Source organism: Streptomyces axinellae (genome assembly GCF_039532135.1).
Taxonomy (GTDB): Bacteria; Actinomycetota; Actinomycetes; order Streptomycetales; family Streptomycetaceae; genus Streptomyces; species Streptomyces axinellae.
The window spans coordinates 1-55,981 of sequence record NZ_BAAARJ010000009.1 but is presented as its reverse complement, the minus strand read 5'-3'; the positions used below and the strand labels follow the sequence as shown (position 1 = coordinate 55,981).

General features: G+C 70.6%; 54 protein-coding genes and 5 pseudogenes (1 of these 59 cut by a window edge). 23 read left to right on the top strand and 36 right to left on the bottom strand.

Annotation, left to right across the window (positions count from 1 at the left end; all coding sequences use genetic code 11):
* On the bottom strand, positions 1–824 hold the 5' portion of the coding sequence (locus ABD339_RS15170; protein WP_344566249.1) for a cation diffusion facilitator family transporter. 154 nt of this gene lie to the left of the window's left edge; the window shows 824 of its 978 coding nt (coding positions 1–824); it begins with the start codon at positions 822–824; its stop codon lies beyond the left edge, outside the window.
* Between the two features lie 210 nt (positions 825–1,034).
* The gene (locus ABD339_RS15165; protein ID WP_344566245.1) at positions 1,035–1,922 is read right to left on the bottom strand and encodes an endonuclease I family protein; all 888 of its coding nucleotides are present in this window, start codon (positions 1,920–1,922) and stop codon (positions 1,035–1,037) included.
* Positions 1,923–2,351: 429 nt separating this feature from the next.
* Here ABD339_RS15165 and ABD339_RS15160 point away from each other — a divergent pair, with 429 nt between their 5' ends.
* Together ABD339_RS15160 and ABD339_RS15155 are read left to right on the top strand one after the other, a co-directional pair.
* Positions 2,352–3,194, top strand: coding sequence for a GltA (locus ABD339_RS15160; protein WP_344566243.1), 843 nt, complete (start codon positions 2,352–2,354; stop codon positions 3,192–3,194).
* 78 nt (positions 3,195–3,272) lie between these two features.
* Positions 3,273–4,118, top strand: coding sequence for a hypothetical protein (locus ABD339_RS15155; RefSeq protein ID WP_344566241.1), 846 nt, complete (start codon positions 3,273–3,275; stop codon positions 4,116–4,118).
* A gap of 150 nt (positions 4,119–4,268) precedes the next feature.
* Here ABD339_RS15155 and ABD339_RS15150 read toward each other — a convergent pair whose 3' ends face one another.
* Both ABD339_RS15150 and ABD339_RS15145 read right to left on the bottom strand, forming a co-directional pair.
* Positions 4,269–4,697 (bottom strand): pyridoxamine 5'-phosphate oxidase family protein, encoded by a 429-nt coding sequence (locus ABD339_RS15150; RefSeq protein ID WP_344566645.1) that lies wholly within the window; start codon positions 4,695–4,697, stop codon positions 4,269–4,271.
* Positions 4,698–4,866: 169 nt separating this feature from the next.
* On the bottom strand, positions 4,867–5,412 hold the full coding sequence (locus ABD339_RS15145; RefSeq protein ID WP_344566239.1) for a phenolic acid decarboxylase: 546 nt from the start codon (positions 5,410–5,412) through the stop codon (positions 4,867–4,869).
* 195 nt (positions 5,413–5,607) lie between these two features.
* Between ABD339_RS15145 and ABD339_RS15140 the strand changes: the two genes are divergently transcribed.
* On the top strand, positions 5,608–6,066 hold the full coding sequence (locus ABD339_RS15140) for a MarR family winged helix-turn-helix transcriptional regulator (protein WP_344566237.1): 459 nt from the start codon (positions 5,608–5,610) through the stop codon (positions 6,064–6,066).
* A 147-nt stretch (positions 6,067–6,213) separates the two neighbouring features.
* On the opposite strand, the gene ABD339_RS15135 is transcribed toward ABD339_RS15140, so the two are convergent.
* Positions 6,214–6,849 (bottom strand): TetR/AcrR family transcriptional regulator, encoded by a 636-nt coding sequence (locus ABD339_RS15135; RefSeq protein ID WP_344566235.1) that lies wholly within the window; start codon positions 6,847–6,849, stop codon positions 6,214–6,216.
* Positions 6,850–7,058: 209 nt separating this feature from the next.
* The gene (locus tag ABD339_RS15130) at positions 7,059–7,775 is read right to left on the bottom strand and encodes an NPP1 family protein (protein ID WP_344566233.1); all 717 of its coding nucleotides are present in this window, start codon (positions 7,773–7,775) and stop codon (positions 7,059–7,061) included.
* Between the two features lie 380 nt (positions 7,776–8,155).
* Here ABD339_RS15130 and yhfZ point away from each other — a divergent pair, with 380 nt between their 5' ends.
* The 8 genes from yhfZ (at position 8,156) to ABD339_RS15090 (ending at position 16,651) form a co-directional block, all read left to right on the top strand.
* On the top strand, positions 8,156–9,097 hold the full coding sequence (gene yhfZ / locus ABD339_RS15125) for a GntR family transcriptional regulator YhfZ (protein WP_344566231.1): 942 nt from the start codon (positions 8,156–8,158) through the stop codon (positions 9,095–9,097).
* Positions 9,098–9,180: 83 nt separating this feature from the next.
* Positions 9,181–9,552, top strand: coding sequence for a PRD domain-containing protein (locus ABD339_RS15120; protein ID WP_344566230.1), 372 nt, complete (start codon positions 9,181–9,183; stop codon positions 9,550–9,552).
* Positions 9,553–9,781: 229 nt separating this feature from the next.
* A complete protein-coding gene (locus ABD339_RS15115) occupies positions 9,782–10,141 on the top strand; it encodes a DUF2620 domain-containing protein (protein ID WP_344566228.1) in 360 nt (119 codons plus the stop codon).
* 37 nt (positions 10,142–10,178) lie between these two features.
* A complete protein-coding gene (locus tag ABD339_RS15110; RefSeq protein WP_344566226.1) occupies positions 10,179–11,624 on the top strand; it encodes a YhfT family protein in 1,446 nt (481 codons plus the stop codon).
* A 43-nt stretch (positions 11,625–11,667) separates the two neighbouring features.
* Entirely contained in the window at positions 11,668–12,840 is a 1,173-nt protein-coding gene (locus tag ABD339_RS15105; protein WP_344566224.1) for a phosphotriesterase family protein, read from the top strand.
* Between the two features lies 1 nt (position 12,841).
* Positions 12,842–14,113, top strand: coding sequence for an aminotransferase class V-fold PLP-dependent enzyme (locus tag ABD339_RS15100; protein ID WP_344566222.1), 1,272 nt, complete (start codon positions 12,842–12,844; stop codon positions 14,111–14,113).
* 1 nt (position 14,114) lies between these two features.
* Positions 14,115–15,332, top strand: coding sequence for an alanine racemase (locus ABD339_RS15095; RefSeq protein ID WP_344566220.1), 1,218 nt, complete (start codon positions 14,115–14,117; stop codon positions 15,330–15,332).
* Between the two features lie 11 nt (positions 15,333–15,343).
* Positions 15,344–16,651: a phosphopentomutase gene (locus tag ABD339_RS15090; protein ID WP_425576001.1), complete on the top strand. Its 1,308-nt coding sequence runs from the start codon at positions 15,344–15,346 to the stop codon at positions 16,649–16,651.
* Positions 16,652–16,828: 177 nt separating this feature from the next.
* On the opposite strand, the gene ABD339_RS15085 is transcribed toward ABD339_RS15090, so the two are convergent.
* Positions 16,829–17,650 (bottom strand): endo alpha-1,4 polygalactosaminidase, encoded by an 822-nt coding sequence (locus tag ABD339_RS15085; RefSeq protein WP_425575992.1) that lies wholly within the window; start codon positions 17,648–17,650, stop codon positions 16,829–16,831.
* Between the two features lie 481 nt (positions 17,651–18,131).
* Here ABD339_RS15085 and ABD339_RS15080 point away from each other — a divergent pair, with 481 nt between their 5' ends.
* Positions 18,132–18,872, top strand: a complete 741-nt coding sequence (locus tag ABD339_RS15080; RefSeq protein ID WP_344566218.1) for a DUF4232 domain-containing protein — start codon at positions 18,132–18,134, stop codon at positions 18,870–18,872.
* 156 nt (positions 18,873–19,028) lie between these two features.
* Here ABD339_RS15080 and ABD339_RS15075 read toward each other — a convergent pair whose 3' ends face one another.
* The 9 genes from ABD339_RS15075 to ABD339_RS15035 all read right to left on the bottom strand — a co-directional run bounded on the left by ABD339_RS15075 (position 19,029) and on the right by ABD339_RS15035 (position 29,627).
* The gene (locus tag ABD339_RS15075; protein ID WP_344566216.1) at positions 19,029–20,441 is read right to left on the bottom strand and encodes an acyl-CoA dehydrogenase family protein; all 1,413 of its coding nucleotides are present in this window, start codon (positions 20,439–20,441) and stop codon (positions 19,029–19,031) included.
* A gap of 398 nt (positions 20,442–20,839) precedes the next feature.
* The gene (locus tag ABD339_RS15070; RefSeq protein ID WP_344566214.1) at positions 20,840–21,898 is read right to left on the bottom strand and encodes a sulfite exporter TauE/SafE family protein; all 1,059 of its coding nucleotides are present in this window, start codon (positions 21,896–21,898) and stop codon (positions 20,840–20,842) included.
* Between the two features lie 281 nt (positions 21,899–22,179).
* Entirely contained in the window at positions 22,180–22,638 is a 459-nt protein-coding gene (locus tag ABD339_RS15065; RefSeq protein ID WP_344566212.1) for an RrF2 family transcriptional regulator, read from the bottom strand.
* An 836-nt stretch (positions 22,639–23,474) separates the two neighbouring features.
* Positions 23,475–24,125, bottom strand: coding sequence for a membrane protein YczE (gene yczE / locus ABD339_RS15060; protein ID WP_344566210.1), 651 nt, complete (start codon positions 24,123–24,125; stop codon positions 23,475–23,477).
* Positions 24,112–24,699, bottom strand: a complete 588-nt coding sequence (locus ABD339_RS15055; RefSeq protein WP_344566209.1) for a TetR/AcrR family transcriptional regulator — start codon at positions 24,697–24,699, stop codon at positions 24,112–24,114. The genes yczE and ABD339_RS15055 overlap by 14 nt, the downstream gene beginning before the upstream one ends.
* Positions 24,700–25,006: 307 nt before the next feature.
* Positions 25,007–26,239 carry a sulfotransferase family protein gene (locus ABD339_RS15050; protein ID WP_344566208.1) on the bottom strand — a complete coding sequence of 411 codons (1,233 nt, stop codon included), beginning with the start codon at positions 26,237–26,239 and terminating at the stop codon, positions 25,007–25,009.
* Between the two features lie 565 nt (positions 26,240–26,804).
* Positions 26,805–27,311, bottom strand: coding sequence for a TMEM175 family protein (locus tag ABD339_RS15045; protein ID WP_344566207.1), 507 nt, complete (start codon positions 27,309–27,311; stop codon positions 26,805–26,807).
* A 216-nt stretch (positions 27,312–27,527) separates the two neighbouring features.
* On the bottom strand, positions 27,528–28,559 hold the full coding sequence (locus ABD339_RS15040) for a hypothetical protein (protein ID WP_344566205.1): 1,032 nt from the start codon (positions 28,557–28,559) through the stop codon (positions 27,528–27,530).
* 168 nt (positions 28,560–28,727) lie between these two features.
* The gene (locus ABD339_RS15035; protein ID WP_344566203.1) at positions 28,728–29,627 is read right to left on the bottom strand and encodes a Rieske (2Fe-2S) protein; all 900 of its coding nucleotides are present in this window, start codon (positions 29,625–29,627) and stop codon (positions 28,728–28,730) included.
* Positions 29,628–29,884: 257 nt separating this feature from the next.
* On the opposite strand from ABD339_RS15035, the gene ABD339_RS15030 reads away from it, so the two are divergent.
* Positions 29,885–30,247: an ANTAR domain-containing protein gene (locus ABD339_RS15030; protein WP_344566201.1), complete on the top strand. Its 363-nt coding sequence runs from the start codon at positions 29,885–29,887 to the stop codon at positions 30,245–30,247.
* A gap of 119 nt (positions 30,248–30,366) precedes the next feature.
* On the opposite strand, the gene ABD339_RS15025 is transcribed toward ABD339_RS15030, so the two are convergent.
* On the bottom strand, positions 30,367–31,434 hold the full coding sequence (locus ABD339_RS15025; protein WP_344566199.1) for an FUSC family protein: 1,068 nt from the start codon (positions 31,432–31,434) through the stop codon (positions 30,367–30,369).
* A 250-nt stretch (positions 31,435–31,684) separates the two neighbouring features.
* Between ABD339_RS15025 and ABD339_RS15020 the strand changes: the two genes are divergently transcribed.
* Positions 31,685–32,098, top strand: a complete 414-nt coding sequence (locus tag ABD339_RS15020; protein WP_344566197.1) for a VOC family protein — start codon at positions 31,685–31,687, stop codon at positions 32,096–32,098.
* 88 nt (positions 32,099–32,186) lie between these two features.
* On the opposite strand, the pseudogene ABD339_RS33800 reads toward ABD339_RS15020, so the two are convergent.
* From ABD339_RS33800 to ABD339_RS15005, 4 genes and pseudogenes are all read right to left on the bottom strand, one after another.
* Positions 32,187–32,883 (bottom strand): annotated as a pseudogene (locus tag ABD339_RS33800) (transposase); the annotation flags it as partial.
* A 63-nt stretch (positions 32,884–32,946) separates the two neighbouring features.
* Positions 32,947–34,404: a purine-cytosine permease family protein gene (locus ABD339_RS15015; RefSeq protein WP_344566195.1), complete on the bottom strand. Its 1,458-nt coding sequence runs from the start codon at positions 34,402–34,404 to the stop codon at positions 32,947–32,949.
* Between the two features lie 83 nt (positions 34,405–34,487).
* Positions 34,488–35,894, bottom strand: coding sequence for a C69 family dipeptidase (locus ABD339_RS15010; protein ID WP_344566193.1), 1,407 nt, complete (start codon positions 35,892–35,894; stop codon positions 34,488–34,490).
* Positions 35,891–37,090 (bottom strand): glycerate kinase, encoded by a 1,200-nt coding sequence (locus ABD339_RS15005; protein WP_344566188.1) that lies wholly within the window; start codon positions 37,088–37,090, stop codon positions 35,891–35,893. The genes ABD339_RS15010 and ABD339_RS15005 overlap by 4 nt, the downstream gene beginning before the upstream one ends.
* Positions 37,091–37,301: 211 nt before the next feature.
* Between ABD339_RS15005 and ABD339_RS15000 the strand changes: the two genes are divergently transcribed.
* Entirely contained in the window at positions 37,302–37,952 is a 651-nt protein-coding gene (locus ABD339_RS15000; protein ID WP_344566186.1) for a GntR family transcriptional regulator, read from the top strand.
* 7 nt (positions 37,953–37,959) lie between these two features.
* On the opposite strand, the gene ABD339_RS14995 is transcribed toward ABD339_RS15000, so the two are convergent.
* Entirely contained in the window at positions 37,960–38,943 is a 984-nt protein-coding gene (locus tag ABD339_RS14995; RefSeq protein ID WP_425576000.1) for an IS3 family transposase, read from the bottom strand.
* A gap of 585 nt (positions 38,944–39,528) precedes the next feature.
* On the opposite strand from ABD339_RS14995, the gene ABD339_RS14990 reads away from it, so the two are divergent.
* The 3 genes from ABD339_RS14990 (at position 39,529) to ABD339_RS14980 (ending at position 41,640) form a co-directional block, all read left to right on the top strand.
* Complete coding sequence (locus ABD339_RS14990; protein ID WP_425575991.1) at positions 39,529–39,999, top strand: nuclear transport factor 2 family protein; 471 nt, start codon at positions 39,529–39,531, stop codon at positions 39,997–39,999.
* A complete protein-coding gene (locus tag ABD339_RS14985; RefSeq protein WP_344566182.1) occupies positions 39,999–40,565 on the top strand; it encodes a TetR/AcrR family transcriptional regulator in 567 nt (188 codons plus the stop codon). Before ABD339_RS14990 ends, ABD339_RS14985 begins: the two co-directional genes overlap by 1 nt.
* Positions 40,566–40,800: 235 nt before the next feature.
* Positions 40,801–41,640 (top strand): alpha/beta fold hydrolase, encoded by an 840-nt coding sequence (locus tag ABD339_RS14980; RefSeq protein ID WP_344566180.1) that lies wholly within the window; start codon positions 40,801–40,803, stop codon positions 41,638–41,640.
* A 117-nt stretch (positions 41,641–41,757) separates the two neighbouring features.
* Here the strand turns inward: ABD339_RS14980 and ABD339_RS14975 are convergent.
* From ABD339_RS14975 to ABD339_RS14940, 8 genes and pseudogenes are all read right to left on the bottom strand, one after another.
* Positions 41,758–42,129, bottom strand: a pseudogene (locus tag ABD339_RS14975) (helix-turn-helix domain-containing protein); the annotation flags it as partial.
* 239 nt (positions 42,130–42,368) lie between these two features.
* Positions 42,369–42,653 carry a DUF3159 domain-containing protein gene (locus ABD339_RS14970; RefSeq protein WP_344566178.1) on the bottom strand — a complete coding sequence of 95 codons (285 nt, stop codon included), beginning with the start codon at positions 42,651–42,653 and terminating at the stop codon, positions 42,369–42,371.
* 171 nt (positions 42,654–42,824) lie between these two features.
* Entirely contained in the window at positions 42,825–43,484 is a 660-nt protein-coding gene (locus ABD339_RS14965; protein WP_344566176.1) for a response regulator, read from the bottom strand.
* The gene (locus ABD339_RS14960) at positions 43,481–44,632 is read right to left on the bottom strand and encodes a sensor histidine kinase (protein ID WP_344566174.1); all 1,152 of its coding nucleotides are present in this window, start codon (positions 44,630–44,632) and stop codon (positions 43,481–43,483) included. The genes ABD339_RS14965 and ABD339_RS14960 overlap by 4 nt, the downstream gene beginning before the upstream one ends.
* The gene (locus ABD339_RS14955) at positions 44,629–45,465 is read right to left on the bottom strand and encodes a CPBP family intramembrane glutamic endopeptidase (protein WP_344566172.1); all 837 of its coding nucleotides are present in this window, start codon (positions 45,463–45,465) and stop codon (positions 44,629–44,631) included. Before ABD339_RS14955 ends, ABD339_RS14960 begins: the two co-directional genes overlap by 4 nt.
* A 218-nt stretch (positions 45,466–45,683) precedes the next feature.
* Positions 45,684–45,860: a hypothetical protein gene (locus ABD339_RS14950; protein ID WP_344566170.1), complete on the bottom strand. Its 177-nt coding sequence runs from the start codon at positions 45,858–45,860 to the stop codon at positions 45,684–45,686.
* Positions 45,857–46,600 (bottom strand): alpha/beta fold hydrolase, encoded by a 744-nt coding sequence (locus tag ABD339_RS14945; RefSeq protein WP_344566168.1) that lies wholly within the window; start codon positions 46,598–46,600, stop codon positions 45,857–45,859. Before ABD339_RS14945 ends, ABD339_RS14950 begins: the two co-directional genes overlap by 4 nt.
* A 362-nt stretch (positions 46,601–46,962) precedes the next feature.
* On the bottom strand, positions 46,963–47,811 hold the full coding sequence (locus ABD339_RS14940; RefSeq protein WP_344566637.1) for an IS3 family transposase: 849 nt from the start codon (positions 47,809–47,811) through the stop codon (positions 46,963–46,965).
* Positions 47,812–47,911: 100 nt separating this feature from the next.
* On the opposite strand from ABD339_RS14940, the pseudogene ABD339_RS14935 reads away from it, so the two are divergent.
* Positions 47,912–48,446 (top strand): annotated as a pseudogene (locus ABD339_RS14935) (IS701 family transposase); the annotation flags it as partial.
* A gap of 503 nt (positions 48,447–48,949) precedes the next feature.
* Entirely contained in the window at positions 48,950–49,645 is a 696-nt protein-coding gene (locus ABD339_RS14930) for a DUF3159 domain-containing protein (protein WP_344566166.1), read from the top strand.
* Positions 49,646–49,984: 339 nt separating this feature from the next.
* Here ABD339_RS14930 and ABD339_RS14925 read toward each other — a convergent pair whose 3' ends face one another.
* From ABD339_RS14925 to ABD339_RS14915, 3 genes and pseudogenes are all read right to left on the bottom strand, one after another.
* On the bottom strand, positions 49,985–51,175 hold the full coding sequence (locus ABD339_RS14925; protein WP_344566164.1) for an alpha/beta hydrolase family protein: 1,191 nt from the start codon (positions 51,173–51,175) through the stop codon (positions 49,985–49,987).
* Between the two features lie 22 nt (positions 51,176–51,197).
* Positions 51,198–51,851, bottom strand: a pseudogene (locus ABD339_RS14920) (MFS transporter); the annotation flags it as partial.
* Between the two features lie 200 nt (positions 51,852–52,051).
* Complete coding sequence (locus ABD339_RS14915) at positions 52,052–52,726, bottom strand: GOLPH3/VPS74 family protein (RefSeq protein WP_344566163.1); 675 nt, start codon at positions 52,724–52,726, stop codon at positions 52,052–52,054.
* 245 nt (positions 52,727–52,971) lie between these two features.
* Between ABD339_RS14915 and ABD339_RS14910 the strand changes: the two genes are divergently transcribed.
* Together ABD339_RS14910 and ABD339_RS14905 are read left to right on the top strand one after the other, a co-directional pair.
* Entirely contained in the window at positions 52,972–53,652 is a 681-nt protein-coding gene (locus tag ABD339_RS14910; protein WP_344566162.1) for a TetR/AcrR family transcriptional regulator, read from the top strand.
* Positions 53,653–53,795: 143 nt separating this feature from the next.
* On the top strand, positions 53,796–54,464 hold the full coding sequence (locus ABD339_RS14905; protein WP_344566161.1) for a TetR/AcrR family transcriptional regulator: 669 nt from the start codon (positions 53,796–53,798) through the stop codon (positions 54,462–54,464).
* Positions 54,465–54,502: 38 nt separating this feature from the next.
* On the opposite strand, the gene ABD339_RS14900 is transcribed toward ABD339_RS14905, so the two are convergent.
* Together ABD339_RS14900 and ABD339_RS14895 are read right to left on the bottom strand one after the other, a co-directional pair.
* Positions 54,503–54,730 (bottom strand): hypothetical protein, encoded by a 228-nt coding sequence (locus ABD339_RS14900; RefSeq protein ID WP_344566160.1) that lies wholly within the window; start codon positions 54,728–54,730, stop codon positions 54,503–54,505.
* Positions 54,731–54,751: 21 nt separating this feature from the next.
* The gene (locus tag ABD339_RS14895; protein WP_344566159.1) at positions 54,752–55,144 is read right to left on the bottom strand and encodes a sensor domain-containing protein; all 393 of its coding nucleotides are present in this window, start codon (positions 55,142–55,144) and stop codon (positions 54,752–54,754) included.
* 83 nt (positions 55,145–55,227) lie between these two features.
* Here ABD339_RS14895 and ABD339_RS33795 point away from each other — a divergent pair, with 83 nt between their 5' ends.
* The gene (locus ABD339_RS33795; RefSeq protein ID WP_425575990.1) at positions 55,228–55,881 is read left to right on the top strand and encodes a recombinase family protein; all 654 of its coding nucleotides are present in this window, start codon (positions 55,228–55,230) and stop codon (positions 55,879–55,881) included.
* On the opposite strand, the pseudogene ABD339_RS14890 reads toward ABD339_RS33795, so the two are convergent.
* Positions 55,853–55,981 (bottom strand): annotated as a pseudogene (locus tag ABD339_RS14890) (IS5/IS1182 family transposase); the annotation flags it as partial. The gene ABD339_RS33795 and the pseudogene ABD339_RS14890 overlap by 29 nt on opposite strands.

Below are 55,981 nucleotides of genomic sequence, written 5' to 3'. Positions count from 1 at the left end.
TGGCCGGTCGCGGCGTCCATGCCCGAGGTGACCGTCCAGATGTGAAGGTCGTGTACATGTGCCACCCCGGGCAGGGCCGCGATCCTCGCCTCAACCTCCGCCACGTCCATGTCAGGTGGCGCGGCCTCCAGGAGGATCCGTACGGCCTGTCCCATCACGCGCGCCGCGCGCGGCAGGATGAACAGCCCGATGGTGACGCCCAGTACCGGGTCCACATAGCGCCAGCCGGTCGCCAGGATGACGCCCGCGCCGATGAGGACAGCGACCGAGCCCAGCAGGTCGCCCACGACCTCCAGATAGGCCGCCCTCAGGTTGAGGCTGTCCTGCGCCCCCGAGGACAGCAGTCGGAAGCTGACCAGGTTGACGATCAGGCCGCCCCCGGCCACCAGCAGCAGCGGCAGCCCCGGCACATTCGGCGGTGCGCCCCAGCGCAGCGCGGCCTCGACCAGGACATAGCCCGCTACTCCGAACAGCAGTACGCCATTGGCGAGCGCGGCCAGCACCTCCAGCCGGTACGTCCCGTAGGTGCGGCGGCGGGGCCCCGGCCGGTTGGCCAGGGTGATGGCGGCCAGCGCCATGCCGAGCCCGAGGACATCGGTGCCCATGTGGGCGGCGTCCGAGAGCAGTGCCAGTGAGCCGAAGGCAATGCCTCCGACGACCTCGGCCGCCATGTACGCCAGCGTGATCGCGAAGGCGATGGCCAACGGTCTGCGGTGGCGTGCTCCGGCGGAGCGCTGGGTGCCCGGATCGTGGGTGCCCGGACTGTGGGTGCCCGGACTGTGGGTGTCCGGGCGGTGGGCGTCCCGGCCGTGAGCGTGTCCCATGCCGCGAAACTAGCAAAGGGTATGAATGGCACATACGGGAAACGGGCGGCCCCGACGCGGGGGGCCGCCCGTTTTTCCGTCACCGGTTCAGGGGGTTACGAATGCAGAGGCTCAGCGACCCCCGGATCCCGAAGTTCAGGGATTCAAGGGGCCGGGGGCAGAGGGGCAGAGAGGCTGGGGGCTCGGGGCAGGGGCGCAGGGGCGCAGGAGTCACGACCAGATCTCGTCCACCCACTCCGGATGGTCGATAAACGGGTTCCGGTTGTGCTGGAACTTGTCGAATATCACCTGGTTCCGGTTCTTTTCGAAGTCGTTCGGCGGGTCCTCCTCGTTCCACTTCTTCATGACCGAGAGCCGCCCGATGTGGGGGGCCGAGCCGTTGTCCACCTTGTCGTTGGGCTCCAGGTCGGCGAAGGAGTCGTCGCCCTCGTAGCGCACGGCCATGTAGAGCGCCATCCGGGCCACATCGCCCTTCACCTCGTCGCGGGGCTCCCAGGAGTCGCCGTCGGTGAAGTTGCCGGGCGCCTCCTCGACCTCGTCACCGCCCTCGTCGAAGTCCTTGTTGCCGCGCGTGCTGTTGACCGAGACGTCGGCCGGACGCAGATGGTGGATGTCGGTGCCCGGACCCGCGCCCGTACCGAAGTCCCCGTGCGACTTGGCCCAGACATGCTCGCGGTTCCACTGGTCGGCCCCGCCGCCGTTCTCGTCCGCGCTCTGCGAACGGCCCGTGTAGAGCAGGATGACGTTCGAGGAGTTCGCCGGATCCTGGTCGGTGACCTTCAGCGCGTCCCACACCTGGCTGTAGGACAGCTTGTCCGCGTCCTTGATGATCCCGTGCAGCGCGGTCTTCAGTTCGGGACCGGTCTTGCCGAGCGCGTCCTTGTAGTAGTCGTCGTCGTACGGGCCGGTCGAAGCCGCCCCGCTCCCGCTCGCGGGGCCGGCCGCCGCCGTCTCCGTGCGGGGGGTGGGGGGAGCGGTCGCGCCGAACGCGGGTGCCTGCGCGGTCAGCGCCAGCAGCGCCGCACTGCCGACGACGGCCAGCGGACGCCATGTGACGCGCGTAGCACGGTGGTTGCGAGGAGCGCGGGATGCACGCATGGGGGGTCCTCTCGGTTCTGCGGAACCCGCCCGGTGGACCAACTTCCCCGAGCGCGGCCCGCGATGGGCATACGGCGGGGGAGCCTGCCACAAATTCGAACTGGCGCAAGGGGGCCGGACGTACGAACCGCACGCCGGTCGGAGGGATTCGCGCCCCGAAGATCCACGTTCGGTGCTCCGAAGGCTCACGTGGGGCGCGCGCTGAAGGCTCACGTGGGGTGCGCCGAAGGTCCCGGCTTCGCCGGGAGGGACTCTGGCGATCGACTCCAACTGGCGTTCGGGTACTCTCGCCGACCCGCGACCTGCCGTGCCGCTGCGCGACAGATCGTGTCCTCGAAATGTTGTGCCCCTGCCGCCCGTTGACTGTTCAGCCATGCCACGCGCCACCTACTCGCCGAAGTGGAGCCCGCCGAAGTGGAGCGCCCCCCGATGCCGACGATCACCGTGCTCACCCCCGTCCACGAAGGCGGCGATCGCTACCTCTCCGAGCTGTACGAATGTCTGGCGGAACAGAGCCTTCCGGAGGGCTGGCGACTGGAGTGGGTGCTCCAGGAGGACGGCCGCACCGGCCGCCCGCTCTCCGCCGTTCCGGATGCTCCGTGGATCTCCAAGGGGGACGGGCGTTGGGGAGGCGCTTCGCAGGCCCGCACCCTGGGACTGGCACGGGCGACCGGGACCCTGCTGCGGTGCGTGGACGCGGACGACCTGCTGCCGGACTCCGAAACGCTCGCCCGCGACATCGAAGTCCTGGCGGCCGACCCGGCATTGGGCTGGACCGTCGCACCGTGTCTGGACTTCTTCCCCGACGGCCGCCGCGAGCCCGGCCCGTACGACCCGGATCCGGGCCCGCTGGCACCAGGGGCGCTGCTCGCCGGGGCGCGCGGTGGCGCGTTTCCCGTCATGGGCACGACGCTCACCGTCCGCACGGAAATCGTGCGGCTGATAGGGGGCTGGCCGGCGATACCCGCCTTCGAGGACGCGGCCGTCGCGCTCTTCTGCGAAGCCGTGAGCCCGGGGTGGATGCAGAGCCTGCCCGGTGAGCTGTACCGCAAGCACCACGCACAGCACACCGCGAGCCCGGCCTACCACGACGCCGAGGAGACCCGGGTGCGCCGGCAGATCGTCATCGACCGCGCCGAGGCCCTCCACACGCGCGGCTGGCGCTGGACCCCGCAGGTATTGGAACGGGCCCCGCTGATGCCGGAACGTGCCCCGCGGGTGCCGGCGCAGGCCCCGCTGCTGCTGGAGACCGCCTCCGGCACTTGCGGCTGACCCTCCCCGCAGGCACCCCGCAGGCACCCCGCAGGCACCCCGCAGGAACAGCGGCACAAGTGACACAAGGAGAGGCGCGTGAACGATCTGCGGTCCGTGCTGTGGCTCGGAGGCCCCCCGGCAGCGGGAAAGTCGACCGTCGCCCAGCGCATCGCCCGGCGGCACGGGCTGCGCTGGTACAACTCGGACGCCCACACTTGGGAGCACCGCGACAGGGCCGTCGCCCGCGGCCACCCGGCGGCGATCCGGTACGAGCGGACGCCCGTCCCTGAGCGCTGGAGCACCTCGCTGGAGGAGCGGCTCGTGATGTCGCTGCACCATGAGCGCGGACCGATGGTCCTTGAGGACCTCCGCACGCTCCCGCCCGCGCCCCTCACCATTGCCGAGGGCACCCCGATAACACCGCAGATCACCGGCCCGCACAGCGGCGTATGGCTGTTGCCGACGCCGGAGGTGCAGCGCTCCCGGCTCGCGCGACGGGATCTGCTGCCCGAAGTACGGGAGCTGTACGAGTACTTGGCGGACGAGATCGCCACCCAGGTCGGAAAGCATGAGGCGCGCACCGTGATCATCGACGGCTCCCGCTCGGTGGAGGAGGTCGCGGCCGAGGTCGAGGCGCTCTTCGCGGACGCGCTCGCGGAGGGGCCGAGGGCCATGTCGCCCGCGGAGCGGCGCCGGATGCTGCGCTACGCCAACAGGTCCTTCGTATCCCAGTACCTGACGTTCTTCACCCGCCCCTGGGCGCGGGCGCTCGGCGGCACCGGGGATGTGGTGCTTCCGTTCCTGTGCGAGTGCGCGCACGAGAGCTGCCAGGAGAATGTCGAGTTCGCCGTCGCCGACTTCCGGGAGCCGCCGGACGGAATATCCCCGGCCGTACTGGCTCCGGGACACACCGGGACACCCGGAGATCAGCCCCTGCTGTGACCGGGGCGCCCCGCTCTGGGGCCCGGCCGCCTGCCGCGCGCTCTGGGGCCCGGCCGCCTGCCGCGGCGCTCTGGGGCCCGGCCGCCTGCCGCGCGGTGATGCTCGGCACCCCGGGCCGGGCACTCGCCCGTCAAGGCCCTGAGATGACGCTCACCAGCCCGGTGGTCTGGCCGTGCCCATCGCGCGGGTGACGGCGATCTCGATCACGACCCGTTCGGGGTTGGGGCGGGGTGGTTTGTAGCGGCGGGTGTAGCGGGCTTCCGCGTCCGCGACGGAGTCCGGGTCGTCGCGGATCACGGCCGTGCCCTCCAGGGTGCACCAGCGCCGTCCCTCCGCCTGGCTCACGGCGACGGCGACCCCCGGCCCGGCCGCCAGTACGTTGCGCACCTTTTTGCTGGAGCGGCTGCTGATGACCCGTGCGAGGCGCGTCTCGGGGTCGTAGGTGACCCCCACGGGCACCAGGTGGGGAGTGCCGTCAGGGCGGGGCGTCGTCAGGAAACACGTTCTGCGCTCCTCCCAGAAACCGGTTTCCGGTGATGGCCCGGCCGCGGACGGCTCGGGGGCCGACGCACCAGGCAGCGGTGGGGGCTCGGGCGGTGGCGGGGGCTGTGCGCTCAACGGAAATCCTTCATCGGGTCGGATCGGGCGGTCGGCGGGGGCGACGCGAATAACCGTACGCGGCGCCCGAGATGCCCCGTACCGGTGCTGGCCCCCGGGGCTGATGTCCGCAACGACCGTGCTGGGCAGCTCAGTTGGTGCGGTCGGACCAGCCGGTGGGGAGGTCGCCGGGGGCGATGGAGACGGCGTCCTCGTCGTTCTGCCCGACGAATTCGTCAAGGGTGATCTTCGCGAATTCGGGGACCTCGTAGAGGGGGTAGGTGGGGCCCGCGTCGCGGTAGGCGCGCATCTGGTCGAGGTGGTGGTTCTGGAAGAGGACGGTGCGTTCGCCGTGGGCCCTGATCCACTCGGGGAAGAAGATCACGCCGTGCAGGACGCGTTCGGCGGGGAGGATGTTGACGGACACCGCGGTGCCGGTGGGTTCGCTCCAGGAGACCTTGTAGACGCCGGGGGCGAGCGCGACGAGATCGACCTTCTGGTCCTTGACCCAGCGTCCGCCGACGTGGCCGGAGTGGATGCGGTAGTCGATGGTGGTGGCGTTCTTCACGTACATCTCGTACTGCCAGCCGTTGGCGTAGGTGTAGATGAAGCGGTGGCCGAGGACGTCGGTGAGGTCCTGCGGCGGGACGGGGTGCTCGACGCTGGTCGGGTACGTGGCGGTGGTCTGCGCGGTCATGGTGATGCTGCTTCTCTCTGTGTTTCTCCGTGCTGGTGCATAGCGGTTGATGCCGGTTCGTACTGCTCGGCGCTGCTTCGTATGCGGGGGCCGGGCAGGAGCGGGCGGGTTCCCGAGGGCCGGTATCTCATTCAATTTTGCAGCAAAACTATTTTGATGCAAATGGGTGCCTTGGGGTCCGGCAGAATGAGGGGCGTGAACAGCAGTGACGCCGCCCCGCCGGACCCCGCCGCCCTTGAGTTCAGCCGCCTCCTCGGCCCGCTCCGGCGGGCGGTGCTGCGAGCGAGCCGGAGCGCCGCCGACCTCCCGGACCTGCCCGAGGCCCAGATCGAACTCCTCCGGGTACTGGCGGACGGGCCGCTGGCACCCCGTGAGGCCGCGGCACGGCTGCGGGTCGCGGCATCCACGGTCAGCAACCTGGTCAAGGCGATGCGCGCGGCCGGCCTGGTGGAGCGCACCGCCGACCCCCATGACGCGCGCACCGTCCTGCTCACCGCCACCCGTGCCGCCCACGATCTGCTCGGCCGCTACGACCGGGCCAGCGCGCGGGTCCTCGCCCGCACTCTCGACGGTCTGCCCCCGGCCGACCGCGAGGCGTTCCACGCGGCGCTCCCGGCACTCGCGCGCCTGACAGACCGCCTGGAAGGGAACTGATCGCCACCGGCCGCGCCGAGGTCGAGGGCCGTCGTGGGCGTCGGTGCGGGCGCTGGTGCGGGCACCGTCTCGCCCCGCTGCCGCGTTGTCGGGCCGGGGCCGAGGCCGAGGCCGGGGCCGGGGCCGGGGCGCGGTTCCGTCACCGGTTCAACCGGTGACCGCTGGAAGAGGGACGGGTGGGTCGGCCGGGTGGGCGCGGAGCGACTGGAGCAGGAGAGCCACCAGGCGGCGGGAGGCGGCCGGGGCGGAATCCGGGGCGTTCGCGACGATCCCCGCGTTGGCCATGAGGAGGAGTCGGAGGTCTCCCGGTCCGAAGTCGGCACGCAACTGCCCGCTCTCCTTCGCGCGTCGGGTCAGTGCCGCGAATCCGCGCGCGTTGTGGTCCAGGCTGCGCGCGAAGCCGGCCTCGTCGGAGACGTTGGCGAGCGAAGCCCGGGAGAAACCTCTGTCCACGGCCTGCATGGCGCACACCTTCTCGATCACCATGCAGAAACCGCGCCACGGGTCGGATTCGGCGAGGGCGTCGTCCACAAGGGCCACGCAGGCCGCCATCTGTGCGGCGAACACCTCACTGACGAGCGCCTCCTTGGTGGGGAAGCGGCGGTAGAGCGTCGCGACACCGACTCCCGCACGCCGGGCGACCTCGCGCATCGTCACCTCCTCCAGGCCCCGCGTAGCGAAGGACTGCCGGGCGGCCTCGATGATGCGGTGACGATTGTCGAGCGCGTCGGCGCGCAGCGCCCTCGGCGCGTCATCCGGCCGTGGGGACACAAGGGTGGTCATACGTTCCACCCTAGGGCAAGTGGACGTGCTGTTCCGGTTCGGCGGACGCCGTCCTGACGCTGTGGACGACCGCGAGCTGGTGCAGAACGGGGCGCCCGCGCACCCGCGTTGACGACGCGGCCGACGGCGCCTGCCCGCCGGGCCGCGTCGGCAACTGAAGGAGCGCGGCCCCGTACGAGGGCGCGTGCGTCCTCGTGCGGCGCCCGGCGTCACGCGTTCGGCTCGAAGGGGATTCCGGTCGGCTTGGCCTTCTCCAGATGGCTGTTGAACGTGTCGTCCTTGATACCGAGGAGCGCGCTGCCGAAGTCGGCCTGGGTCAGCTTGTCGCGCAGGCCCGCCGGATAGCCGTCCCAGCCGACCAGGGCGGGGTACTGCCAGGTGCCCTTGTGGTTCTCCGGCGGCTCGTCGTTGGTGTTGGCGGCGCGGAAGCAGTGCGTGCTGATGCCGTCCTTGTGGTAGACGACCTTGGGGTGGGTGCCCTCGAAGGGCAGGTCGGCGCGCTTGTGCACGGTGAAGCCGCCGTGTGCGGAGGTCGAGACGTACTCCGCCTGGTCGTTGTGCACCCACACCACGACGTGCTCCCAGTCGTGGCGGTGTCCCGCGCTGCCGCCGCCGAGCGCCGCCTGGTCCTTCTCGAAGTAGGAGGCGTACACGATGGCGCACCAGTCGTTGTCGCACTTGGAGCGGGAGTACCCGTTGGTGTTCTCCAGGTCGGACAGGTCACGGCAGTTGCCGTTGACGTCGCCGCCGAGCTTGAGGCCCTCCGCGAGGGTGCCGTCGGGGCCGATCGCGGGGGTGGCGTAGCAGCCGTCGGTGTCGTAGTCGTAGGCGGGCTGGAATGTGCGTTCCCTGTCGGTGGCGTTGCCGGGCAGTGCCGGCGGAGGCGCGGCCAGCGCGGTGCCCGGCAGGCCGATCACCAGTGCCACGGCCCCGGCGAGAGCCGCCGGGGCCGTAGGGGACCAGCGTCGTGCGGGCCGCGATCCGGCCCCGCGCCCGGTCCGGGGGCTATGACGGGCATTCGCCTGGGATGTCTCGCTCACGGGTCCTCCTCGTCCTCCGGCGGCGCCAACTCTGCTGCTGCGGCGCGCGATTCAGGTTTCCCTCTGGTCACTTCCGTGCCAAGAGGGCCTGACCGTGTTGCGCGCGAAGGGCGAGGTCGGCGGGCGCGGGCGCGGACGGCGAGCTGGGGGCGGACCGAGGGGCGCGGGTGCCCCGCGCCCCGTGTGTCGCGTGTGACGGGAGTCACTTAAGGGAGGGAAGACCGGGCCTCTTGTCAAATATCCAGGATCCTGTTTACTGTCCAGTCGTGAACGGTTTCGACGAGCGTTTCCTCACCCGCAACGGACTGGCGGCCCGCCAGCTCGCGGCCCTCCTGCTGGGCCATGAGCCGGACACCCGCCTGCCCCGGGTCCGCGACCTCGCCGAACAGCTGAAGTGCGGCAACGGCACCATCCAGGCGGCGCTCCGGCTGCTGGAGGAGTCGGGCGCCATCGAGACGGCGGCCCGCGGACACCTCGGCACCTTCCTCGTCCACTCGGACCGCTCCGTACTGTGGCGGCTCTCCGGACTGGGCACCCTGCTCGCCGCGATGCCCCTGCCCTACTCCCGCCGCTACGAGGGCCTCGCCACCGGATTGCGGGCCGCCTTCGACGAGGCGGGCACCCCCTTCGCCGTGACGTTCATGCGCGGCGCGGGGACGCGCACCACGGCCCTGCTGGAAGGCAAGGCCGACCTCGTCGTCCTCTCCCGCTTCGCCGCCGACCGGCTCATCGAGGAGCATCCGGACACGCTGTCGCTGGTGGTGGACCTCGGCCCCGCCACCTACGTCGGAGCCCACGGTTTCCTGCTGCGCGAGGGCGCCTCGCTCCAGGCCGAGGGGCTGCGCATCGCGGTCGACCACGCCTCGGAAGACCAGCGGATGCTCGCCGAGCGGGCGTTCGCCGGGCGCGACATCGAGTGGATCGAGTGCTCGTACATGCAGCTGGGCGAGCTGTTCGCCCAGGACCGCATCGACGTCACCGTCTGGAACCTCGACGAGGTGCAGGGCAGCCACGGCATGAACGTGGACGTGCTGCCGCTGGGCGATGAGATAACGCGGGACCTGTCCCTGCGGAATTCCAGCGCCGCGGTCATCGGCAGGGCCGAGAGCGAGACGGCCCTGAACGCCGTCCGCGACGCGATCGACCCCGCGCGGGTGACGGCGCTCCAGACCGAAGTGCTCCGAGGTGACCGGATGCCCTCGTACTGAACCCCGCCACCGGATGCTTCGGCGCCGGCCCGCACCGTCAGAATCCAGAATCCCGATTTCTGTGGGGAATTGAGGAGGCCGCAATGGACGACCAGCTCGCGCTCCGTATCCAGCTCTTCCGAGAGGGCGGTCAAGTCCGGCCGGAGGCCGTCGACTTCGTCGAGACGGAGCTGGCCGCGCTCGCCGACGAGGGCCGGCCCGTCACCGAGAAGACCGCCGGGATGCTCACCAGCCACCTGATGATGGCGCTGACCCGGCTGCTGGACGGCGAGCCCATCGAAGCGTTCCTCACCGACGAGCAGGTGGCGGCCGAGCTGGAGGGGCATCCCGACGCCGTCGCCCGCGCCCGGCGCACCGCGGCCCGCGCGAGCGCCGAACTCGGCGCCGACCTGCCCGCCTCCGAGGTCAACTTCCTCGCGATGCACCTGGCCGTCCTCGACCAGCGCGTGACATGAAAACGCACGGCATCCGGTACGTGACAAGACCACACGGCATCCGGTACCGGCCGATAGCGCACGGCAACCGGTGCCGCCGTTCCTCGACACCATCCGGTGCGCGGCCGTTCCTCACCCCGCCCGGTCGCGGCCGTTTCTCGCACCATCCGGTGCGCGGCCGTCTTCTCGCACCATCCGGTGCGGCCGTTCCTCGACCAGAACCACAAGCGAGCCCAGAGAGGCGCCAGCCATGACGAAGATCCTCACCGGCGGAGTCGGCAAGACCGAGGTCGCCCACGCCGTCACCGCCCTCGGCCTGGATGGCGTACACGTCGCCGTCTCCAGCGACATGGACGCGGCGATGAAGCTGCGCGCCGGGCAGGCCGACTACTACCTGGGCACCTGCCACACCGGCGCGGGCGCCTCCCTCGGCGTTCTGGTGGGCCTGATGGGGCAGCCCGCCTGCCACACCTTCGGCCGGAGCATTCCGTCCGAGGACGACGTCGCCGCCCTTCTCGCCGACGGCAAGAAGGTCTTCGGCTTCGCCATGGACCAGATCGACACCGTCGCCCCGCTGATCGCCCGCGCCATCGCCGCGCGCGGCGCGTGACCGGGCCCGATACGCCCCGGGTGTGAGGGAGTAACCCATGAGCAGCACCGTGATTCCACTGGCGGCCGGAGCCGGGCTCGACTTCTCGCTGCCCCAGCAGCTCACCGTCATCGCCCTGTGCGCACTGACCGCGTTCATCTCGCACATGGCCCTGGCCGTCTTCAACGACGGCGTGCGCCCGTTCATGCTGGACTTCATCCAGGGGCGCACCACCCGCACGGCCACCACGGCGGTCTCCTTCGGGCTGTCCGCCGGATTCATCTTCGGGCTGGGCGCCCCGATGGCGCTCTCCTCCGGTGTCCTGAATCCGTGGCTGCTCTTCCTCCCCACCGACATCCTGGGCCTCCTGTCGCCCAAGAAGTGGCTCGCGCCGATCCTGGGCGCTGCCTGGGGCGCGGTGGTCGTCTTCGGGCTGGGCGGCGCCAACAACCTGGCGCACGACCTGCCGGTGGACTTCCTGACGGCGATGCAGCAGATGTCCACGCCGATCCTGTTCCTGTTCACGCTGTTCCCGGTGCTCGCCATCACCAAGCAGTTCGGGCGCGGGTGGGGCGGGATCGCGGGCGTCGTCGAACTGGCCCTCGTCGTACTGACGATGAAGCTGTGGCCGAACATGTTCGCGGGCGCGCTCGCCATGGCCGTCGGCGTCCTGCTGCTGATCGGACTGGCCATCTCCCGCGACCTCAAGCAGCGCAGGCTCGACCGTGCCACGGCAGCCCAGGCGGACGCCAAGGGCCCGGCAGCGGGGGCAGGTCCGGCAGCCGGGACGGCTCCGGGGGGCGGCGCCCCGGGCGCCGGGGCGCCGGCCGCGGGCGAAGAACCGGCCGACGAACCGGCCGACGACCCGATGGCCTCGCTCTTCAGCGCCAGCGCCGCCCGGCTGCGCCGCTACCTGCCGCTGTTCATGGTGCTCGGCGCGGGCGTCTGCCTCCTGGCGCAGATGCACATATTCGGCGGCGGGGAGGCCACCAGCTTCCTCATAGCGAAGGGGCAGTACGCGGAGGCGGCCCAGGTCGACTTCTACCGGGTGTTCGGCTTCGTCCCGCTGATCGCGACCACAGCCCTCGCCTCCGGCGCATACGGCATCGCGGGCTTCACGCTCGTCTACCCCCTCGGCTACCTGATGCCGAACCCGGTGCTCGCCCTCGCCGTGGGGGCCGCGGTCTTCGCGCTGGAGGTGCTGGCGCTCTCCTACATCGGCAAGGTCCTCGGGAAGCTGCCGAGCGTGCGGGACTCCTCCGAGCACCTGCGCGGAGCGATCTCCGAGACGCTCCAACTGGCCATCCTGTTCGGCTCGCTGATGGCCGCCAACGCGATGGGCGCGGGCCTGGGCATCCTCGTCGTCGGCGGGCTCTACCTGCTCAACGAGGCCATGGGGCGGCCCGTCGTCCGGATGGCGGCGGCCCCGGCCGCGGTGATCGTCGGCGGCATCCTGCTCAACGTCCTGTACTGGCTCGACCTGTTCACCCCCGTCAAGGGCTGAGCAGCGAGCCGGGCAAGGCACCACGCCAGAAGGGCACCGCACCATGAGCACCCCCCACGCCCCCCACGCCTCCCACTCCCCGCAAACCCGTCCTACCCCGGAATCCGAACTCCACCTGCGTACCGTCACCGGGCCGCTGGCCTGCGCCTCCGTGCGCGGCCCCGCGCTCGCCCACGAGCACCTGGTCCTCGATCTGGACCTCGCGGGCGACGGCGCCGCCGTGCTGGACGCGGACCGGCACGGGGCCTCGGTGCGCGCGGAACTGGCCGCGCTGCGTGAGGAGTTCGAACTGTCCCTCGTCATCGAACTGACCTGCCGGGGGATGGGCCGCGACCCGCGTGCGCTCGCCCGGCTGTCACGGGAGACAGGGGTCGCCGTCGTCGCCGCGACAGGCTGGTACTACGAGCCCTTCCACCCGGCGGAGCTGGCCCGCGCCTCGGTCGAACAGCTCACCGCCCTCCTCGTCGCGGAAGCGGGCGGCGACGACGACGGCGGACCCGGCGCCGACGGCCGACCCGCCGACGACGGCCGACCCGGCGACGGCGACCGGCCCGGCACCCGCACGGCCGACACCGGCACGGTCGGCACTGGCATGGACGACACCGGCACGGCCGACACCGGCACGGTCGGCACCGGCACGGTCGGCACCGGCATGGACGGCACCGGCATCCGGCCCGGTGTCATCGGCGAGGTCGGCAGCCACGGGGACGTGCCGAGCGAGCCGGAGGCCAGGTCGCTGCGGGCCGCCGCGCGGGCCGCACGCGCCACCGGTCTCTCGGTGGCCACCCACGCCCAGCTCGGACGCGGCGGCCTGGCACAGCTCGACCTGCTCACCGGGGAGGGGCTGCCCCCGCATCGCGTCAGCGTCGGTCACCAGGACCTCCTCGACGACCCCGCCGCGCACCGCGAACTCGCCGCCGCGGGCGCCTATGTCGCCTTCGACACGGTCGGCAAGGACAGCTACCAGAGTGACCGGACCCGCCTGCGCCTGCTGCTGGCCCTCCTGGAGGCCGGGCATGCCGACCGGATACTGCTCAGCTGCGACATCTCACGCCACGGCTACCTGCGTACCGAGGGCGGTCGGGGCTACGGACACCTGTTCCGCTCGTTCCTGCCCGCCGCACGGGCCGCGGGCGTGGACGACGACCTCATCGACCTGCTGACCAGGCGCAACCCGCTGCGCTTCCTGACCGGCGCGAGCCCGGAGGAGATCTGAGATGGCGGCCCCCGCCCTCCCGCCCACCGTTCCACCCGCCCTCCCGCCGACCCACCCACTGGCCACGGTCCCCGTGGAGGAGGCCGTCGCACGCCAGTTCCGGCTGCTGGAGTGCACCGCCGCGCACTTCGAGGGCCACCAGCTCTTCGACGCCGACACCGGGGTGGTGCCCGGGCTGGGCAGGCCCCGTACGACGGCGCGCGTCGAGGCCGTCCTGGCCGACTACTTCGGGGCCGAGGACGCCGCGCTCGTGCAGGGCGCGGGCACCGGCGCCATCCGCGCCGCGCTGAGCGCCGCCATGAGCCCCGGCGAACCCCTGCTCATCCACCGCGCCCCTGTCTACCGCACCACGCAGGTCACGCTGCGCGGGCTCGGCGCGGAGACCGTCGAGGCCGACTTCAACGACCCGGACGCGCTGCGCGCCGCGCTGGAGACGGGCCGCTTCCGGTGGGCCTACGTCCAGCACACTCGGCAGCGTCTGACCGACTCCTACGACCCCGGCGAGGTGCTGGCCGCCTGCCGCGCGGCGGGCGTGCGCACCGTCACCGACGACAACTACGCCGTCTTCCGGGTGCCCGCCTCCGGCGTCGAACTCGGCGCCGACGCCTCCTGCTTCTCCCTGTTCAAGCTGCACGGACCCGAGGGCGTGGGCGCCGTCGTCGGCTCCGCCGACCTGGTCGCGCGCGTCCGCGACGACAACTACTCCGGCGGCGGACAGGTACAGGGGCACCAGGCGCTGGACGCGCTGCGCGCCCTCACCCACGTCCCGGTGCTGTGGGCCGTGCAATCGCGCGTCGGAGCCGAGGTCGCCGAGCGGCTCGCGGCGGGCGAGGTGCCGGGCGTCGCCGAGGTGCGGCTGGCCAACGCGCAGGACCGGTGTGTGCTCATCCGGCTGACGCGGCCGGTCGCCGCCCGCCTCCCCGAGACCGCACAGCGGTTCGGCGCGGCGTCCTACCCCGTCGGCTCCAACTCCCGCTACGAGGTGGCGCCGCTCTTCTACCGGATGTCCAGCTCGTCCCTGGACGACGCGCCCGAACTGGCCGACTGGGTCATCCGCGTCAACCCGATGCGCGCCGGCGCCGATCTGATCCTGGACATCCTGCGCCGCTCCCTGGCCGAACTGCTGCCGGACGGCTCCGCGGCCGGCCCGCTCCGTACGCCCGGCCCGGAGGGCTCACCCGGCCCAGAGGGCGCGTACGGACCGGAAGGCGCACCGGGACCGGAAGGCGCGCCCCCGCACCACCCCGCACCGCAGCACCACACAAAGGACTGACGTGTTCCTCGACAGCCTGCTCGCCCGCAACCCGAGGCTCGCCGAAGCCGCGGCCGATCTCCACCGGCGCGGGGAGATCCCACCGGACACCTACGTCATGGACCTCGACGCCGTGGCCGAGAACGCCGCACTCCTCGCGGCGGAGGCCGACCGGCTCGGGCTCGGCCTGTGGTTCGTCGCCAAACAGTTCGGCCGCAACCCGCAGCTGGCCGAGGCTGTCGCCCGCGCGATCCCCGCCTACGCCGCCATCGACGCGGACGAGGCCCGCACCCTGCACGCGACCGGCGCCCGCGCGGGCAACCTCGGCCACTTGGTCCAGATCCCGCACCGGGCGCTGCCCGAACTGCTGGCCCTGCGGCCGGAGACCGTCACGGTCTACGACCTGGACAACGCGCGCGCCGTCTCCGAGAACGCGCTGCGCCTCGGCTTCGTCCAGGACATCCTCATCCGCCTCGAAGGCGCCGAAGGCACGGTCTACCCGGGACAGGAAGGCGGAGTTCCGCTTCAGCGGCTCGACGCCTTCGCCGAAGCCGCCGAGCGCCTGCCGGGCGTACGGCCGGCCGGGGTCACCGCCTTCCCCTGCGTGCTGTGCGACCCGGAGACGGGCACCCCCGCGCCCACTCCGAACTTCGATCTCGCCCTCAAGGGGCGCGAAGTTCTCGCCGCACGCGGGCACACGGACCTCAAGCTGAGCGCCCCCAGCGCCACCTCCGTGGCCTCCCTGCCCCTGCTGGCCCGGCTCGGCGCCACCCACGGCGAGCCCGGCCACGCGCTGACCGGCACGACCCCGCTGCACGCGCTGGATCCCACCCAGCCGGAGAAGCCCGCTTACGTGTACGTCACCGAGGTCGCCCACACCCTGGCCGACGGGCGGCCCGCACTGTTCGGCGGCGGCTTCTACCCCCGCTCCCACCTCAAGTCCGCGCTGCTGCCCCGTACCGGCGCACGCCTGGCCGTACTGGGCGCGCCACCCGAGAACATCGACTACTACCGCCTCCTCGAAGCCCCGGATCCGGCTCCCGAACCCGGCCCCGGCCCGGGTCCCGCTTCCGGCGCGCACCCCGGCTCCGGCGCCGGAGCGCGCGCCGGGGACACGGCGCTGCTGGCTTTCCGCACCCAGATCTTCGTGACGCGCTCGACCGTCGCCGTCGTCGCGGGCCTGACAAGCGGAAGGCCCCGCCTCACAGGGCTGTACGACGCACGGGGGAGGTCCCTGTGACAGGCGGAACGATCAATCCCTCCGATGCCCAGGCTCCCGAAGCCCCCGACGCCGAGGCCGCCCCCGGCGGCAGGGTCGTCATAGTCGTCCTCGACGGCTTCGGGATCGGCGCCATGCCCGACGCGGGTGCGCTGCGCCCCGGCGACGTGGCGGCCGACACCTGCGGCCACGTACTCGACCACGCCCGCGCGCAGGCCGGCCGCCCGCTGCGGCTGCCCGCGCTCGGCGCGCTCGGGCTCGGCCTCGTCCACCCGCACCCCGACCTGGCCCGCCGCACCTCGCTGCCGGTCGCGGCGGGACGGGCCGCGCTCGGCTACCCCGGCGCCGACACGTTCGCGGGCCACCAGACCCTGATGGGGGCCGACTTCAGCCGGGTGACAGTGGCCCGGCTGGGCGACCACCTCGACGAGGTCACCCGCGCGCTGCGCGAGGCCGGCCACCGGGTCGAACTCCTGGACGGCAGACCGTTGCTGGTCGTGGACGGCAGTGTGCTCGTGCACGACAACCTGGAGGCCGATCCCGGCATCAACTGGAACGCGTCCGGCCGTCTGGCCGACCTCACCTTCGACGGCATCCTCGCCATCGCCCGCACCGTCCGCTCCCTCGCCCCCGTCGCCCGCGTCATCGCGGTCGGCGGCCACGCGGACGGCCCGCTGGACGGCTTCGTACGCGAGGGCGACGGCGGCACGGTCGGCCTCGACACCCCGGCCACCGGCTTCTACCGCAACGGCGGCCTCCAGGTACGGCACCTGGGCGCGAGCCTGGATCACACGCGTCAGCTCCCCGAACTGGCCGCGCGCGCCGGGATCCCGGTGACCCTCGTCGGCAAGGCCGCCGACATCCTGGAGTGCGAGTCGGCCGTACGCCGCCCGGCGGTGGCCACGGCCGACGTACTCGCCCACACCCTGGAGGCCGTCCGGGCTCAGGAACGCCCCGCTCCGGAACCCGGCCGCGCGCTCGTCGTCGCCAACGTCCAGGAGAGCGACCTGGCGGGCCACCAGCAGGACCCCGCCCGCTACGCCGGCATCCTGGAACAGGCCGACGCGGGCCTCGGCGCGCTGATCGAACTGCTCGACCGGCCCGGCGACCGCCTCGTGGTCACGGGCGACCACGGCAACGACCCGACGATCGGCCACGCGTACCACACCCGCGAATACGTCCCCGTCCTCGTCCACCGCCCCGAGGCGCCCGTGCTCGAACTGCTTCCCGACGCGGACAGCCTCGCGGACGTGGGCGCCACAGCCGCCGCGTCCCTCGGCCTCGACCCCGCACAACTCGCCAACGGAACCCGCCTGCGCCGCGCCCCCGACGCGGCCTGAGAGGGCCTGACCGAGGCATGAGGCCCCCGCTCTCGAAGCGTGCCATCGGCCCACATGAGCACGCCGCCTCCCCACGGACCCCATGGACCCGGGGGAGGCGGGGCCGGTGGGGGAGAGGGGAGGCGGCTCCTCGACCAGCCGTGGGCCGCTGGGGGCAGCGGCCCACGGCCAGGTGGCTCAGCAGGTTTCGCGTACGTGGTCCGGGTCGCCCGCGGGGTTCACATCGAGGTCGCGCTTGACGATGCTCAGCCGGTCCTTCCAGCCGGAGCAGGCGCGCTCCAGCCCTTCGTCCTCGTACTCGATCACGACAACGCGGTCGTCGTATGCCGAGGCGTAGTCCTCGCACTCCTCGTTCTGGCCGCACTCCTCGGCGACGGCGAAGTCCGTGCCCAACTCCTTGCGCGAGGAGGCCAGTTCGGAGGTGTTCTTCTGCGCGATGGCCATGCCCTTCTCGTGGGCGTGGTCGGCCAGCAGCTTGGAGAGCGCCTTGGCGTCGTCCGCGGTCAGGTACGTGCCGAAGCGGTCGAAGGTGTCGAGGTTGTCCGGCTCGACGGCGTCGAAGCCCTTCGCCGCGCAGTCATCGACCCAGCCGTTCACCTTCTTGGCGATCCGCTTGCGCTGGTCGTCGCTGCGGGTGTCGAGCACGGCCTCTTTCCACTTGCCGTCGTGGACGACCTTGCCGTCCTCGTCCTTGAGGAGCAGGTCGCCGTCCCACTGGCCCTCGGCGTTCGGCTGGGTCTGGAACGCGTTGACGTAGCAGATGTTGTAGAGGCCCTTGGCCGGCTCCGCCGTGTGGTCCCGGGAGACGATCTTCACGCCCGACGGCGGGGTGTAGGCGCCGCCGATCTGGTAGTCGAAACCGGCGTTCTTCGGCGGCAGGGGGACCGCGGCGTCGGCTGCTCCGGCGTTGAGCGCTCCGGTGATGAGGAGACCCGCACCGGCCGCGCCGGCCACGGTGAAGGCGATGAACCTGCGCGACTTGAAACGATGTTTGCTCACGTGTGAACTCCGCTGTGGGGGATGCGGCCCCGCCTCGGGCCCGCGGGGGCCCTGGCGACTCAGTCCGGGCTTGCGGCGGGGGGGTGCCGACACACCGGCTGGGCGCACCTCTGGCGCCGGGGTGCGTCGGCGCACAGGGAGTAAAGCGACACCCTCGCACAGCTGTCAACAGAACGCGTGCGCGGAGACGTTGGTGCAGGGAGTGACCAACCGGGGCCGGGCCGGAACCGGAGCCGGAGCGTGGCCAGTCCGGAGGCCGACGGCGAAGGCACTCCTGGTATCCATGTGAACTTTTCCTTCGGGTCCGCCGTCGAACTCCTGTGTACGGCCCGGTAACGGGGGACACGCGAGCAGAGAGTTGACCGCGACGATGCCACGGCACGAGGACACGACCAACGGGCGGCAGGAGCGGTACGGGCGGTACGGGTGCGGGCGCATGGCCCGTGCGGTGCGAGGCGGGACCGGACGTCCGGCGCGGGGCGTGGCAGCGGCCGTGGCGGTACTGGCCGCAGGGGCTCTGCTGACCGGGTGCGGCGACCAGCACCAGAACGCCTCCGGCCCCCAGAAGGTGTCCGGCGACGCGATCCCCGCGGGCTCCTCCTCGTCGCACACCTGGTCGCGGGACGGGAATGATGGGGCCGATGGGATCGGGGCCGATGGAGGCAAGGACGGTGCCGGGGCGAGCGGTGGATCGGACACCGAGGGGCCCGGCTCGGCCAACGGCCAGGACTCCGGGGGCTCCACCTCGTCCGGGGGCGCCGGCGGCAGCGGTTCCGCCGGCGGGCAGGACGGCTCCGGTGCGCCGGGTGCCTGCACCCCCTCGGAGCTGAAGGCGGCCATCAACCCCGGCCACCCCGGCGCCGGTCAGGAGAACTACTCCCTGGTCTTCACCAACAAGTCCGGCCACGCCTGCTCCGTCCGCGGCTTCCCGGGCTTCGCTTTCCTCAACAGCGCGGGTGAACAGGTGTCCGTCGATCCCGAGCGCGAGGGCGGCGGCGCGCAGACGATCCGGCTGACCCCCGGCACGAGCGCCTCGGCGACGCTGTCGTTCACCAACCCGGATATGACCGGCGCGCCGACCGTCACCCCCGCCACCGCCCTGCTCACCCCGCCCGACACCCGCTCCTCGATCCGGGTGGACTGGGCCGGCGGCCCGGTCAGCGCCACCGGCAAGGAGTCCACCCCGAAGATCAGCACCCTCTCCCCGGGCACGGGCAGTTGACCCCGTCCCCAAACCGTTCCCGTTCCCGGTCCCGAAGCTGAAGCTGAAGCCTTCCGGACTCCGGCTGCCTGCCTCAGCCGGAACCCACTGCCCCCACCTGGCCCTTCCCCCGGGTGGGGGCAGTGGCATGACGTCTCCGGGAGGCTGTGTGTGCGGTCAGGCGCCCAGCGCGGGCACCGAGCGCGCCGCGTACAAGAAATGTTCGCCGATGGCGCGCAGTCGGCGGGCGGGGGAGCGGCGCGTGGTGAGGGTCCGGGTGTTGCGCCAGAACCGGTCCAGACCGGCGGTATCGGCGAGTTCCAGGACACGCGCCGTGATGTGCAGCGCCGACTCGCCCGCGGTGGCCTCGGCGGTCGTGACGGACACGCCGATCCGGGCGCACTCCTCGGCGTCGAGTGCCCACCCGCGCCGGACGCCTTCGGCCAGGGCGCCTCTCGCGTGCGAGACGACGGTCGCGGCCACGTGGGCCGCCGCCGCGAGTTCGCCGTACACGTGCAGGAGATCGGGGTCGGGGTCTGCCGCCGGGGTGTCGGGGTCGTGCCGACGGCGGGCGGTTGACCTGGTGTGGGCCGTGATCAAGGTGGCGTCGCGGGCCTCGGCCAGTGCCCCTTCGGCAAGGCCGAGCACGACGTGGGCGGTCATCAGTCGGAGCGCGAGGGGGAGGAGGGTGGTGACCGGCGGGGTCAGATGTTCGTCTCCGGTGACCGAGCTGAGCACCTGGTTATCGCCGAACTGGCCGTCGCTGACGTGCAGATGGTCGAAAGTGAGCGTTCCGGTGCCGCTGAGGCGCTGGCCGAGCAGCTGGTCCACGGGATCGAGCGTGACGGCGGGATCGGCGGGATCGACCAGCACCACCGCGCGTGACGCCCCCGTACCCGCGCGCCGCGCCGAGACGAGGACCCGGTCGGCCACCAACGCGCCCGGGACCAGGGTGCTGCGACCGCTGAGGGTGTAGCCGCGGTCGTCGGTCGTCACGGTCAGGCCCTCGCCCGCGGCCCGGCCGCCGGTGGCAGTGGCGGTGGCGGCATCGGTGTCGCTGTCCGTGCCAACGGGTGCCGCGATCTCACCGGTCAGCAGCTTGCCCTTGCCGACCGTACGGGCTTCCCACGCGAGTCCGCGCTCGGCGGGCAGCAGGAGGCGCCCGCTCCAGGACAGTACGTAGTGCCGGCCCAGCAGTTCGGCGACGGAACTGTCGGCCCCGGCCAGGAGGCGGACGATACGGAAGGCGAACGGCCACGTCATGCCGCCGTGCCCGCCCTCGGAGATGTCTTCGGACGTGCCTGCGGACATAGGCACGGGCGCGGACGTAGGAACGGGCGCGGACGGGGACGACGGGGTCGTGGGCGCGGGCGGGGTGAGCGCGGCGAGCAGCCCCGACTCGCGGACGCGCGCCATCTCCTCGACGGGCGGCCGGCCCGCCCCTTCGCGTTCGGGTGCGTCGACGGCGAGGTCGTCGGCGAGCTCGCGGGCGATGCGCTCCCAGTGCGCGGCGGCGGCCACAGGGGCGACCTGGGGGCCTTCCGGATACGGACCCTCCGCGTACCCGCCTACCCCGAACGGATCGGTCACGTACGGGACTTCTCCATATGGGCCCGCTGCGTACGGGCCTCCCGCGTACCGGTTCGCCCCGTACCCGCCCTCGCCCCGCCGTTCCGCTTCGGGGCGTTCCCCGCCGTGCCGTGCCTCGCCGCGCAGGATCACGGCCGGCGCCAGGCGGTGCCGAGGGCGGCCCGGCCGGTGCCTCCCGGGTGACAGGGCCTGGGCGGACAGGGAACCGGCGGACGGGGAGTCGGTGTCACGCGTGGACCTCCAGATCAGAAAAGGACACAGAGCGGGCTCGGCGGGGCGGCGATGGAGCACAAGGCGACATTCCAGAACACGAACACGAACACGAACGCGGACGTGGTCACGGACACGGACACGGAGGCGCACACGCCACCGTCACCGGTGGCCGGGCACGGTTGCGTTCAGGTGGACGCCGACGGCGTGCTCTCCGGGGCGGCGGCTCGCGCAGGGGAGCCCGCACCGGAGTCCGCGGCGGCGTCCGGATGTTGGGACGGCGGTGCCGATGGCGAAGCCGAGGCTGGGGTTGAGGCTGGGGTTGAGGCTGGGGTTGAGGCTGAGGCTGAGGCCGAGAACGATTGCGGGTCCGCGCTCGCGCACCGCAGGCGGCGGTGTTCCCGGATGGAGTGCGCCAGCGCCGCCGCCCATACCGCGTAGATGAGCCCGTAGATGGTCCACTGGGCCGTGTCCCCGGCGGAGAGCCAGTCGCTGCGCAGCAGTGTGCGGACGTTGGTGAGGACGATGATGCCGCCCACCCCCGAGCCGAGCACCCGAGGCGGAACGTGGCGCACCAGCCAGGCGGCGAGGGGCGCGGCGACAATTCCGCCGAGGAGCAGCGCGACCGCCCACCCCGCGTTGACGCCCTCGGAGCCGAGCCCGTAGAGGAATCCGAGGCTGGCGGCCACCGCGACCAGGAACTCGCTGGTGTCGATCGAGCCGATGACCTTGCGCGGCTCCATCCGGCCGCTGGCGAGGATCGCCGGGGTGCCCACCGGCCCCCAGCCGCCGCCTCCGGTGGCGTCCATGAACCCGGCCACCAGGCCCAGCGGCGCCAGGAACCGCTTGCGCAGCGGCTTGCCCAACTGGCCGGTGGGCAGCCCCTGAAGGGTGAAGCGCAGCAGAACGTACAGCCCCAGGGCCAGCAGCAGGAGGGACATCAGCGGTTCGGCCGTCTCGGTGGACAGCTTGGACAAAAAGGTGGCGCCCGCGAACGCGCCGACCGCGCCCGGGATCCCGATCTTGGCGACCACGCGCCAATCGACATTGCCGAAGCGCCAATGGGCGGCGCCGGAGGCCAGGGTGGTGCCGATCTCGGCGAGATGAACGGTGGCGGAGGCCGCGGCGGGGTTCGTGCCGATGGCCAGCAGGAGGGTGGTGGAGGTGACGCCGTAGGCCATCCCCAGGCTGCCGTCCACCAGTTGGGCACCGAGCCCGGCCAAGGCCAGCAGTATCAGCGTGCGCACGGCCACCTCACAGTTCGCTGATCGAATGCTTCCTAGTTTTCCTACCTGAGTAGTAGGGATAATGCCCGGCGCGTACGGACACCACAACCAGCTGTCCGCAGTCCGGACCATGCCGTCCCATTTAGTGGGCACCTTGCCCGTCGGCGCCGACCGGTGGGCGGTGACCCGAAGAAGGCGGTGACCCGCGGAAAACGGTGAACCGCGGGAGGCGCGATGACCGGTGGGAGGCGCGATGACCTGCGGGGAGCGGTGACCCGCGGAAAAGCGGTGTCCTGGGAAAGCTACGGATTCGTCCAGGCGGCCGGTGCCTCGGTCAGCAGTGCGACCTCACCGGGGAGTCGTCCGGAGACCACGTCCGCGAGCGAGACGCCTTCCAGGATCCGCCGGACGTTGACCCGCAGTGCGATCCACAGCGGCAGCAGCGATTCGGCCGGTCCGCTGTACGACAGTTCGGGAGGGCGCACCCCGCGCACCGAGACCAGCGGGCCCTCGACGACCCTGATGATGTCGGCGATGCTGATGTCCTCGGCCCGCTTCGCCAGGCGATAGCCGCCATTGATGCCCCGTTGGCTGGTGACGAGTCCCCCGCGGCGCATGTCGTTGAGGATGCCTTCGAGGAATTTGTGCGGGATGTCCTGTGCCTCGGCGATGGCCTCCGCCTTCAGAGGCTCGCCCGCGTCGGCCCCCGCGAGCTGTAGCGCAGCGCGCACCGCGTAGTCCGCTTTGGCCGAGATCCGCATAGCGGCATTATGCCCGGTGGACCGGACGGCCCGGCCGAGAGGCCGAGCCGCACCGCACACGACGCCCCCGGGCCCCGGCCCCGGTCCCCCGGCTCCGGCCACCGGTCTCTCCGGCCCCCGCCCTCGGGGGCCTGGGGGTCTCGCCTCCTGTCCGTCGGACCGGACGCCGCTCGCGCGCTTCGCGACCCCCAGCGTGTTCGACACACCCACGTAGCCCACATACCCCACGTAGCCCAGATGTCCCGGGCAGCCCACGTACCCCACGCATTCAACGCGTTCAACGCCTCTGGCCGCCTGCGGCCCTTGAAGGCGCGTGCGCCGGACTCTTCCCTTGGAGGCGGGGAGGGCCGGGCGTACCCAGCGAAGAATGTGGAGAAGGTCCGTGAACAGCACACCCGCATCGGCGGGAGAGCGCTACCTCCTCGACAACTCGTCGGCATGGAGCGCGACGCGCTTCACCGCGCTGGAGCGGTGCTACGACCCCGTTTCGCGCCGGAACCTTACCCGGACCGGGGTCGGTCCGGGTTGGCAGTGCCTGGAGATCGGCGGTGGCGGAGGCTTGCCGGTCTTCCGGCATCGGGCGTCAGTTCACCGATGATCGCCCCCGACAGGCCGGACGGCCCCGACGGCCCGGACGCTCCCGACGGCCCCGTATGGGTGCCGAACTGGACAGTGGCGTCACGGCCTCGCCGACGCGCAAGGCGACGCTTCCGCGACTTCAGGCCGCCTGGGCCGCGCTGCCGTCCTGTGCCAAGGCCCGGTCGGGCAGGGTGGCGGGCGGGGGCGGGCGGGCGCGCGCGTACCGGCGCCCGGAGGCAGGCTTCAGCTCGCGGGCGTCACCGGGGAGCGCCGGGCGCGGGTTGCACGCCGTCGTGGCCACCGTCGCCTCGCCGCGCGGGGGGCAGTGTCAGTCTGGGCAGCACGTAGCCGACCAGCGGCCCGATGGCGGCGGCGAAGACGACGGTGGCCACGCCCACGCTGCCGCCCAGCAGCCAGCCGACGACGAGCACGCTCACCTCGATCCCGGCGCGGGCCGCGATCAGCGGGATGCCGCGGCGCGCGAGCCCGGTCATCAGTCCGTCGCGAGGGCCGGGCCCCCATCCGGCTCCGACATACAGTCCCGTGGCGACGGCGACGCCGATCACGGACATGGCCACGAACGCGGCGCGCGCACCCCAGTGGGCCGGTTCGGGGATCCAGGCGATTCCCAGGTCCACGAACGGGCCCACCATCAGCGCGTTCGCGGCCGTGCCCAGTCCGGGGCGCTGGCGCAGCGGTGCCCACAGTGCCAGCAGGACCAGCGAGACGACGACGGTGGTCTGGCCCAGCGTGAACCCGGTGACCCGCGTGAGACCTTGTGTGAACACGGTCCACGGATCGGTGCCGAGGCGGGCTTTCACCAGCACCGCCTGGCTCATCCCGTACAGCGCCAGACCCACCGCGATCCGCAGCGAGCGCTGTCCGGGAAGGTCGTCAAGACGCGCCATGACCGTGACCGGCGGACGCCAGGAGCGCGGCGGCGGCGTGCGCTGCCGCGGTCGTGGCCGCGCTCGCCTCGTCCGGGCCGTGTACGAGGACCCGCGCGGCGACTCCGTCGATCAACAGAAGCAGCTGCGAGGCGAGTTCATCCGGGCTCTCGCACCCGGCCTCGACGCACAGTTCCCGCAACACGCGCAGCAGCCACTGCTTCTCGGCGCGGACGGCGGCGGTCACCGCGTCGTCCGCGGCGGACTCGGCGGCGGCGTTGAGGAAGGCGCAGCCCCGCCCGTTGGCGTGCTCGTACCAGGACGCGAGCCAGTCGAACAGGGCGGCCAGGCGCGGCGCTCCGGGCTCCTCTCCCGCCAGGCGTGCGGCGAGGTCGGTGGCGACGCGCTGCTGTCTGGCCTCCAGCGCGCCGGCCGCGAGCGCCGACTTGGAGGCGAAATGCGCGTACACGGTCGGCTTGGTCGCCTTGGCGGCGCGGGCGACGGTGTCGATGTTCGTCCTGGTGATGCCCTGCTCGTAGAAGACCTGCTCGGCGGCGGCCAGCAGGCGAGCGCGTGAGGTCGTGTTCCGCTGCATTGATTTAACTTACCAGATAGTTAAATCAATGGCTGGGTGTGGCGTGTCCGGCCCGGCCGGGGCAGCGTTCGCGGTGCCGGTGTCGCATCCAGTGCCGGTGCGTCCAGTGCCGGTGCCGCGTCCAGTGCCGGACCGGCTCAGTCCACAGGGCATCCTGCCGGCCTCTGCAGCGACATGGGCTGGCAACTCCTGCCCCCGGAACTCGCTTTCGGCTCCGGGCAGACGTGCCGACGGCGGCTGGAGCGATGGCGGCTTCGGCGACCCGGCGGTCGCGAACCGTGCTCGTCCCAGCCGAGACCGACGGCGTCTACGCCTGTTCGACCTCTGCGCGCAGTGCGTTGTAGTCCGCGAACGCCCTCTCGACGGCCTCGCGGGTCAGGCCGTACCGGGCCAGGTCGTAGGTGTGGCGGCGCGCGCCGCGGGGGCGTCCCGCCGCTTCGGGGAGGCGGGCGGCCTCGGCGGCCGTCCATGGCGCGCCGATCGCCTCGTACAGCTTCGGGGCCCCGGCCTCCGGGGTGGTGCCGAGCCAGGAGTAGGGCACGTCCACGATCGCCTCGGGCGGCATGGCGGATCGGGCCCGCAGTGCCCGCGCCATGCTCTCGCCGAGCAGCCGCAGCCAGTCCTGGCCGATGGTGTGCGGGTCGGTGCGGTTCAGGCCGGCGCCCATACCGGTCTCGGTGAGGCTGCAGAACGAGGCCACGGCGGTGACCGGATCGCGGTGGGTCCACACCAGCGTGGCGTCGGGGAACACCTCGCGCAGCGTGTCGAGTTGACCGAGGTGCATGGGTGACTTGAACATCCATCGGCGGCGCGGGCGGCCGTACTGCAGGACTTGGTAGAACCGCTTGAGGTAGCGGTAGTCGGGGCGCATGTCGTGCCCGAGGTGCCAGTCCAGGTACCCGGGCAGATGAGCCTGGGTGAGCGGCTGCAGCGCGTGCGGCAGTGCGAAGGTGCACTCCTCGGGGCCCTCCGCGAAGATCGGATGGATGTCCCGGAAGCGTGGTATCAGGAGGTTGATGGCGCGCTCCATGCGGCGTGCCGACAGCACCGCTCGGCGGCGCTCCTTCGCCGTCGGATCCAGGCCGGGCGTCATCAGTTCCCACAGCAGCGGTGATCGATGCTGCTCCGAGAGGGAGAGGAGCGAGTGGGTGAGGGTGGTGGCCGTGCGCGGCAGCCCGACGACGAACACCGGACGCTCGATCGGCTCCTGTTCGATCGCGGGGATCTCGGCGATGAGGCGCTCGACCTGGGCACGGTTGGCGAGATGCCGCCTGACGTGGCCCTGCGCCTGCTGCCATCCGAGCGGTGCCATGTCGGGCACCGCCGCCCACTCGCGCAGCAGGAGCCGGAACCCGTCGATGAACTCGTCGTCACCCGGGAATTCGCCGAGTCTTCCCGCATCGGCCAGGAGCCGGTCGAAGACGCGGTCCGGATCCCGTCGGGAGCCGAAAACGGGACGCGTCGCGACGTTCGCCAGAACGCGAGCCAGCGGCTTGGGGGAGTCAGGGGCTTCAGGGGCTTCAGGGGACTCGGAAGACACAGCGGCTGCGACCTTCTACGGGGCGGGTGGACCAGGACTGATCAAGGCGGGGCAGGTGGATCGGGATTGCTTGCTGGTGTGACATTGCGCTTTTCAACCATGCTCCCACGCCCGCGAGTTCCCTTTCCGGTTTCCGGCCCCGGTGGCCGACTGCCGCTGCCACCCGCCGGGGTTCTCCCGGGGGGGCTTGTCCTGGACGGGGGGACGGAGGCACGGGCAGCAATGGGGCCGGGCAGGTGGTGTCCTGCCCGGCCCGCAGCGTGCCTCCGTGCACCGCGTCCCCGAGCCGCGGAGCAGATGCCCCCAGGGTTCAGGCGGGCGCCCGGGCACTGGCCGTTCCAGTGGTCGGCGCGAGCTGCGCCGCCGGCGGGTGAAGCGTCGCACCCGCCCCGGCAGGATCAGCAGCGGAAGGCTGTAGTACCGCAGCACCGGTACGGCGAGGGCGATGGCGAACGCGACGATCACGGCGATGACGTTGATGCAACTGTCGGTGTACAGGTGCGCGATCCCCCGTCGGGTCTCCTCGCCGTCCCCCTCGACCACCCCCGGGTCGTTCTTCAGGATCTCAGCATGGCCAGTCGGCACACCATGCCGACCAGGAGCACCGCGTAGTAGAACGCGCCACGAACCGGTCGCGGCCGAAGGTGCCGATCATCTCCGTCGGGAGCGGGAGCACGACGACGGAGAGCAGCCACCCCATGTTCCACACGGTCAGGGAGCGGGTGGCCTTGTTGACCGTCGAGAAGGTCCGGTGGTGCTCCTGCCAGATGTTCGCGACGACCGCGAAGCTGAGCAGGAAGCTCCAGATCTGGTCGAGATGACCGGTGATCACCTCGCTGGCGCCCTCGTGGGCGGACGCGGCCTCGGGGACGAGGTCCACCAGCGGCAGGATCAGCAGGGTGATGGAGATCGCGGTCACCGCGTCGGTGAACAGCACCAGCCGCTCGCCCGAGACACCCCCCTCGTTCCTGCCCGGCGCCGGAACCGACGGCTCTCCCGGGCCGGCCCCTCTCGCCCCGGTCTCGTCGATGGCGCCACTGGCACCCGTGCGTTTGCACCTCTCCCTTGTCATGCCCCTCCGCGCTCGCCGCCGCTACCGGACCCGGCTGGTCATGGATGTGTCGGCGAACTGTGCGGACTCCCCCCTGGCGACAGCGAGAAGTTGACGGAGTCCGCAGCCGTTGCCCCTGCGCACAGGGGCAACCTGTCGAGACGCGGGCGGTTGGAGCGTTCGGTGATCGATCGGTTGTCAACGGTCGATCCGTGGTGAGTCCTTGAAGAGTCCGGCTCACCACCTGAAACGACGCGTCAGCCGGGAAGGCGGGTGAACTCGTTGCGCAGGTCGGCGACGAGGCCGTTGCCGTCGAGCTGCGCGTACTCCACCCCGGCCACTGTCATGAGTTGGCCGTCCGCCATGCGGGACGCAGCTGCCCACTCGGCCCGCAATGTCCCGTCTTCGAGCACCGTTGTGTTCCGGTAACGCCGGGAGTCGGCGAAGGTGGCGAAGTGGGCGCGGTAGAACCGCGATGGCCTCACGGCCACGGACTGCTTCCGGACCGAGCCGGACGATCGCGTCAGGGGCGAACAGGGCCAGCAGTTCTTCGAGCGCCGAGTCGTCGTGCACCGCCCGGTCCGACAGGCCGATGCAGCGGTCGATCGCGGTATCCGTCACCGGGCCGGCCGCAGATCTCTCGTTGGCGGCTACTGCCTTCTGCCGGAGTGTCGGACCGGCCAGGGTGCCGGGGTGGCGCAGCATGTGAGCGACGTTGTCGAACGCTCGCGCGACGTCTCCGTCGACGAGAGTGGCGCCGGCGATCTGTTCCATGGCCCAGCGCTGCTGCCGCACTTCCTCGGACACCTCGGTACCGTTCCCGGCGTCGAGGCGGGCGGCGTCACCTCCTGCGGACACACTCCAGGCCGCGTCGACGACCACCTGCCGCAAACGGAAGAATTCCGTGGCTGCCGCGTCGGGGTCGGCGCCGCTGTCGAAACAGGAGGCCGGACAGGAGGCATGCAGAGCGGCGGAGCTCGTGCCCTGGCCGTAGATCGGGTTGAAGGACGCCACGGCGTCTCCCACGCTGACCAGGCGTGACGGCAAGCGGCCGGCTTCGGTGAAGTGGCGCCTTCGGCTCTCCGCCTGGTGGAAAGTCACGACCTCGCGGGTGACGGCGCCACCGGTGGCCTCGCTGAAGATCGCCGGCAACTCGGCGCAGGCCGCTCGGAACTCCTCGATCGTCCTGCCCGGCCGGTTGTCGCCGTACCCCATCAGCATGACGAGCCACTGCCGGCCCTCGATCGCGTTCGCCGCCGCGACGGACACTCCGCCCGACGGGTACTGCGGGGTGAACAGTTGCAGGACCGTCCCCGCTTCCGGGTCCGCGAACTTCGCCGGACGCTCGAACAGGGCGGTCGCAGAGTTGATGGGGGCTTCCAGCCGCTCAAGCCGGGGCTGGTCGTGACCGTCCTGCTTGAGCGGTGCGCCGCTTGTCTAACCGGCGTCCGGCATCCGGGCTTCGAGGGTGCCGTCGTCTCGTACTCGCGTCTCGAAGAGGGGCTGCGGGGCGGTGGCGGGGCCCGCGACGTTCCAGCCGTCCGCGAGACGGAAGACGCTGCCGTGCAACGGGCAGGTCACGCAGCCGTCCGCGACCTTGCCCTCGGAGAGCGGGCCGGAGAAGTGGCTGCACCGGTCGGCGAGCACAGATACCCCGCCGTCCTCCCCGGCGTCCCGGACCACCATGACCGGTACCTCGCCCAGCTCCTTGCGCACCGCTTTCCCCGCCGGGAACCCGCTGAGGGGCCCGAGCGCGTACCAGCCGGGCTCCAGCAGATGCGGCACCGGCTCGGCCTTGTTCGCGCCGGATGCCTGCCGGTAGGCCAGATGGCCGCCCAGCAACGCGCCGAGGCCCGCAGCGGAAAGGCCGGCGAACCCCAACGCGCGCCCCACTCGGTGGCGTCCGCGCCCCCGTGCCGTCCAGGATCCGGCGTAGAGCCCCACGGCGAGTACGTTCGAGGCAGCGTGCACCAGTCCGCTGCGCATCTGCTGCTGGTGCTGTTCGGCCCAGTCCACCCAGCCGGCCAGGGCAGCGGGCACCGCGCCGGCGAGCCCGACGCCCACCAGGACCCGTGCGCTCCGCTGGTGGCCGGGGGCCAGATCCAGCACGGCGGCGGACAGCCAGGAGCCGATCGGCACCTGTACCAGCGCCGGGTGCAGCGGATGCCCCAGCCACCGGCCGTGCAGCGTGTCACGGGCCCGGCCCAGCGGCAGTGCGCGCACCGCGCGCTGGACGGTCTCGATCACGCCGTCGAGAGCTGCTGCATCTCCCAGCGCGTCCAGGGCCTTGACGGCTTTCTCCGGAGTCTTGTGACGGTATGTCAGAGAGGGTCGCATTCTGCGACAAGTAGCCGTCTCGGGCAGAACTCAAACCGCCCGGCCTTCGTCCGCAACGGGCCTCCTGCCCGGAGGAGCCCTCCTGCTCCGCCGCTCTCACCTCCCGTGCGTGGCGCTGTTGTTTGTGCGGTCGGGGCATCCGGTCGGGGGCGAGGTGTCGCGTGATGAGCGCGAGGAGGCATTATCTGTTCCAGCCCGGCCGTCCGGTTCGGCACGAGACCCGAGCGAGCACTCGCCTGCACGAGGAGAAGTCAACGATGGGTTCCCCCACTGAACCTTCCGGGCCCTCGGGCTCCGGGCAGGCGCCGCGGCACGAGGAGACCCTGGGGGAGCCCGGCCAGAAGGAGCTGGACGCGCTGCGCTCCGAGGTGGCCGACCTGCGGCACGCGCTGGAATCGCATCCCGTCATCGATCGGGCTCGCGGAATGCTGATGGCACTGGGCCCCTGCACCGCCGATGAGGCATGGGAGGTGCTGGTGGAAGTCTCCCAGCACACCAACACCAAGCTGCGGCAGATCGCTGCGGAGCTGGCGGCCACACCCGAGGGCGAGGAACTGCCCGCCCAGGTCCGGGACGCCATGGCAGCCGCACTCAGGCGCCGACGCACCGGCCTCGGCTGACCCCGGCCTGCCGAAGCCGCCCCGGTGGCGTGCGGGCACGGGGCCCTCAGACGTCCGCGCATTCCGCCGGTTCCGAGGGCCGGGTCCGCTCCCGCGCGCTGCTTCCGGTGTGGGCTGTCTCACCGGAGCAGTGGTGGAGGACATCGCAGGAGTGCTGGGCCTCGTCCATGAGCCGAGTGGCTTCGGCGAGGAGGATGCCGTAGGGCCGCGTGGGGTCGCCCAGCGGCAGACTGGTCTCCCGGCTGTATCCGGTCAGCCGCTTGAGCGTGCCCTGTGCGCTTTCGGCACAGCCGCACACCTCTTCCGCCTGCCTGCCGGGCCAGACGCTTCGTGTCGATCTCGCTGAACTGCCGGATGATGCGCCCGAGCGCCTCCAGCAGGTCCGCGTACCCCGCCAGGAATCGGCGGCACTCCTCACCGTCCTCGTCCGGCGGCCAGTGATGGAGGGTTCGGGTCATCGATGCCACCTGGAAGGTGACGCGCTCCAGCGCGTCGAAGATCGCCTGGTAGCCGGAGAAGTCCTGGTTCCGAAGGCCGCCGGGCAGGTGGCGGCGGGGGTTGTAGTGGCGGCTCTCCCACGCCGTGAGGAGAGCCGAGCGGCTGTTGCTGACGGTCGTTCCCAAGTCCGCGGCCCGTCGGCGCCAGTCTGCGGTGTACTCGCTGTCAGGTTCCCCCTCACGCAGGACGGAGGCGACATCGGCCAAGAGGCCGCACAGGGAGCGGGCCAGAGCTCGGATGCCTGTCTCGGCGCTGCGGTAGCGGATCGGGGGCAGAACGGTGAGGTTGGTCAGAACGCCGATCCCGGAACCGATCCCCACCAGGGCGAGGATCTGACTGAGCTGTTCGACGCGCTCCAGGTTCCCGGTCGAGACGGTGTAGGTGGAGAACGCGAAGAACGCCGCGGTCGCCACTTGTACGCCCTGGGCACCCAGGCGCCGCCATCGGCTGATGGTCAGGGCGACCAGGGCCACCAGTACGAAGGTCAGCAGGTCCGGCCCCGCCAGGAAACCCGGACCGGCCTGGATGAACACGCCGACGCAGACAGCCGCCCCGTAACGCAACGCCTGGAGCAGTGACTGGTAAACGGTCACCTGCATGATCAGCACGGCCGAGAACGGCGCGAACGCGGGGGTCTGCGCCACCATGACGTCGTGGGCGATGAACAAGGCCACGGTCCCGGGAATCACAGGGCGAACAGACGGGGGGAAGCAGCGCGCCCCGAAAGACCGTTTGACCCCGGGCGCGGTGACAGGCCGTGTTCGGTGGTGCGAGGTGGCACAGCGCGATCGGGTGACTTGGAGGCGGGTGTTTGGCGCGGGCGTCGGGCCCCGCGGAGTAGGCAAATAGGTTGATGGGGAATCGGCCGCTGGAAGCGGTGTCGACGAGGCCGGTCTCCAGCCCTCGCAGACCGCTCGCAACAGGGAGGGCCATCACAGCATGGACGTTCTCTTCATCACGAGCGTGGCGGTGGTCGTCGCCGACCCCCCGTTGAGCCGCAAGCTGTTCATCGAAGGTCTTGGCCTCCCCCTGGAGGGGGAAGGCGACGGCTACTACTCCAGTGGGAGCGTCCCCGGCAGTAAGCACTTCGGTCTGTGGCCGCTGTCGCAGGCAGCAGAGGCATGTTTCGGTACGCCCCAGTGGCCCGCCGACCGGGTGGTCCCGCAGGCATCGATCGAGTTCGAGGTGGCGAACGCGGAAGCCGTGACAGCCGCTGGTGCCGAGCTCGAGCGCGCAGGCTTCGAGCTCGTGCACCAGGCCCGCACCGAGCCCTGGGGGCAGACGGTGGCCAGACTTCTCACAGCCGAGGGCTTGATCATCGGAGTCTCCTACGCACCTCCCCTGCACCGCTAGGGCCTTACGCGCGGCCTCTTCGGGTGCAGGTCTGGGGGATGTCAGTTCTGGGAGAGGGCTCGCTGCAGCAGTCCCTGGGTCAGCAGCAGCCGACGGCGACATGGGTGATGCCGCCGCACCACCAGGTGTTGAGCGTGTTCGCGGTGAAGCCGCGCATCACCAGGTCCGGCACGGGCGAAAGCCGCCCTGTCCGCGATCGGGGTGCGCTTCTTGCGCCGCAGGTGTCGGCCGGCGATGTGGCCGGCCCGCATCAGCCGGGCCACCCGCGGGGCCGCCGTAGGCGCCCTGGTGTCCGGCAAAGATGGCGCGGACCTCGGCCACCGTCCGCTTGATCTCGGCCTGGCGCCCGGCACGAGCCTGAGCGTCGGCCAGGTGCCGGCAGCAGCCGGAGCCGCGGACGCCCAGGACCCGGCAGGTCCGCTTGACGCCGAAGCCGGCACGGTTGCTGGAGATGAAGTCCCAGCGGCGGGGGCCCACTTCACCTCCCGGGCGAAGCAGGCCGCTGCCCGGCGCAGGATCTCGCGTTCCAGCTGCCACTCCTCTCCGCCTTCGGCAGCCGGGCGTTCCCGGCCCGCAGCCGGACCAGTTCCTCGCCCGCGCCCCGTCGGGGCCGGTGTGCTCGGACGCGGCCTGGGACTCGTCCTCGCGGACCCACGTCCGCAGCGACCGGCAGTGATACCGAGAGCAGCAGCCACCGCCGCATACGTGCGCCTGCCCGCCGAGGCCCGATGGAGCGCGACAGCGTCCTTCCCGAACTCCTCCGGATACGGAGACTTGCGCCCCACCTGGACATCCCTTCCTGGACCACCAAGATCCGTTGTCAGGGTGTCCACTCCAAAGGATCAGCCTCACGCCTCACCTGATCCCCGCGGGGCGGACGGGCCCGGCACCGTTTTCGGATGGTTCAGGCGACCGGCGTGGCCGGGGGCCGGAGTGTAGTAGCGCCCCTTGGTCGCCTTGGTCAGAGCGATGTGGACCAGCGGGCCGAGGAACATCGCGATGAACGACGCGTAGGCCACCGGGTAGACGCCCACGATGCCCAGAGCGCCCACGAGGACGGCGAGGCCGAGCGAGATCAGGCCGCACGGGTTCCACTCCCGCACCTCGCCCTCACGGAACTCGATGTCCTCGGACCGGCCGAGGCCCAGCCAGCGACGGCAGACGAAGTAGTCGGCGAGGATGATCAGCACCCAGGTGTTGGTCAGCACACCGGTGATGGCCAGGAACGTGCCCAGGTGGTTGATGACGTTGGTCGCGTAGAACACCACTCCGAAGATCCACACCGCGAACATCCACCACGGCCGCCCGGGACGGAACTTCGCCACCACGTCGAACCCGCTCGCGAGCGTGATGGAGCCGCCGTACAGGTTCATCACGTTGATGCGGATCTGGGTGATGACGACGAAGATCACGCCGACCAGACCCATGAGGTGGACGAAGACGAAACCGGGGTCCTGCGCCTTCTCCTGGCCGAAGGAGCCGACCAGCGAGGAGCCGAGCATCGCGCCGATGATGACGATGGCGAGCATCGGAATCAGTTCGAGCAGCATGATGGTCGCCGTGCCGCGGTAGCGGATGCGGCGGCTGGCGAAGCGTCCGTAGTCGGTGGCCATCAGCCCCTGGAAGATCATCTGGCCGTTGGCGAAGCTCATCGCGGTCCACAGCGCCGCCCCTCCCCCGGTGGCGGTCGACTGCCACTCGCTGACGCCGGCCACGTCGTGCTGGGAGCCGAGGGAGATCAGGGCCCACACCAGGAGGCCGACGAAGATGGGGAAGCCCCAGGTCTGGAGCGCGGACATCGCGTACATGCCGCGCCAGACGAAGGCGATCGTGATGAGGCCGATCAAGGCGAAGATCCCGATGCCGACGAAGGAGTCGATGGGGATGTCGAAGTAGTAGGCGATCGCATGCGAGACGATCGTTCCCTCGAAGAGGAAGTAGTAGACGAAGTTGACCGCGTAGATGAACGAGGTCAGCGCAGCTCCGCGGCTGCCGAAGCCCAGGCCGCGGGAGATCAGGCTCTGGGAGAGGCCCTCACGGCTGGCCATCCGCATGGTGAGCGATCCGATGAGCACGGCGCCGATGACGAAGTAGCCGATCGGCAGCAGCATCATCGGCCAGCCCACCAGGAAGGTCTGCTGGGCGCCGAAGCTGAAGAAGAACATGGCCGTGGCGTTGCCCAGCAGCACCAAACTGATGGCGGGTATCGGCCAGCGCTTGTTGGCGGGGACGCGCTCGACGGAGAAGCTCTCGATCTGGTCGTCGAGCGATGCCTCCGGCCCGCGGAAGGAATCTTTGAGGGACATGATGGTGGTACTCCAGGGGGCGGTGAGTGGTCCGGCGTCGCTCGGAGTGCGGGAGGCCGGGGGTCGGTGGGGCGTGATTCGGATCAGACGGCGGCCGGGGCCCAGCGGCTGTCCAGCGCCTGCGCCGGATCCGCCCCGAACTCCTTGGCCAGGGCTTCGGCTTCGGAGCGGGCCTCGGCCAGGCAGGTACGGGCGAAGGCGGCCAGGGCCGAAGGGTCGGCGTCCGGCGCGGGCAGCGAGTCCGCCCAGCCGTTTTCCAGCGCGTCGAAGGCGGCGCGCAGCCGGGCGGCGCGTGCGGTGAATTCCCGGGCGCCGGGGTCCTTGGCCGCGTCGAGCAGGTGCTGCCACTGCCACCAGACCGAGGCCGGGTCGTGGGTGGCCCGGGAGTGGTGGCGGGGGTCCCGCTGGGGCCCGGGCATCGGAAGGGTCACAGCTTCGGGGAGCGCCTCCGCCACCAGGGGCACCGGAAGGTAGGCGCCGGTACAGGGGGTGACCGGGCACCACCACAAGGTCAACGTCTCGGCGTCGTCGCGTAGTTCGACGACGAGGGAGGCGGCGGTGTTGCCCCAGGTGAAAGCGGAGGGGTGCTCGTGCATGCACAAGGTGTGGAAGTCCGGTCGCGCCGCGTCGAACGTGGGGCCGCCGAGGAAGGTGTCCTCCAGGTGGTCGCGCAGAACCCGCTTCGCGGTGTCGATACCGACGCCGGGCCCAGCGGCCGCCGCGGTGAGGAGTTGGTGCGCACGGCGGCGGCGGATATGGGAGACCTGGAGCGGCGTACCCGGGTCGGTGAAGGCGTCGGCGATGTCCACCGGCCGGTCCGCGGGCCATCCCGCGGCGGTGGCGGCGTCGCGCAGCCCGCGGCTGGTGAGGTCGGCGTCCGTGCGGAGGGAGAGTTCGTTGCTGACCGGGGCGACGCCCGAGGAGACCCGTCGGGCCGCCCAGTTGCGGCCGAGAGTCTCCAGCACCCAGGCTTCCCGGGGGTCGGCGATGACGAAGGCGTTGTCGTACGAGCCCTCGTCGTGCGCGACGCCGACCATGGCCGAGCCCCACTGGCCATGCCTTTCCAGCAGGGTGGTGATCACTTCCAGTGCCTCGCGCGCGGTCCCGCCGCGCTCCAGTCCGAGGCGGACCAGTTCCATGCCGAGGATGCCGGGCTGCTGGTGCTCGCCGGCCTTCTCCCGGGCGACTGCCTGGGCCCAGGGCCGGGTGAACACCGCCTCGTTGCCGATGGCGACACGGTGCTCGTTCACCCCCATCTCGTAGCCCCAGCACCAGTACGGTGCCGATCCGACGTGGGCGTAGGTCGGGGCGTCGTCAAGGGTCACGTAGGCGAGCCTCAGCGGCTCACCCGCCGGGCGGGCGGGGACGCGACGCAGCGGCTGGGCCTCCCCTGCCGGGCGGTCGCTGTTCTTGCCGAAGAGGACGCCCCCACCACGGGTGGCGTCCGGGAGAGCGACGAAGGTGTCGCAGCTCCAGGGGCGGGTTGTCACGATAGTGCTCCCTTCCTGGGTGTGGCGGAGGGGGCCGGGTGGGCCGCGAGCAGGGTGTGTACGGCGAGGCCGACAAGGCGGCCGGTCAACTCGGGATCATCGACGCAGGCGGGATCCATCCGGTCGAGAGCAACGACGTCGGCGAACGGTCCGGCCCCGGTGCGGCCACGGCCTTTCCGCCCCGCGCCGGGGGCTTTGTCGGTGAGCTGGTCGCTGCCGACGACGGCGACCGTCCGGACTCCGTGCGAGGCGGCGAGACGGGCCACGGCGACAGGGGCCTTCCCCCGCAGGCTCTGCTCATCCAGCCTGCCCTCACCCGTGATGACGAGATCGGCCCCGCGGATCACCTCCTCGGCGCCGAGGAGGTCGAGAAAGACCTCGGCGCCGGAGCGCGGCACACCGCCGAGGAGCATGCCGGCCCAGCCGAGCCCGCCCGCAGCTCCGGCGCCGGCCCTCCGGGCCGCCCCGTCGGCGGAGAAGGCCCGCTCCAGCAGCGGCGCCACATGCGCCAGACCGTCGGAGAGACGGGCTACCGTCGCGTCGTCGGCGCCCTTCTGCCGGGCGAACATCTCGGCCGAGCCGTCCCGACCGAGCATCGGAGTATCGACGTCGCACGCAAGCGTCAGCCGCACCTCGCGCAGAGCCGGGTGCAGCTCGTCGATCGCCACCTGCGTCACGCTTGTCAGCGCGGTGCCGCCCGGGGCCGGAGCCTTGCCGGCACGGTCGTTCAACCGGACGCCGAGGGCCGCCAGCATCCCCGTACCACCGTCCGTCGAAGCGCTGCCGCCGAGAGCCAGCGTGATGTCGCGCACACCGTCGTCCAGCAGAGCCCCGATCGCCTGGCCGACGCCGTAAGTCGTTCCGGAGGCCGCCTCGGCGGGGCCGGGGCGGAGCGCGCCGAGACCGCAGACCGCGGCCACCTCGACGATCGCCCGGTCACCATCGCGCGCGAGGGGCACATCCAGTGGCGTGCCCCACGCGTCGGACGCCGGTACGGAAACGGCGGACCAGCCGGCCGACAGGGCGGCTGTCACGCTGCCGTCCCCGCCGTCCGCGACAGGCAGGGGCGTGACCGCAGCGCCGCTGCCGCTCTCGGTGATCGCAGTGGCCATCAGGTCGACAAGCCGCTGCGCCGTCACCGTCCCCTTGAACTTGTCCGGGGCAAGGACCACTCGCCGGACGGTGTCTGCCCGCATCCGCTCACCCTTCTCGAAAATTGTTCGTCAAGTTATCTCACCGACTTGTCCGCTTGTCCATAGTCGAGTCGCTATCCTTCTCTCAGGGCCCAGCAGCGGGGGTCGGGCCGGATCAAGGAGCGACATGCGTGGGTGCTGTCGCGCCTCCCGTGGCGGCCCCGTGCGGGGGCTCCGCGCCCAGGCCATCACCTTCGACGCAAAGGACCCGTCCATGCCGATCCGGCTCGCGACCCAATCCATCGGCGATGCCCTCGTGGCTTCACTCCGCGAACGGATACTCACGGACCAGATCTCCGTGGGCGCTCCACTGACCGAGGCGTCGGTCAGCACCGATTACGACGTGGCCCGGCAGACGGCGAAGGCAGCGATCGAGCGTCTGGTCGGCGAGGGACTGCTGGAGCGCACGGCTCACCGGAGCGCGCGCGTCCCCGAACTGGACGAAGCACGGGTGCGCGACCTCTACTTCGCACGCGGGGTGGTGGAAGTGCGCGCGTACCAACTCCTGGCGAAACGAAGGCTGTTGACGGAAGAAGTCGGGCGGGCACACAAGGTTTTCCGGGCGGCGGCGTCGGGCACCGACGTCGCCTCGATCGTTCAGACGGACGTGGAGTTCCACCGCGCCCTGATCGACAGCCTGGAAAGCGAAAGGCTCTCACGGGCCCACCGGCTCATCATCAACGAGAACCGGCTCTGCCTCGCACAGGTCCAGAACGCCCATCTGCTCGGCCCGGAGGAGATCACGAGGGAGCACGAGGGCATCCTGGCAGCCATCCGGGACGGCGACCCTCTCCGCGCAGGAGAACTCGGACAGCAACACCTCGAACACGCGGAGCGCAAACTTCTGACACACCTGCAGGGCTGACGGCGCATCAGAAGCTCTGGTGGTCGTTGAGGGGACGTACACGCTTACGGGCGCTTGAACGACTGCGGCTCAGGCGCGTGCACGAGGTCGGCGGCTGAGCTTGTTCCGCTTGACGGACACTGTCGGTGTGGTGGCCAGGCCGCTGTGGTGCGGCTTCGCAGTCGGCGGGGGTTCGGTAGCCGAGGTCGCTGTGCAGGCGTTCGGGGTTGTACCGGTTCTCGACCCATTCGAAGATCGCGGCGCGTGCGGCGGCTTTGCCAGGCCATGGGCTGTCGCAGGGGAGCCCCCTCTTGAGGGTGGCGAAGAACGACTCGGCCAGCGCGTTGTCCCAGCACTGGCCGGTGCGGCCGACGGACACCCGGATGCCGAGGTTGTCGGCAAGTTCGGCGAATTCACGGCTGGTGTACTGACAGCCGCGGTCGGAATGGAAGATCACCGAGGCGGGTGGGTGGCGCCGATGGCAGGCCGCGCGCAGGGGGTCAGCGACGAGGCTGGTGCGCGGGTGGTCGGCGGTGGCCCGGCCGACGAGGCGGCGGGAGGTGATGTCGATGACGGTGGCCAGGTAGAGCCAGCCCTCGTGGGTGGGGATGTAGGTGGTGTCGCCGCACCAGCGGGTATCGGCGGCCGCCGGGTCGGGCTGGAAGTCGCGGTTCACCAGGTCGGGGCGGAACGGCACCGCCGGGTCGCAGGCCGTGGTGCGGTGCTTGCGTCGGCAGTGGCGGCCGGTGAGGCCGGCGGTTCTTATCAGGCGGGCGACTCGTCGGCTTCCACGGACGGTGCCCTCGCGTTTCAGGGCGGTGTGGGCGCGCGGGGCGCCGTAGGTACCGCAGGACGCCTGATGGACTGCGCTGATCCTTCCGCTCAGTTCCGCATCACGCAGTGAACGGGCGCCGGGGATGCCGGTGCGGCGGGAGCGGAAGGCAGCACGGGAGATTTTCAGCAGCTCACAGACGCATTTGACGCTGCGGCCTGCCTGCTTCTCCGCCTCGATGAACGGGTCGGTGTTGACCGGGTCTCCGTCGTGAAGAAAGCCGTGGCCCGCTTGAGGACCTCGACATCTTCGCGCAGACGCCGGTTCTTGCGGCGCAGTCGGGCGAGTTCCTCGTTCCCACTACTGGTCAGCCGGGGTAGCCGGCCGGCGTCGGTCTCGGCCTGGTGGAACCGCAGCCGCACTGCGGTCTCCGTCAGGTCGAAGTCCTCGGCGATCTGGCCGATCGAGCGGTCACGCGCTGGTACAGCTCAACGATCTCAGCCTTGAACTCCGGCGTGAACGAGCGGCGGGGACGCGGCTTCTTCTCCCCATGCTCTCCATGACGGACATCCTTCGGGGCGACGCCCCCTCGAGCCGGCATCCAGCGCGTCGAGCCGGCTGTCCTCATCGGGAGGACGCTGACCGCCTGGATGGGCGGACCTTCCGGCGCGGGCAGAGGTAGTGACCTCGGGCGCGAGGCGAGATTCGCATATCTGCGAAATCCGGCGTTGACAGCCCCACAAGCCGTCTGTACCGTCAGGTACGGACTGTACTGAATAGTACACACTGAACCATGTAGTACACGCCTTGCTCTCGAAAGGCGCCATGATGTCTCGTCCTCCCCTTCCCCCGTTCACTGAGGCCACCGCGATCCAGAAGGTCCGCGCCGCCGAAGACGCGTGGAACACTCGTGACCCCGAGCGCATCTCCCTCGCGTACAGCGAGGACAGCTGGTGGCGTAACCGCTCGACCTTCGTGCAGGGCCGCCCCGCCATCGTCGATTTCCTCGTCGGCAAGTGGGGCCGGGAATTCGACTACCGCCTCATCAAGGAGCTGTGGGCATACACTGGCGACGTCATCGCCGTGCGCTTCGCCTACGAATACCATGACGCTACCGGCCAGTGGTTCCGCGCCTACGGCAACGAGAACTGGCACTTCGACAAGGACGGCCTGATGACCCATCGCCACGCGAGCATCAACGATGTCGCCATCGATGAGTCCGAGCGCAAGTTCTTCTGGGACGCATCCGGTCCCCGCCCGGCGGACCACCCCGGCCTGAGCGAACTCGGACTGTAATGGCACGGACAGTCCTCGACCGCTCGGACGTCGTCCGCGCCCTCGCCGGCGTCTTCCGCAAGCGAGGTTTCGAAGGCGGCTCCCTGTCGGTCATTCAGCAGGAGACGGGCGTCGGCCGCGGCAGCCTGTACTACTTCTTCCCCGAAGGGAAGACAGACATGGCCGCTGCTGTCCTCGAGCAGGTCAGTGAGTGGTTCGAGGAACGGATCTTCACCCCCCTGCGCACCGCCCACGACGCCACCGAGGCGATCGAAGCAATGTCGCAAGAGGTGGCGCAGTACTTCACCTCGCGCGAGCGCGTGTGCCTGTTCGCCGCGATGACCTTGGGTGAAGAACAGGACACGTTCGCCGAAGCGGTGCGCACCTACTTCACCGACTGGGTCGACGCCCTCGCAGGAGCGCTGCGCACCGGCGGTCTCTCATCTCAGGAAGCGGCAGACCGCGCGCTGGACGCAGTCGCAGCAATACAGGGCGGGCTGATCTTGGCCCGTGCATACGGCGATGACGCGACTTTCCTCGGAATCGTCGCCCGCACCGAGCAGCGCCTGCTCGGTCCCACTCGCTGAGCGGACGCCCCGAACCGGCGCCAGTCAGGCGACCGGTCCGGTCCGCTCCCACTTCACAGCACCCGCATGCGGCTGATCGCTCAGCTGCATGCGGCCTCTACCTCCGACCGGTCGGCGCCCCCGGGCCGGCACGCCTTGCCGCTGCCGTCCTACCGGCGCAGCTCACCGTCGCGGCGAAGCCGTCGAGACGCCATGCGTGCCGCCAAATCCCGGCGGCACAGACAAGGAGTAAGACATGCCGTTCGTCACCACGCAAGATGGCACCGAGATCTTCTACAAGGACTGGGGCCCGCGCGACGCCCAGCCCGTCATGTTCCACCACGGTTGGCCGCTGTCCTCGGACGACTGGGACGCGCAGATGCTGTACTTCCTCGCCAACGGCTACCGCGTGATCGCCAGCGACCGTCGCGGACACGGGCGTTCCTCCGACATCGGTTCCGGTCACGACATGGATCACTACGCCAGCGACGTGGACGCGGTCGTGCAGCACCTGGACCTGCGCAACGTTGTGCACATCGGACACTCCACCGGCGGTGGACAGGTCGCGCGGTACGTGGCGAAGTTCGGCCAGCCCCAGGGCCGCGTCGCGAAGGCGGTACTCGTCGCGGCGGTGCCCCCACTGATGGTGCAGACCGCCGAGCACCCCGACGGTGTTCCCGTCTCGGTCTTCGACGGCTTCCGCGACGCTCTGTCGGCCAACCGGGCAGAGTTCTTCCACGCGGTGGCCTCCGGCCCCTTCTACGGGTTCAACCGTGACGGCGTCCCGCTCTCGCAGCAGGTCGTGGACAACTGGTGGCGCCAGGGGATGACGGGAAGCGTCCTTGCCCACTACGAGGGCATCAAGGCGTTCTCGGAAACCGACCAGACCGCAGACCTCAAGGCCATCACCGTACCGGTGCTCGTCCTACAGGGTGACGACGACCAGGTCGTCCCGTACCAGGAAGCCGCCCTCAAGCAGGCGGAGCTCCTGCAGGACGCGACCTTGAAGATCTACGAGGGTCTGCCGCACGGAATGCTCACCGTGAATGCCAGCGACATCAACCCTGACATCCTCGCGTTCGTCCAGCAGCCCTGACTGCACTTGAGCCGAGACGTCCACGATCATCACCCGCCGAGCGCCCGATGATCGTGGACGTCTCGGCTCAGCCGTCACCCCCCTACCGACCACGTGAAGGCCACGCGGTCGCGAGAAGTCGGCATCCTCCTTGTCGATCGGCAGCAGCGTGCCGTCCAGGACCACGAATGCCTTGGTCGAGGCCGTCTTCACCGCTTCGGCGAGGGTCGGTGCGAAGGCGGCCGGGACCTCGACCGCTTGGACGATGTATCGGTAGGCGGTGGTGGTGCCGACGCCGAACCCGGCCGTGAGCTGGGCATAGGTGTGCCCGGAGCGCAGGTGCGTGAGCACGAGCAGCGCCTGTCGTCCGGCGGGCAGTCGGCGCCATCGTGTTCCGCGTTCCCGGCGGCGGGCCCGCCGGACGGGCAGTCAGGCAGCGCAGGGTCGAGGTGGACACACGAGGCCGGACGGGTAGACAAGCGCGCGGAAGCTCCTGGCTGGACAGTTGATCTCGACAATCACCCGTCTACCAAGAGCTTCTTCACGCCGGGACACCGCCCCCAGCCCAACTACTCGCTTGCCACGTCAGGTTGGAAAGACCTCAGTGACTCTCGAATTCCGGCGCGCATGGTCTCGGCAGACTGCGAACGATCACACGCCCCCCGGGCTCCACCATGCGCGTGCCGGACCGGGCCGGGCACGCGGCCCGGTCCGGCACGCGGACTGAGGTTGGTGGGCAGAAACGCCGGTCAGGAGTGCCTTGCGGCCAGGAGGCCGACAGCGTGCAGCCGCTTGTTCGAACAGCGGGCGGCCCAGGCGACGACCAGGAGCCCCAGTGCCAGGAGCGGGTAGCCCATGGCAATCTTGGCGAGGCCCAGCGAGCCGGCCTCGTCACTGTCGTAGAGCCACCGCTGGATGACGAACCGGGCGCCGAAGATGGCGGCCAGCCCCCAAGTGGCGACGTCGAAGTAGAACCGCGAACGCTTGTCCGGGCGCCAGACATTGCCCTTGCTGGTGGCCGTGTTCCAGAGCACGCGGCCAGGGGCCAACGCATCAGCACGGAGGCGAGGAAGAGGACGGCCCCTCCGAGGCTCGCCCAGATGCCGATGAGGAAGAAGTCCTTGCGGAACCGGTGTATCAGATGTCCGAGGCGCTCCGGTGCCATGAGCTCGAACCCCGGGCACCCCGGCCGCTCGGAGGAGAGATCAGCTCGCCAAACCGTGCCGGTAGGCGTAGACAACGGCTTGGACGCGGTCGCGGAGGTCGAGTTTTGTGAGGATACGGGAGACGAAGGTCTTGACGGTCTCTCGGCTCAACTGGAGGGCTGCGGCGATTTCGCTGTTGGAGCGGCCGTCCGCGATGAGGCGCAGCACCTCCAGTTCGCGGGGGGTCAGCGGTATGTCCTGCGGGGCGCTCCCGGTAGGGCGGATGCGAGCGGCGTACCTGCCCACGAGTTGTCGCGTCACTTCCGGGTCCAGCAAGGCGGCGCCCGTGGCCACGGTGCGGATCCCGTGCAGGAGTTGAGTCGGCGGTGCCTCCTTGAGCAGGAACCCGCTCGCCCCCGCGCGCAGCGCCTCGTAGACGTATTTGTCCAGGTTGAACGTTGTCACCACGAGCACCTTGACGGGATGCGGCACCGCGGCACCGGCCAGCAGGCGGGTGGCCTCGATGCCGTCGAGCACTGGCATACGCACGTCCATCACCACGACGTCCGGACGCAGCCGGTCGGCGAGGTCGACCGCGGCTTGGCCATCGGCGCACTCGCCGGCCACTTCCAGGTCGGGCTGGGCGTCGATGATCGTCACCAGCCCGGTGCGGACCAGCACCTGGTCGTCGCAGACCAGGACCCGGATCGGGGCTGTCACGACGGGCTCCCAGCAGGTATGCGGGCCCATACGGTGAAGCCGCCGCCCGGCTGCCCGCCCGCGGTGAAGTCGCCGCCCAGGACGTCGACCCGTTCGCGGAGCCCGGCCAGGCCCCGTCCGCACCCGCCGGGAGAGGCGGCCTGCGAGTCGGAGCCATCCGTGCCGACCTCCACGGTGATCTCCCTTGCGCTGTGCTGTACCTGGACGGAGGTGCGGCTGCCTCGGGCGTACTTGAGGGCGTTGGTCAGGGCCTCCTGCACCACGCGGTAGGCCACCAGGTCGGCGCTGCCGGTCGATTCCGCCGGCGTGCCCTCCTCGGTGAACTCCACCGGCTGCCCGGCCCGGCGCGTCTGCTCCACGAGGGTGAGGAAACGGCCGACGGGCGGCGTTCTGGCCTCGGCGCCGTGTTCCGGGTTGAGCAGGTCGAGCAGGTGCCGCAGATCGGTGAGGGCACGCCGGCCGGTGTCGGCGGTTGCGGTCAGCGCCTGATCGAGGCGCTCGGGCGCGGCGGTCAGATAGCGCGCCGCCTCGGCCTGCACGACCATCGCCGTCACATGGTGCGTCACGACATCGTGCAACTCGCGGGCGATACGGGTGCGTTCCGCGGTGCGCGTCTCCTCCGCGACCCGTCGGCGGCGTTCGGTCTCCGTTCTCCTGGTGGAGCGCAGCCACGCCCCGATGCCCCACACCAGGGCACACGCCAGGTAGAACGTCACGAACTCGCCCCATCCCTCGGGGCCGAGCCGGGCGAGGGCGAGGGAGAGCGGCACGTACGCCGCGGAGAAGACCAGCATGGTGGCGCGCCGGTGCCATTCCAGATGGGCTCCCGCGCTCAGCAGCGCAAGGGACAGCCCGGTGCCCGCGAGCGTGTGGTAGCCGCGAAGCTGGTCGGCGGCGAAGCCGAGAAAGGCCAGGGCGAGACAGCTGACCGGCCACCGCCGCCGTATGGCCAGCGGGAGACATTGCAGCGCGACCGCCGCCACGGCCAGCGCATCGAAGCGGCGGTCCGGCAGACCTCCGACCTGCGTCCCGTAATTGTGGAACGCCGGCATGAACGACGGAACGAGCAGCAGCAGCGCGAGCGGGAGATCCCGGACTGTGACGTCGAGGCGGCGCCACCGCTCCTGGATCCGCCGATAACTTGTCACCGGGGGAGTGTAAGGGCGGTGTCGGGCCGGTCGGCGCGTCGGGTGCGGGGCTTCAGGTGACCGCGGCGGCGGGCCAGCCAGAGGAACGCGAGCGCCGCAAGCACGCAGAACAGCACGGAGAACACACTTCCCTCCGGGCCGAATTCACCGCCGGTGACAAGGTCCGGCCCCTTCGCCGCGGTATCCAGCAGTCCCTGGTTGGCGCCGTTGCCGGAGACCTCGCTGCTGAAGATGCCGGCTGCGGCGAAGTTCCAGCCGAAGTGCACCCCGATCGGCACCCACAGCTTGCGGGTCGCGATGTACGCCGCGGTGAGCATGCCGCCCGCCTCGATCGCGACGGCGAGAGCGCCCCACAAAGTGGCGTCCGGGTTCGCCAGGTGGTAAGCGCCGAACAGCACAGCGGTCAGCGTCATCGCGATCCAGGTGCCGGTACGTTCCTCGACGATCCGGAACAGGACGCCACGGAAGAGCAGCTCCTCCGTCACTGCGGCAGCGGCCATGAAGCCGACGATTCCCACCACTCCGGTCGTCGAGCCCCGGCCGTTGAACTCGTAGTACCCGTTGGTGGCGAGTTGCAGGATGACGAGCCCGAAGACCGCGATACCGATCAGCGTCCCCAGGCCGAGCGTGGGCGCCGCACCTCTCGTGGCCACTTCCACGGGCGAGCGGTGCTCGGTCCGACGCACGACCCACCCGTAGACGAGCAGGGCGAGCACGGCTGTCACAGTGCCGACCGCGAGTGTGAGCCACGGTTTGCCGTCCACCGCCGCGATCCCCTGGCCGCCGAGGAAAGCGACCGCCGCGACGGCCAAAAGCTGCCATACCACTCTCATGAAAACTCCATCTCAGAATCCGCGGCTGGGCCGCCGCGGTCGTGCGGAACGCCAGGCAGCCGGCCACTCGGCTTGATCACCACGCGGTGGACACTTCCGCGTAGCTCGCACGGGGGACAACGCGACCCAGCCCTTGATATGGGCCCCTGCGCCGAACGTCGTCGTTGCCCACCCAGAGCGCTCTCACTTCTGTAGGGCGGCTGTTGCCGCAGGGGTCGCTAGGCGAACGAACCACGCTCGTGCGCACCCGACTTGGGCGCCCCGGACCGCTCGTCGCAGTGCTGTTCCCAGGGAGAGGGCGCGGACCGGCCGTGCCCGGCATCGACGCCCGCCTCCGCCGCTCGGCGCTCGCGGGATCGCCCCAGCTCCCGCAGAACGATCTTTAGGCCGCTCACCGCTGTGCCTGCGCCTTCGCGGGGTCACCGGCCTGTGAGGTGACGCGCTCAATCGCCCGGACGGCAACTTCAGGCTGATCGAGGTAGATGTAGTGCTCGCTGTTCGCAGCGGTGCTCAGGTTGCTGCGGTTGGAGACCGCGAGCCACTCGTGCTGGCCCTGGGACCACGCCTGCTCCATGCCCGGCCCGTACTCGGGAACCTTCGCGAGATACCGCTTCCCGTGCTGGACCACCTCCACCGGAATGTTCCCGGCCGAGCGGACCTTCCCGTCGCGGACCGTGAGCTTCTCGGGGCCCTTCCCCTGAAGGATCGCGAGGGTCTGGGCACGCAAGTCGGCCGCCGGGCCGGTGGCGGACTCGGGTATCTCCTTTGTGAGATCCGCGTTCTGTGTCGGCGAGGTGGCGTCCATCAGGACCAGCCCTTTGACCTTGTCCCGATGGTCGGGGGCGTACCGGGCGGCAATCAGCCCGCCCAGCGAATGCCCGGCGAGAACGACCGGAGCCCCACCGGCGACCCGATCGATCACCCCGGTCAGCACCTTTCCGCTGCTTTCGAGGGTCTGAGGCCCATCCGGCTTGTCGCTGGCGCCTGCGCCGAGCCGGTCGTAGGAGCAGACCCGGTTCTTCTTGCTCAGGGCCTTCTGGAAGGTGGCCATCTTCTTCAGCCCATCGCCACCACCGTGCATCAGGAGGATGACCGGCCTGCCGCCCACCGGATCACCGGAACACGACACGTTCACCGACCGTCCGTCGACCTTGATCGTCTTGGCCCCGGCGAGCAAGACCTCACCAGCCGTCCGCTCCGTAGCAGGAGCGGTCCGGGAAGCGGAGGCATGCGAATCCGCCTTTGAGGAACTTTCGCAGCCGACAAGGCCGACGCCGGCCACGGTGCAGCACAGCGCGAGCACAGCAGGCGCTCGGCCATTGCGGATCATTAATGCTCCTCAGAAAGAGAATTGATGCCCAGAGGGTCCGGTCACGGAATCGTTGGCCGAGGCCGGCTGGAACGCTACGGATCCGCTGCGCCCGAATCGTCACCACGCAGTGGACACCTGCTTGTAGCTCTCGCAGGGGACCGAACCGCCCCGGTTCGACAGAGATCTCAGGTTGTGGCTGTGACCTGGAGCTTTGCGGATTCCATGTAGTGGTTGGCCTCGTACTCGACGGGCGGAACGTGGCCTATCTCACCGTGGAGCCTGCGATGGTTGTACCAGTCGACCCACTCGGCGGTGGCCAACTCGACCTGGGAGAGTGACTTCCGGGGCCGCTGGGGCTTGGTCGACTCGGTCTTGTACAGGCCGATCGTCGACTCCGTCAGGGCGTTGTCGTAGGCGTCGCCGGCCGAGTCGATGGAGGCGGCTGTGTCGGCCGCGTTCAGATGCTCGGCGAGCTTGAACGACGCGTACCGCGACCCGGCGTCCGAATGATGGGTCAACTCTCCTGATCGGACGGGGTGTTGGTCGCGGTCGCGTTGCCGCACGGCCACCTCGAGAGCGTCCAGAACGAAGACGGTCTCCTTCACGGTGGCCGCCGACCAGCCGACGATCCGGCGGGAGAAGGTGTCCACGACGAACGCTACGTAGACGGTGGCGGACCACGTCTTCACATGGGTGAAGTCCGCCACCCAGCACCGGTTCGGTGCGGAGGCGATGAAGTTGCGGTCGACCAGGTCAGGGGCTCGCTCAGCAGGCCCGCCGGGGATCGCGGTGATGACGCGCTTGCCGCGGACGGCGCCGGTGATGCCGAGTTCGCGCATGAGGCGCTCGACGGTGCAGCGGGCCACGGCATGTCCCTGCCGGTCCAGTTCGCGCCAGATCTTCCGGGCCCCGTAGACGCGGTGGTTGGACGTGTGGACCTCCTGGAGCCGCTCTTTGAGTTCCCCGTCGCGCACGGAACGGGCGGAGGGCGTTTCGAGGCGTTTCTTGTGGGCGTAGTACGTGGAAGGGACGATCCTGCAGTCGTGCCCGGTGAGGGTTGGTGCAGATCGGCTCGACGCCGCCGAAGCGGTCCTGGTGCTCGGCGATGTCTCTATTCGAACCAGGGCGGTTCACCGGCCGGTGTCCCGTCATCGGCAGCCACCGGTGCCGGTCGCGGAGCCGACTTCGAGTGCCGGCCGGGCAGCCTTCGCGGAGGTGACCTGGCGGGAGGGCTCGCGCGGCCCAATGTCCTCCCGCTTCCTCCCACTGTCGGTCCGGCTGGCCGGAGCGCGTCCGCGCCGGATGACCAAGTCAGCGGCGGTGGCCGAGCACGGCCGGTGGGACGGCGTCCTGCCCGGGCGCAGCCGCTGGCCGAATGGCCCGAGGGTGAGGACACCCCGACCCGCTTCTGGCTGTCCGACCTGCCCGCCGCTACTCCGATCCCCGACGTGGTCCGGCTGGCGAAGATCCGCGTCGAGCACGACTACCGCGCACTCGAACACGGCCTGGGCCTGGACCACTTCGAGGGCCGCTCCTGGACCGGCCGGCACCTCCACGTCACCCTCGCGACCGCCCTCCCGCCTTCCTGACCGAACAGCGCCTGGCCCCAAAAGTCCCCGCACCGGCCCCACCCTCTACCAGGTCCTCGACGCGCTCCAGGACACCTTGAGGTGCTGGACCGGCATCTGCGCCACCTGCCAGCAGCCCCTGCCCCGACACCGCAGATCAGCACCGACCTGACGGAGTCCTGCTAGCCGACCGTGCTGAAATTCCTGACCTTCCTGACCAGTTGACAACTTCCGGAGGTACGACAGAGGCAGACGCCGAGCGCCCCCGGAGGCCGTCGGTGTTCCACCCACCACCGACCACCCACCACCGACCCCCGCACTCCGCACTCCGCACTCCGCACTCCGCAAGGGGGCGTCGGGGAACGCGAGCAGCCGGTCGGCGGCGCGTGCGCGGGCCGCGCCTTTGATGGGCACGCACTTTTCGGGGCACAAGTAGTGGCCAGATCCGGTAAACGTGCAGCTCGGCAGGTTCTCCACGGCGAACACACCTCGCAGAGTGACTCAGGTCACACAGTGACGGGTAGCCATGTGCGTCACTTAATGCCAAGCTGTCACTACGTGACGACAGGGAAGACGTCCCCTCACCCCTACGCGCCCGGAAGAGATGATCACCGTGAACACCACGATCACCGAGGAGTCGGCGACCGACATGCAGGCGAACCGCACGACCGGTCATCGTCAGAAGAAGTCCGCTCTTGAGCAGGCCGGCGGCACCAAGGGCATGGTCTACTCCGCCATGCCCGCCCTGACCTTCGTTGTCGCCAACAACGCCCGCGGACTGAAGTTCGCGATCATCGCGTCCGTCGCCCTGGCCCTGGGCATCACCGTGGAACGCCTGGCCCGCAAGGAATCGCTCGCACCGGCCTTCGGCGGCCTGTTCGGCGTCGCGATCGCCGCAGGCGTCGCCTGGTGGACCGGATCCGCCAAGGACTACTTCGTCATCGGCATCTGGGCCAGCCTGGCAGGCGCCATAGCCTTCACCGCCTCGGTGTTCGCGCGCTGGCCGCTGGCCGGCTTGATCTGGAACTCCGCCACCGGCAAGGGTCACGTCTGGCGCGCGGACAAGTACTCGCGGCTCTACTACGACATCGCCACCCTGGTCCTGGCCGCCATCTTCGCCGCCCGCTTCGCCGTCCAGCAGTACCTGTACCAGGCCGACGAGGTCGGCTCGCTGGGCGTCGCCAAGATCCTCATGGGCTACCCGCTCCTGGGCATCGGCCTCCTGGTGGTCGCCTGGGCCGCCCGCGCCTCCGACAAGCGGCTGAAGACAGCCGGCCTGCTGCCCGCTGGCCGCCGCTGACCACGAGGCCACGCACCGCACCGCACACAGCACTCCGCCACTTGCCGGCCGGTCCCCTTCGGGGTCCGGCCGGCGGTGCGTTTGCCCGGCGACAGGAAGCACGTGCCTGTCGCCGGGCCTCGGCATCGCCAGACACCGGCGGGCGTCGGCACCGGCATCGCCAGACACCGCCGGTTCCCTCCGGGGCGCCCGCGAACAGGGCACGGTCCGCGTCCTGTTGAGAAGGAAGCAGCTCTCGCCCCTTCGTCACGCGAGGAGGAGCCGCGGTTCGGTCCATGACGCCCGCAGCCGCCCACCGTGATCCGGTGGGCGGCTGCGGTGCGGCGCGGGGGCAGACGATCAGGTGCTGCGCGGGCCTATGCCGAGGTGCTCGTTCAGGAAGCGTTCCGCGGCACGGTAGAGAGCCACGGCGTTGTCCTGGTTGTCGAAGAGATGGCCCTCGTCCTCCATGAGGATGTACTCCACCGGGGTGCCGCGTTCCCGGAGCGCGTCGACCAGTTGGTCGGACTCGGCCTGCGCGACCCGCGCGTCCTGGGCTCCCTGCACCACCATCAGCGGCTTACGGATCTGGTCGACGCGGCTGATGGGCGACCGGGCCATCATCTCGGCCTCCTGGCGGGGATCCGACGGATCGCCCACGTAGCGGTACCAGTTGTAGGCCAGGTTGGCCTTCGCCTGCTCGGGCTGACCGCGCAGGAAGGTGACGAGGTTGGAGACGCCGACGACGTCGACGGCGGCGGCGAAGACGTCCGGGGTGAAGGAGGCGCCGACGAGCGCCGAGTAACCGCCGTACGAACCCCCCATGACGGCCACCTTGTCCGGGTCCGCGTACCCCTGCTCGACCGCCCACCGGACGCCGTCCACCAGGTCGTCGTGCATCTTGCCCGCGAACTCGCCCACGGCCGCCTGCGTGAACGCCTTCCCGTATCCCGTGGAGCCGCGGAAGTTGACCTGCAACACGGCGTAGCCCCGGTTGGCGAAGAGTTGGGCCACCGCGTGAAACCCCCAACTGTCCCTGGTCCACGGACCACCGTGGACGAACAGCAGCAGGGGCAGCCCGGTCGGCTCGATGCCGACCGGCAGCGTCAGGTGACAGGGCAGCGGCAGGCCGTCGCGGGAGGTGACCGTCACCGGCGTCATGGCCGCCAGGTCTCGCGGGTCGAGGTTCTCGCGCGATCGGAACAGCAGTCGGCTCTCGCCGGTGGCGTGGTCGTAGAAGTACGTGGCGGGATCCCGGTCGTGTGTGAAACTGACGACCCACCGCTGCTCGTTCTCGTCCGAGGAGAGCGCCGACACATCGCCGTCCGACAGCGTTTCGAGACGGGCCAGCACCTCGGCGAAGTGCGGATCGAGGGTGCGGATGACCTGCCGTTCCCCGAGGTAGCGCACACCGATCAGTTCGCCGGTGCGCCGTCGGCGGATCAGCGGGGAGGAGAACTGCGCCCAGACGCGGCCGCGTGGATCGAGTTCGTACGTGGGGTGGCTGTCCACCTCGGTCTCCTCGCCGGTGGCGAAGTCGATGTGCACCACCCGGGTCAGATCGCGGTTCCGGTTCGAACCGGCTGCCCGCCATGGACACCCAGATGAGCAGCGCGCTCACACCGGCGGTGATGAGGAAGGCGCCAAGGTAGTCGATCCGCACCTCGCGGCGGACAGTTGGCAGGTCGAGGGTGCGGTGCAGCAGCACGATGGCGAGGAGGGCGAACGGTACGCCGATGAAGAAGCACCAGCACCAGCCGAGCCAGGGGGTGTCCACCAGTACGCCGCCGATCAGCGGACCGGCCACCGTCGCGCTGGAGAAGATGGCACTGAACACCCCGCTGTAGCGGCCGAGTTGGCGCGGCCGGATGACCGCCGCCATGACGACCTGCGTCAGGGCGGTGAGTCCGCCCGCCCCCACACCCTGCACCACACGGCTGAAGATCAGCGTCCCGACGTCCTGGGAGAACCCGGCGACGAGCGAACCGACCACGTACAGCGCAAGCGACAGCTGTACGAGCAGCTTCTTGCTGCAGAGGTCGGAGAGCTTGCCCCACAGCGGCACCGTCGCCGTCATGGCCAGCAGCTCGGCGGTGATGACCCAGGTGTACGCGGACTGGTCGGCCCCCAGTTCGGCGTTGATCCGCGGCAGCGCGTTGGCGACCACCGTGCCGGCGAGGACGGCGACGAACAGGCCGACCACCAGCCCCGAGACCGTCCGCGACACCTGGCGCGAGGACGTGGCCGCAGCGGGACCGCCGGGAGCTAGATCGGGGTCGGGGCCGGGGTCTGCAGCAGGCTCGGGCCCGAGTTCGGGATCGGGATCGGGACCGGGTTCGTACGGTCTGGCTTTCCCGAAGGACATGAGGTTTTCCAACGTGCGAGGAGGAGGTCAGGGGCTCGGACGTACGCCCCGAAGGGCCGACGTCACTGCCCCCAGCCGCCACCCGACGGCCTCAGGACCTGGATGGAGGTCCGCAGGGCGTGCCGAAGTCCGGGAACCTGCCCGTCGAAGCACTCGCCGTACTCCTTGAGGGCGCTCTTGTACTCGCGGCGCTCCTCGCGGGAGAACACGTGGTACAGATCGCTCTCCTCCGCGATCGCCGTCATGGCCAGGTCCTCGAACGGGAGGCTCTCCGGCTTCACACCTCCCAGTACGGGCCCTCGTACCTCCTGCCGGATGGCGAGCACGTCAGCGGGGCGGTTGACGCGGACCTCGTGCTGGGAGAGCAGCGAGAGGCGCTTGAGGCCCTTGACCGGCGGTATGGCGATCACCCCGGCGTCGGTCAGTTGTTCGCGCACCGACGACTCGGCGGTGTGGGCGTACGGATGCAACAGGTCGAGCCAGTCCTTCGGATCCTCGGACGGAATCTGGCGCCAGACCTCGGCGAGAAAGGAGTCGTCGGGAGCGCCCGAGACCTTCCGGGCGGCCCTGGACCGCCGCTTGCCCTCCCGGAGCCCCACGAGCCCTCCGCCGACCAGCTGCGCGAGCGCCGCCGCCCGCACCTTCTGGCCGCGGAACTGGAGGTTGTGGGTCTCGAACTTTTCCGTGTCGACGTTGTACATGAGCAGGTACATGCGCTGCGGCAGAGTCTTGGTCATGCGGCTTCTCCTTCACGGTGGCGGTGCCGAGCGCCCGCCCTGAGGCCGAACAAGGGCTCGACGTGTCACTTGATGACAGTGTCACTAAGTGACAGTCAGTGCAACCCGCTCCCCCCGCACCACACGCCCCACGCGAGCGGGGGCTGGGAAGCGCGACAGGCTGGACACACGACCCGACCTGGCGCATCGCGTCACTTGCTGCCAGAATGGCACTTAGTGTTCCCTTGTAACTAAGGAGCGAAGTGATGGCCGAGGCGACGTCGCCCCAGCGCGGACGAGGCGGAATGAGCGAGCAGCGGCGCCATCGCGTACGTCTGGAGATCTCCCGCGAGGCGGCCCGGCTGTTCTGGAAGCAGGGCGTGGACGGCACCAGCGGAGACCAGATCGCCGAGGCGGTCGGCCTGTCGACGCGCACCATCTGGCGCCACTTCCGCAGCAAGGAGAGTTGCGCCGAGCCGATCGTGACGCAGAGCGTGGAGTGGTCCATGGACGCGTTGCGCAGATGGCCCGCCAACCTCTCACTGGAGGAGCAGTTCGCCGCCGAGACGGAGCGGTTCGGCCGCGAGGCGACCGAGGAACTACAGGTGGACATCGTCCTGGGAGTCAAGATGGTCCGCCTCGGCGACACCGAACCGGCCATCCGCACGGCCTGGTTGATGGCCTGCGACCAGGTGGAACGCGAACTGGCCGACATCATCGCCGCCCGCCTGGGGCGCAAGGCCGACGACCTGGACGTACGCCTGCACGCCGCGGCGGCCTCGGCCGCGCTCCGGGTCATCAACGAGGACGTCGGCGCGGGCCTCCTGGACGGCGTCGCCCCCCGGGAGTACGCCGACAGCCCCACGCTGATCGCGAACGCCGTACGGAGGGCCACGGGTGGAGCGGTCGGCGACGCGGTCTCGGAGAAAGCGCCTCAGCAGAAGTAGGCGGCGAGCCGCGGGGGCGACGGGCATCGAACGACACCCTCGTGGAGCCCTCCGCATGAGGCCGCCTTGCCGTGCGCGCCACTCAGTGAAACAATGTCGCTTAGTGACATCGTTGGGGAGAGTAAGGAGAGCAAGGGGCGCACATGGCTGAGGGCACGCACCGCGCGCGCGGCATGAGCGAGCAGCGGCGCCGCCGGCTGCGCCTGGAGATCTCCCGCGAGGCATCGCGCCTGTTCTGGGAACGCGGGGTGGCGGGGACCAGCGGCGACCGGATCGCCGAGGCCGTGGGCCTGTCGACGCGCACCATCTGGCGCCACTTCCGCAGCAAGGAGAGTTGCGCCGAACCCATCGTGGCGCAGAGCGTGGCCTGGGAGTTGGCGGTACTGCGCAACTGGCCGCCGCACCTCTCGCTCGAAGAGCACTTCGCCACGGAGATCAACGAGTCCGCGCGCCGGGCGAGTACGGCCGACCGTCTGGACACCCTGCTGGCGATGCGGATGATCAGGCTCGCCGACGACGAGCCGTCGATCCGGACGGCCTGGTTGATGGCCTGCGACCAGGTGGAACGCGAGATGACAGCGATCATCGCGCGACGCCTCGGCCGACCGGCGGCCACTCACGACGTACGGCTGGCAGGAGCCGCGGCGTCGGCGGCCTTCCGGGTCATCAACGAGGACATCGGCGCCGCCGCGCTCAGCGGCGTGAACCCCGGTGGGCTGACCGAGGTCTCAGCACGCATCGCGCAGGCCGTACGCACGGCCACCGGCGGCCACATCGGCGACCCGGTCCCCCCACCTCTCGTGAATCGCTGACGTGCCGGGACGCGGCGGCACCTCGCGCCCGCCGCCGGTCACCGCAGAGGGGCCAGGGCTCGATTCGACAGCCAGGCACGCGCGAATCCGGCTCGCATCGCAGCCAACCCGCGTACCACGGGCACAGCCGGCGCCACCAGGACGACGCCGACGGCGGTGTTGAAGCCGATGTCAGCGGCCTGCGAGGCGGTGCCGAAGAGCAGACCGACCGGCCCGTTCTCGGCGTGACCGCGCGGCAGGGCCCAGGACCGGAGTCCGTAGAGCAACTCTCCGACGGTCCCGAGTGCCTAGGTGAGCGCGAGGCTGAATGTCACCACCCGCAGCGGAAAGGAGAACACCACGTGCGCCAGGTCCTGCCACGACTGTCCGTCGCGAAGCGCACGCAGCATGCGCTCAACGCCGCCGCCCTCACGCCCCGGCGTCCGGTAGACGGACTCCGGCACCGCGCGTCCCGTCATCGCAGCCACCCGCGCCCGCTCGCCGCGAGCGAAGCCCCGGGCGACGGCGAGAGTGCCCACGAGCACCCGCAGGCCCAGCACCACGACGCCGGTCGACACACCCAGGGCGAAGCCGGTCACCGCGACCGTGAACGCGACGACGCCCGTCGGCAAACCCCCCAGGAGATACGCGAGTTCGCTTCCGAAGCGGCCACCCCGCCGTACGCCTCTTGGGAGCGACATATGAGGCCCTTCGGGAAGACCCCCGCACATGGGTATGCGGTCAGTGCTCTGCCGCATTCCATGGCATCCCGGACAGGAGGTGTGTGTGGTGCGACCATCGCGCAGGCCCCGTGCTGAGCCCACCGAGTCGGGGCAAGCGGTGCGGATTGCCATGTACATCCGTATCTCCACCGACGAAGATCACCAGCCCGTACAGTCTGGCGGCCCAGGAAGCGAAACTCACCGCGTACATCCAGTCGCAGCCTGGGTGGGAAGCGATCGGAGAGCCGTTCCGTGACGAAGCTTCCGGGGCCACCACTGAGCGTCCGGGACTCCAGCGCGCTCTGGCTGCCGCAGAGGCCGGGCGCTTCGATGTTCTGCTGGTCTACCGGGTGGACCGGCTGTCCCGTTCCCTCCGGGGCCTGGTCGAGATCCTGGACCGGCTCGACACTGGGGACACCGCCTTTCGGTCGGCCACGGAGCCGTTCGACACCTCGACACGTGTCGGGCGCACGCCGGTCCAGATGCTCGGGGTCTTCGCTCAGTTCGAGCGCGAGACCATCATCGATGTTGATTCGTCGGCAGCCGCCGGGACGGCCTCAGTAGCGCCGCCTCCCTCCCACCCCTACCCCTCCGATTTTGGGCCGACAGGCAACGAAGCCCTTCACGGCCCTGTGGCGAGCTCAGTGAGCTCGCGCAGAATTTTGCGAGGCGCCTTTAGAGCTCATCTTATTTGGCGAGTCTGCGGTAGCAGATGAGGGTGCAGGCGATGCTGGTGAAGGCCAGGAAGTGCTCGGCTTTGCGCTCGTAGCGGCGGTGCAGGCGGCGGCATCCGGTGAGCCAGGACATCGTGCGCTC

What these genes read in the sequence shown, in the direction of transcription:
- ABD339_RS14895 (WP_344566159.1), bottom strand. Translation starts at nt 55,144, where the DNA reads ATGTCGCTCCCAAGAGGCGTACGGCGGGGTGGCCGCTTCGGAAGCGAA.
- ABD339_RS15115 (WP_344566228.1), top strand. Translation starts at nt 9,782, where the DNA reads ATGACGAAGATCCTCACCGGCGGAGTCGGCAAGACCGAGGTCGCCCAC.
- ABD339_RS14905 (WP_344566161.1), top strand. Translation starts at nt 53,796, where the DNA reads ATGGCTGAGGGCACGCACCGCGCGCGCGGCATGAGCGAGCAGCGGCGC.
- ABD339_RS14915 (WP_344566163.1), bottom strand. Translation starts at nt 52,726, where the DNA reads ATGACCAAGACTCTGCCGCAGCGCATGTACCTGCTCATGTACAACGTC.
- ABD339_RS14910 (WP_344566162.1), top strand. Translation starts at nt 52,972, where the DNA reads ATGGCCGAGGCGACGTCGCCCCAGCGCGGACGAGGCGGAATGAGCGAG.
- ABD339_RS15145 (WP_344566239.1), bottom strand. Translation starts at nt 5,412, where the DNA reads ATGACCGCGCAGACCACCGCCACGTACCCGACCAGCGTCGAGCACCCC.
- ABD339_RS15000 (WP_344566186.1), top strand. Translation starts at nt 37,302, where the DNA reads ATGCCGATCCGGCTCGCGACCCAATCCATCGGCGATGCCCTCGTGGCT.
- ABD339_RS15165 (WP_344566245.1), bottom strand. Translation starts at nt 1,922, where the DNA reads ATGCGTGCATCCCGCGCTCCTCGCAACCACCGTGCTACGCGCGTCACA.
- ABD339_RS15035 (WP_344566203.1), bottom strand. Translation starts at nt 29,627, where the DNA reads ATGCGACCCTCTCTGACATACCGTCACAAGACTCCGGAGAAAGCCGTC.
- ABD339_RS15120 (WP_344566230.1), top strand. Translation starts at nt 9,181, where the DNA reads ATGGACGACCAGCTCGCGCTCCGTATCCAGCTCTTCCGAGAGGGCGGT.
- ABD339_RS15135 (WP_344566235.1), bottom strand. Translation starts at nt 6,849, where the DNA reads ATGACCACCCTTGTGTCCCCACGGCCGGATGACGCGCCGAGGGCGCTG.
- ABD339_RS14930 (WP_344566166.1), top strand. Translation starts at nt 48,950, where the DNA reads ATGATCACCGTGAACACCACGATCACCGAGGAGTCGGCGACCGACATG.
- ABD339_RS15045 (WP_344566207.1), bottom strand. Translation starts at nt 27,311, where the DNA reads ATGACAAGGGAGAGGTGCAAACGCACGGGTGCCAGTGGCGCCATCGAC.
- ABD339_RS15005 (WP_344566188.1), bottom strand. Translation starts at nt 37,090, where the DNA reads ATGCGGGCAGACACCGTCCGGCGAGTGGTCCTTGCCCCGGACAAGTTC.
- ABD339_RS15055 (WP_344566209.1), bottom strand. Translation starts at nt 24,699, where the DNA reads ATGCAGCGGAACACGACCTCACGCGCTCGCCTGCTGGCCGCCGCCGAG.
- ABD339_RS15105 (WP_344566224.1), top strand. Translation starts at nt 11,668, where the DNA reads ATGAGCACCCCCCACGCCCCCCACGCCTCCCACTCCCCGCAAACCCGT.
- ABD339_RS15065 (WP_344566212.1), bottom strand. Translation starts at nt 22,638, where the DNA reads ATGCGGATCTCGGCCAAAGCGGACTACGCGGTGCGCGCTGCGCTACAG.
- ABD339_RS14955 (WP_344566172.1), bottom strand. Translation starts at nt 45,465, where the DNA reads ATGAGAGTGGTATGGCAGCTTTTGGCCGTCGCGGCGGTCGCTTTCCTC.
- ABD339_RS14980 (WP_344566180.1), top strand. Translation starts at nt 40,801, where the DNA reads ATGCCGTTCGTCACCACGCAAGATGGCACCGAGATCTTCTACAAGGAC.
- ABD339_RS15015 (WP_344566195.1), bottom strand. Translation starts at nt 34,404, where the DNA reads ATGTCCCTCAAAGATTCCTTCCGCGGGCCGGAGGCATCGCTCGACGAC.
- ABD339_RS15160 (WP_344566243.1), top strand. Translation starts at nt 2,352, where the DNA reads ATGCCGACGATCACCGTGCTCACCCCCGTCCACGAAGGCGGCGATCGC.
- ABD339_RS15100 (WP_344566222.1), top strand. Translation starts at nt 12,842, where the DNA reads ATGGCGGCCCCCGCCCTCCCGCCCACCGTTCCACCCGCCCTCCCGCCG.
- yczE (WP_344566210.1), bottom strand. Translation starts at nt 24,125, where the DNA reads ATGGCGCGTCTTGACGACCTTCCCGGACAGCGCTCGCTGCGGATCGCG.
- ABD339_RS14990 (WP_425575991.1), top strand. Translation starts at nt 39,529, where the DNA reads ATGATGTCTCGTCCTCCCCTTCCCCCGTTCACTGAGGCCACCGCGATC.
- ABD339_RS15030 (WP_344566201.1), top strand. Translation starts at nt 29,885, where the DNA reads ATGGGTTCCCCCACTGAACCTTCCGGGCCCTCGGGCTCCGGGCAGGCG.
- ABD339_RS15110 (WP_344566226.1), top strand. Translation starts at nt 10,179, where the DNA reads ATGAGCAGCACCGTGATTCCACTGGCGGCCGGAGCCGGGCTCGACTTC.
- ABD339_RS15020 (WP_344566197.1), top strand. Translation starts at nt 31,685, where the DNA reads ATGGACGTTCTCTTCATCACGAGCGTGGCGGTGGTCGTCGCCGACCCC.
- ABD339_RS14985 (WP_344566182.1), top strand. Translation starts at nt 39,999, where the DNA reads ATGGCACGGACAGTCCTCGACCGCTCGGACGTCGTCCGCGCCCTCGCC.